General features: G+C 36.6%; 58 protein-coding genes (2 of these 58 only partly in view). 26 read left to right on the forward strand and 32 right to left on the reverse strand.

What is annotated here, in order from left to right:
* A protein-coding gene (locus ATE49_RS17395; RefSeq protein WP_065083106.1) for a rhodanese-like domain-containing protein crosses the window boundary here: on the forward strand, positions 1-279 show its 3' portion. 99 nt of this gene lie to the left of the window's left edge; 279 of the gene's 378 nt are visible here — the last part of the coding sequence; its start codon lies beyond the left edge, outside the window; the stop codon is at positions 277-279.
* A 5-nt stretch (positions 280-284) separates the two neighbouring features.
* Positions 285-584 carry a thioredoxin gene (trxA, locus tag ATE49_RS17400; protein WP_059154416.1) on the forward strand — a complete coding sequence of 100 codons (300 nt, stop codon included), beginning with the start codon at positions 285-287 and terminating at the stop codon, positions 582-584.
* Between the two features lie 34 nt (positions 585-618).
* Here the strand turns inward: trxA and ATE49_RS17405 are convergent, their stop codons facing one another.
* Positions 619-2646, reverse strand: a complete 2028-nt coding sequence (locus tag ATE49_RS17405) for a TonB-dependent receptor domain-containing protein (RefSeq protein WP_065083107.1) — start codon at positions 2644-2646, stop codon at positions 619-621.
* Positions 2647-2754: 108 nt separating this feature from the next.
* Positions 2755-3105 (reverse strand): hypothetical protein, encoded by a 351-nt coding sequence (locus ATE49_RS17410; RefSeq protein WP_233174452.1) that lies wholly within the window; start codon positions 3103-3105, stop codon positions 2755-2757.
* Positions 3106-3257: 152 nt separating this feature from the next.
* On the opposite strand from ATE49_RS17410, the gene ATE49_RS17415 reads away from it, so the two are divergent.
* From ATE49_RS17415 to ATE49_RS17440, 6 genes are all read left to right on the forward strand, one after another.
* Positions 3258-4787: a helicase HerA-like domain-containing protein gene (locus tag ATE49_RS17415; RefSeq protein WP_059154418.1), complete on the forward strand. Its 1530-nt coding sequence runs from the start codon at positions 3258-3260 to the stop codon at positions 4785-4787.
* A 23-nt stretch (positions 4788-4810) separates the two neighbouring features.
* Positions 4811-6034: a 3'-5' exonuclease gene (locus ATE49_RS17420; RefSeq protein WP_059154419.1), complete on the forward strand. Its 1224-nt coding sequence runs from the start codon at positions 4811-4813 to the stop codon at positions 6032-6034.
* Between the two features lie 31 nt (positions 6035-6065).
* Positions 6066-7265 (forward strand): diaminopimelate decarboxylase, encoded by a 1200-nt coding sequence (lysA, locus tag ATE49_RS17425; RefSeq protein ID WP_045182530.1) that lies wholly within the window; start codon positions 6066-6068, stop codon positions 7263-7265.
* 86 nt (positions 7266-7351) lie between these two features.
* Positions 7352-8080 (forward strand): energy transducer TonB, encoded by a 729-nt coding sequence (locus tag ATE49_RS17430; RefSeq protein WP_065083108.1) that lies wholly within the window; start codon positions 7352-7354, stop codon positions 8078-8080.
* 18 nt (positions 8081-8098) lie between these two features.
* On the forward strand, positions 8099-8878 hold the full coding sequence (locus tag ATE49_RS17435) for an energy transducer TonB (RefSeq protein WP_065083109.1): 780 nt from the start codon (positions 8099-8101) through the stop codon (positions 8876-8878).
* A complete protein-coding gene (locus tag ATE49_RS17440; protein WP_065083110.1) occupies positions 8878-9315 on the forward strand; it encodes an META domain-containing protein in 438 nt (145 codons plus the stop codon). The genes ATE49_RS17435 and ATE49_RS17440 overlap by 1 nt, the downstream gene beginning before the upstream one ends.
* Here ATE49_RS17440 and ATE49_RS17445 read toward each other — a convergent pair.
* On the reverse strand, positions 9312-9587 hold the full coding sequence (locus ATE49_RS17445) for a hypothetical protein (protein ID WP_059345889.1): 276 nt from the start codon (positions 9585-9587) through the stop codon (positions 9312-9314). The two genes, ATE49_RS17440 and ATE49_RS17445, sit on opposite strands and share 4 nt — an antisense overlap.
* Positions 9588-9698: 111 nt before the next feature.
* On the opposite strand from ATE49_RS17445, the gene hflX reads away from it, so the two are divergent.
* The 3 genes from hflX to ATE49_RS17460 are packed head-to-tail and all read left to right on the forward strand — an operon-like array spanning position 9699 to position 12965.
* Positions 9699-10913 carry a GTPase HflX gene (gene hflX, locus ATE49_RS17450; protein ID WP_034870890.1) on the forward strand — a complete coding sequence of 405 codons (1215 nt, stop codon included), beginning with the start codon at positions 9699-9701 and terminating at the stop codon, positions 10911-10913.
* Between the two features lie 39 nt (positions 10914-10952).
* A complete protein-coding gene (locus ATE49_RS17455; RefSeq protein WP_059345890.1) occupies positions 10953-12227 on the forward strand; it encodes a cation:proton antiporter in 1275 nt (424 codons plus the stop codon).
* A gap of 6 nt (positions 12228-12233) precedes the next feature.
* Complete coding sequence (locus ATE49_RS17460; protein WP_065083111.1) at positions 12234-12965, forward strand: DNA alkylation repair protein; 732 nt, start codon at positions 12234-12236, stop codon at positions 12963-12965.
* Here the strand turns inward: ATE49_RS17460 and ATE49_RS17465 are convergent.
* Positions 12962-13342: a group III truncated hemoglobin gene (locus ATE49_RS17465; RefSeq protein ID WP_065083112.1), complete on the reverse strand. Its 381-nt coding sequence runs from the start codon at positions 13340-13342 to the stop codon at positions 12962-12964. The genes ATE49_RS17460 and ATE49_RS17465 overlap by 4 nt on opposite strands.
* A gap of 93 nt (positions 13343-13435) precedes the next feature.
* Here ATE49_RS17465 and ATE49_RS17470 point away from each other — a divergent pair, with 93 nt between their 5' ends.
* Both ATE49_RS17470 and ATE49_RS17475 read left to right on the forward strand, forming a co-directional pair.
* The gene (locus tag ATE49_RS17470) at positions 13436-13927 is read left to right on the forward strand and encodes a YkgJ family cysteine cluster protein (protein ID WP_065083113.1); all 492 of its coding nucleotides are present in this window, start codon (positions 13436-13438) and stop codon (positions 13925-13927) included.
* A 126-nt stretch (positions 13928-14053) separates the two neighbouring features.
* Entirely contained in the window at positions 14054-14332 is a 279-nt protein-coding gene (locus ATE49_RS17475) for a hypothetical protein (RefSeq protein WP_059154429.1), read from the forward strand.
* Between the two features lie 89 nt (positions 14333-14421).
* Here the strand turns inward: ATE49_RS17475 and gdhA are convergent, their stop codons facing one another.
* The 3 genes from gdhA to ATE49_RS17490 form a co-directional block, all read right to left on the reverse strand.
* Positions 14422-15786, reverse strand: coding sequence for an NADP-specific glutamate dehydrogenase (gene gdhA / locus ATE49_RS17480; RefSeq protein WP_059154430.1), 1365 nt, complete (start codon positions 15784-15786; stop codon positions 14422-14424).
* Positions 15787-15971: 185 nt separating this feature from the next.
* Positions 15972-17081 carry a DNA-processing protein DprA gene (gene dprA, locus ATE49_RS17485; RefSeq protein ID WP_065083114.1) on the reverse strand — a complete coding sequence of 370 codons (1110 nt, stop codon included), beginning with the start codon at positions 17079-17081 and terminating at the stop codon, positions 15972-15974.
* A 37-nt stretch (positions 17082-17118) separates the two neighbouring features.
* A complete protein-coding gene (locus ATE49_RS17490) occupies positions 17119-17886 on the reverse strand; it encodes a rhomboid family intramembrane serine protease (RefSeq protein ID WP_034870898.1) in 768 nt (255 codons plus the stop codon).
* Between the two features lie 167 nt (positions 17887-18053).
* On the opposite strand from ATE49_RS17490, the gene ATE49_RS17495 reads away from it, so the two are divergent.
* Positions 18054-19175, forward strand: coding sequence for a DUF3078 domain-containing protein (locus tag ATE49_RS17495; RefSeq protein WP_065083115.1), 1122 nt, complete (start codon positions 18054-18056; stop codon positions 19173-19175).
* A 6-nt stretch (positions 19176-19181) separates the two neighbouring features.
* On the opposite strand, the gene ATE49_RS17500 is transcribed toward ATE49_RS17495, so the two are convergent.
* From ATE49_RS17500 to ATE49_RS17530, 6 genes are all read right to left on the reverse strand, one after another.
* Entirely contained in the window at positions 19182-20714 is a 1533-nt protein-coding gene (locus ATE49_RS17500) for a YifB family Mg chelatase-like AAA ATPase (RefSeq protein ID WP_065083116.1), read from the reverse strand.
* 197 nt (positions 20715-20911) lie between these two features.
* A complete protein-coding gene (locus ATE49_RS17510) occupies positions 20912-22654 on the reverse strand; it encodes a fibrobacter succinogenes major paralogous domain-containing protein (protein ID WP_065083118.1) in 1743 nt (580 codons plus the stop codon).
* A gap of 32 nt (positions 22655-22686) precedes the next feature.
* The gene (locus tag ATE49_RS17515; protein ID WP_065083119.1) at positions 22687-22908 is read right to left on the reverse strand and encodes a hypothetical protein; all 222 of its coding nucleotides are present in this window, start codon (positions 22906-22908) and stop codon (positions 22687-22689) included.
* Positions 22909-23016: 108 nt separating this feature from the next.
* Positions 23017-24594, reverse strand: coding sequence for a helix-turn-helix domain-containing protein (locus ATE49_RS17520; protein WP_233174421.1), 1578 nt, complete (start codon positions 24592-24594; stop codon positions 23017-23019).
* Between the two features lie 277 nt (positions 24595-24871).
* The gene (locus ATE49_RS17525; RefSeq protein ID WP_065083120.1) at positions 24872-25954 is read right to left on the reverse strand and encodes a mannose-1-phosphate guanylyltransferase; all 1083 of its coding nucleotides are present in this window, start codon (positions 25952-25954) and stop codon (positions 24872-24874) included.
* Positions 25944-26531, reverse strand: coding sequence for a SprT-like domain-containing protein (locus ATE49_RS17530; protein WP_065083121.1), 588 nt, complete (start codon positions 26529-26531; stop codon positions 25944-25946). Before ATE49_RS17530 ends, ATE49_RS17525 begins: the two co-directional genes overlap by 11 nt.
* Before the next feature lie 82 nt (positions 26532-26613).
* On the opposite strand from ATE49_RS17530, the gene ATE49_RS17535 reads away from it, so the two are divergent.
* The 3 genes from ATE49_RS17535 (at position 26614) to ATE49_RS17545 (ending at position 28877) form a co-directional block, all read left to right on the forward strand.
* Positions 26614-27747, forward strand: coding sequence for a serine hydrolase domain-containing protein (locus ATE49_RS17535; RefSeq protein WP_065083122.1), 1134 nt, complete (start codon positions 26614-26616; stop codon positions 27745-27747).
* A gap of 82 nt (positions 27748-27829) precedes the next feature.
* Positions 27830-28525, forward strand: coding sequence for a 3'-5' exonuclease (locus tag ATE49_RS17540; RefSeq protein WP_065083123.1), 696 nt, complete (start codon positions 27830-27832; stop codon positions 28523-28525).
* A gap of 19 nt (positions 28526-28544) precedes the next feature.
* Positions 28545-28877 carry an SUF system Fe-S cluster assembly protein gene (locus tag ATE49_RS17545; protein ID WP_009086500.1) on the forward strand — a complete coding sequence of 111 codons (333 nt, stop codon included), beginning with the start codon at positions 28545-28547 and terminating at the stop codon, positions 28875-28877.
* A gap of 58 nt (positions 28878-28935) precedes the next feature.
* On the opposite strand, the gene ATE49_RS17550 is transcribed toward ATE49_RS17545, so the two are convergent.
* Together ATE49_RS17550 and ATE49_RS17555 are read right to left on the reverse strand one after the other, a co-directional pair.
* The gene (locus ATE49_RS17550) at positions 28936-29337 is read right to left on the reverse strand and encodes an OsmC family protein (protein WP_065083124.1); all 402 of its coding nucleotides are present in this window, start codon (positions 29335-29337) and stop codon (positions 28936-28938) included.
* Positions 29338-29361: 24 nt separating this feature from the next.
* Entirely contained in the window at positions 29362-30210 is an 849-nt protein-coding gene (locus ATE49_RS17555; RefSeq protein ID WP_065083125.1) for a hydroxymethylglutaryl-CoA lyase, read from the reverse strand.
* A gap of 198 nt (positions 30211-30408) precedes the next feature.
* On the opposite strand from ATE49_RS17555, the gene pepT reads away from it, so the two are divergent.
* Together pepT and ATE49_RS17565 are read left to right on the forward strand one after the other, a co-directional pair.
* A complete protein-coding gene (pepT, locus tag ATE49_RS17560; protein WP_065083126.1) occupies positions 30409-31665 on the forward strand; it encodes a peptidase T in 1257 nt (418 codons plus the stop codon).
* 152 nt (positions 31666-31817) lie between these two features.
* Positions 31818-32669 (forward strand): UDP-2,3-diacylglucosamine diphosphatase, encoded by an 852-nt coding sequence (locus tag ATE49_RS17565; RefSeq protein ID WP_034869902.1) that lies wholly within the window; start codon positions 31818-31820, stop codon positions 32667-32669.
* Positions 32670-32728: 59 nt separating this feature from the next.
* On the opposite strand, the gene thiL is transcribed toward ATE49_RS17565, so the two are convergent.
* Positions 32729-33787 (reverse strand): thiamine-phosphate kinase, encoded by a 1059-nt coding sequence (gene thiL / locus ATE49_RS17570; RefSeq protein ID WP_065083127.1) that lies wholly within the window; start codon positions 33785-33787, stop codon positions 32729-32731.
* A 4-nt stretch (positions 33788-33791) separates the two neighbouring features.
* Entirely contained in the window at positions 33792-34286 is a 495-nt protein-coding gene (locus ATE49_RS17575) for an acyl-CoA thioesterase (RefSeq protein WP_034869905.1), read from the reverse strand.
* Between the two features lie 119 nt (positions 34287-34405).
* On the opposite strand from ATE49_RS17575, the gene ATE49_RS17580 reads away from it, so the two are divergent.
* Positions 34406-35620, forward strand: coding sequence for a BaiN/RdsA family NAD(P)/FAD-dependent oxidoreductase (locus ATE49_RS17580; RefSeq protein ID WP_065083128.1), 1215 nt, complete (start codon positions 34406-34408; stop codon positions 35618-35620).
* Between the two features lie 104 nt (positions 35621-35724).
* Complete coding sequence (locus ATE49_RS17585) at positions 35725-35952, forward strand: hypothetical protein (protein WP_090347011.1); 228 nt, start codon at positions 35725-35727, stop codon at positions 35950-35952.
* A gap of 74 nt (positions 35953-36026) precedes the next feature.
* On the opposite strand, the gene ATE49_RS17590 is transcribed toward ATE49_RS17585, so the two are convergent.
* Positions 36027-36404 carry a ribosomal maturation YjgA family protein gene (locus ATE49_RS17590; protein ID WP_065083129.1) on the reverse strand — a complete coding sequence of 126 codons (378 nt, stop codon included), beginning with the start codon at positions 36402-36404 and terminating at the stop codon, positions 36027-36029.
* 17 nt (positions 36405-36421) lie between these two features.
* Here ATE49_RS17590 and ATE49_RS17595 point away from each other — a divergent pair, with 17 nt between their 5' ends.
* Complete coding sequence (locus ATE49_RS17595; RefSeq protein ID WP_065083130.1) at positions 36422-36796, forward strand: energy transducer TonB; 375 nt, start codon at positions 36422-36424, stop codon at positions 36794-36796.
* 34 nt (positions 36797-36830) lie between these two features.
* On the opposite strand, the gene mutS is transcribed toward ATE49_RS17595, so the two are convergent.
* Positions 36831-39419 carry a DNA mismatch repair protein MutS gene (mutS, locus tag ATE49_RS17600; RefSeq protein ID WP_065083131.1) on the reverse strand — a complete coding sequence of 863 codons (2589 nt, stop codon included), beginning with the start codon at positions 39417-39419 and terminating at the stop codon, positions 36831-36833.
* A 174-nt stretch (positions 39420-39593) separates the two neighbouring features.
* Here mutS and ATE49_RS17605 point away from each other — a divergent pair, with 174 nt between their 5' ends.
* The gene (locus ATE49_RS17605) at positions 39594-40124 is read left to right on the forward strand and encodes an RNA methyltransferase (RefSeq protein ID WP_065083132.1); all 531 of its coding nucleotides are present in this window, start codon (positions 39594-39596) and stop codon (positions 40122-40124) included.
* The gene (locus ATE49_RS17610; RefSeq protein ID WP_065083133.1) at positions 40124-40651 is read left to right on the forward strand and encodes a GNAT family N-acetyltransferase; all 528 of its coding nucleotides are present in this window, start codon (positions 40124-40126) and stop codon (positions 40649-40651) included. The genes ATE49_RS17605 and ATE49_RS17610 overlap by 1 nt, the downstream gene beginning before the upstream one ends.
* Positions 40652-40679: 28 nt before the next feature.
* On the opposite strand, the gene ypfJ is transcribed toward ATE49_RS17610, so the two are convergent.
* From ypfJ to ATE49_RS17625, 3 genes are all read right to left on the reverse strand, one after another.
* Positions 40680-41543, reverse strand: a complete 864-nt coding sequence (ypfJ, locus tag ATE49_RS17615; protein WP_065083134.1) for a KPN_02809 family neutral zinc metallopeptidase — start codon at positions 41541-41543, stop codon at positions 40680-40682.
* Between the two features lie 35 nt (positions 41544-41578).
* Positions 41579-43660, reverse strand: a complete 2082-nt coding sequence (locus ATE49_RS17620) for an LTA synthase family protein (protein ID WP_065083135.1) — start codon at positions 43658-43660, stop codon at positions 41579-41581.
* Positions 43661-43729: 69 nt separating this feature from the next.
* Positions 43730-44113, reverse strand: coding sequence for a hypothetical protein (locus tag ATE49_RS17625; RefSeq protein WP_065083136.1), 384 nt, complete (start codon positions 44111-44113; stop codon positions 43730-43732).
* A 44-nt stretch (positions 44114-44157) separates the two neighbouring features.
* Here ATE49_RS17625 and ATE49_RS17630 point away from each other — a divergent pair, with 44 nt between their 5' ends.
* Positions 44158-45630 (forward strand): S41 family peptidase, encoded by a 1473-nt coding sequence (locus tag ATE49_RS17630; RefSeq protein WP_065083137.1) that lies wholly within the window; start codon positions 44158-44160, stop codon positions 45628-45630.
* A gap of 32 nt (positions 45631-45662) precedes the next feature.
* Positions 45663-47231: a S41 family peptidase gene (locus ATE49_RS17635; protein ID WP_065083138.1), complete on the forward strand. Its 1569-nt coding sequence runs from the start codon at positions 45663-45665 to the stop codon at positions 47229-47231.
* Between the two features lie 43 nt (positions 47232-47274).
* Here the strand turns inward: ATE49_RS17635 and ribH are convergent, their stop codons facing one another.
* From ribH to ATE49_RS17685, 10 genes are all read right to left on the reverse strand, one after another.
* Positions 47275-47763 (reverse strand): 6,7-dimethyl-8-ribityllumazine synthase, encoded by a 489-nt coding sequence (ribH, locus tag ATE49_RS17640; protein WP_065083139.1) that lies wholly within the window; start codon positions 47761-47763, stop codon positions 47275-47277.
* 3 nt (positions 47764-47766) lie between these two features.
* A complete protein-coding gene (locus ATE49_RS17645) occupies positions 47767-48456 on the reverse strand; it encodes a YfgM family protein (RefSeq protein WP_065083140.1) in 690 nt (229 codons plus the stop codon).
* A 164-nt stretch (positions 48457-48620) separates the two neighbouring features.
* Complete coding sequence (locus tag ATE49_RS17650; RefSeq protein ID WP_065083141.1) at positions 48621-49157, reverse strand: adenine phosphoribosyltransferase; 537 nt, start codon at positions 49155-49157, stop codon at positions 48621-48623.
* Positions 49158-49163: 6 nt separating this feature from the next.
* The gene (locus ATE49_RS17655; protein WP_065083142.1) at positions 49164-50366 is read right to left on the reverse strand and encodes an NTF2-like N-terminal transpeptidase; all 1203 of its coding nucleotides are present in this window, start codon (positions 50364-50366) and stop codon (positions 49164-49166) included.
* Between the two features lie 76 nt (positions 50367-50442).
* Positions 50443-51765 (reverse strand): hypothetical protein, encoded by a 1323-nt coding sequence (locus ATE49_RS17660; RefSeq protein ID WP_059154458.1) that lies wholly within the window; start codon positions 51763-51765, stop codon positions 50443-50445.
* 11 nt (positions 51766-51776) lie between these two features.
* Positions 51777-52481 (reverse strand): c-type cytochrome, encoded by a 705-nt coding sequence (locus tag ATE49_RS17665; RefSeq protein ID WP_059154459.1) that lies wholly within the window; start codon positions 52479-52481, stop codon positions 51777-51779.
* Positions 52474-52995 carry a DUF3341 domain-containing protein gene (locus ATE49_RS17670; protein WP_059154460.1) on the reverse strand — a complete coding sequence of 174 codons (522 nt, stop codon included), beginning with the start codon at positions 52993-52995 and terminating at the stop codon, positions 52474-52476. The genes ATE49_RS17665 and ATE49_RS17670 overlap by 8 nt, the downstream gene beginning before the upstream one ends.
* Complete coding sequence (gene nrfD / locus ATE49_RS17675; protein WP_034869924.1) at positions 52982-54379, reverse strand: NrfD/PsrC family molybdoenzyme membrane anchor subunit; 1398 nt, start codon at positions 54377-54379, stop codon at positions 52982-52984. The genes ATE49_RS17670 and nrfD overlap by 14 nt, the downstream gene beginning before the upstream one ends.
* A 19-nt stretch (positions 54380-54398) precedes the next feature.
* Positions 54399-57431, reverse strand: coding sequence for a TAT-variant-translocated molybdopterin oxidoreductase (locus ATE49_RS17680; protein WP_065083143.1), 3033 nt, complete (start codon positions 57429-57431; stop codon positions 54399-54401).
* 21 nt (positions 57432-57452) lie between these two features.
* Positions 57453-57671, reverse strand: the end of a protein-coding gene (locus ATE49_RS17685) for a c-type cytochrome (RefSeq protein ID WP_065083144.1). It continues 1152 nt past the right edge of the window; 219 of the gene's 1371 nt are visible here — the last part of the coding sequence; its start codon lies off the right edge, out of view; it ends in the stop codon at positions 57453-57455.

Consider the following 57671-nt stretch of genomic DNA (forward strand, 5'->3'; position numbering starts at 1 on the left):
AGACTGGTAAATGATAACAAAACTTTTTTAGTAGATGTCCGCACTCCGGAGGAATATAATGCTGAAAAAATAGAAGGAGCTGTTAATATTCCACTGGATCAGATTGAAAGCAGATTATCTGAATTTCGAGGTAAGAAGAACATTGTTATTTATTGTCGCTCCGGAATAAGAGCCGGGAAAGCAAAAGATCTGTTACAAAAAAATAATATTCCGGATGTTTATAGCGGAACTTCTTATCAGAATGTTTCGGAATTAAAAAAAAATAAAACTAAAAACTGAGAAAAATGTCAGCAAAATTTAATGAACTTATTCAGTCAGATAGACCTGTATTAATAAACTTTTTTGCAACGTGGTGTCAGCCATGTAAAGTGATGTCTTCAGTTTTAAATACTGTTAAGCGAAATGTAGAAGAGGAAGCCCGAATTGTAAAAATAGATATAGATCAGTATCAGTCTATAGCTGCAGAATACGGCGTGAGAAGTGTTCCAACATTATTACTCTTTAAAAAAGGAGAGTTGTTGTTCCGACAAAGCGGTGTGATGGATGTAAACAGTCTGACAGCAGAACTGAAGAAACATATATAGAATAAAAGAGCCTGATTTATCAGGCTCTTTTATTTTAGAATGTATAAGAACAGGTAAGAGAAAAGTTTCGTCCTGGTGACATAAACCGCTGTGTATATCCCGAACTGTACATAGTCTTGTTCAGGTATTCAGTATAAGTTCTGTTAAATATATTTCTGAGCTGTAAGGTAGCATTGAAGTTTTTGAAAATTTCAATTCTGGCGTCAAGATTGAATAATGTAAAATCTTTGGTTGCGAATTCTCCGAATAAAGGATTTGTTCTGTTTTGTTGCCCGGTATAACGCATTTCTGCACCCAAAGTGATGTTTTTGAAATTTCCTTCCAATCGCAATCGGGTTTCTAAAGGTGCAATTTCCGACAGCGGAACATCCTGACTCATATTCTGAGCATAAGTATAAGCTGCACCGGCTTCAGTCCTCAAATAATTTGTGATATTCCATTGTACAGATCCTTCAATACCAGCTTTGTAAGCATTGTCAATATTGGTCATCTGCCGTACACCTTTGGACATCATAGAAGTGGGTTTAATATCCGGAGCGATTTGTGACGATATAAAATCTTTCAGTCTGGAGTAAAATGCATCTGCCTGAAAGTTCAGGTTATCACTTTTATAAGAGTATACAATGTCAATCTGATAATTCTTTTCGGATTTAAGGAAAGGATTTCCTACATACTGATAGTTGTCATTTCCAAGAGGAAAGAAGTTGATATAACGTTCAGTAATACCCGCACTTCTTTCTCCACGTCCTATTAGCACAGTTATCTGTTGATATTGGTCTAGTACTCTGTTGTAAGAAAGACTGAAACTATGAGTTGTTTGGTTAGCCGACAAATTATCTCCGTATTTCATCATGAAAAAATGAGAAGGATCATTAGCTGTAGCGTGAGAATAATCTAACCTGTAAGAAGCTGTGATTTTATTGTTTCCCCAATGTCTCTGATATTCATTGAACCATCCCAAGCGGTTAATTTGGCCATTCTGCCACGCATTATTATGTCCCATTGCCATAGAATGCCCGCTTCCGTTACCTAGCATTTCCATTTTTTGCTGTGGTACATCTTTTTCTCCGTCATGACGGAAATCGGCACCTGTATAAAGCAGATTGTTATTCCACTGTAATTTAAGTTCAGCACGTCCGCCTCCGGATCTGCTTTTTATTCTGGAAATCATACTCATGTCAGGAGTTCCCATGGTATGGTCTACTTCTGATAAATAACTACTAAGGCTTAATTTTTTGAAAACAGAATTCTGAAAAGTCATATCATGTTTTAGAGAGTATAACCATGTATTATCTTTTAGAAGATCCATCATTCCGGTTGCAAATTTTACGTCTCTGGCCTGGTTAGTTGTTACCTGTGCTGTAGTAATATTACGTTCATTCCATTGATAAGAAGCCCGCGAACCAATACTGTATCTTTCGAATGCAGATGGGACTTTATTACCATTGCCATCTTTATAATCGTCGGCTTTTTGGTAAGAGCCAAATAGGTCTATATTGAATTTTTGGGTAGAAAGGCGGGTAATAAGCTCATTGCGTGTTCCATATCCATTGGTCTCATATCCGGTAGAAAGTCTGCCGCTAAAAACAGGCTTTTCGGTAAACTTTGGATCAATACTTACAAAATTAATAGTCCCTCCAAAAGAATTTCCAAACCTGAACTGATACGGACCTTTGTAGATCTCAGCTTCTTTAACAAGATTTAGGTTGACCTGACTTGCCGGAGGATCCATTCTGCTTGGGCATGCCTGTATACTTGTAAGAGATCCGTCATTGATAATATTAAGCTGTTCAAATTTAAATCCTCTTAAAACAGGATCTGTTGCATAGCTTCCGGCAATTTTCCGTCCGCCGATTTCCGGAAGATTAGTGAGAAAGTTTCCGGCGTCATGATTCAGGAAATCAGAATGGCTTGCAGAAATTTTTTTACTAGTGTTGTTTTTGAGAATACGTACTACTTCAATATTTTGCTGAAGTATTGAATCAGATTTCTGAGCGTATAAATTGCTTATGCCAAAGCTTAAAAATGCCACGACAGAGATATTTTTATTAGATAATATCATAATGTATTATAAGTTTAAAGATGATGTTGTCTGATTATCAAAGGAATAATCAGGTTGAAATAAACGATGTACGGTTTGTACATGTTTATGTTTTCGGAGAAATTAAACTTATAATACGGGAGGCCTCAAATGCAGGCGCAGAAATCCAAATAACGGAGTCTGGATTTTATGAGAAATTTCCTGAAAAACAGGTAAGATTCTATGAATTGAAACCGAAGCTTCAAGGGCGGGTAATCCGATAAATTCTGAAGCTATTTTTAGCCATGTAAAATTAGGGTTGCGTGCTTCTTCCTGGCTTAACTGACATTTTCCATTACAGTGAAGTTCCGGTTTATTTTTATTTGTACAGTTTTCAAGATACCAGTCCATATTAATCTTGTATTCTGCCCATACCCATGTCTTCTGAAAAACCAGAAGGGTGCAGATAAAACTAAATAAATATGGAGTAAACCTGTTCAAGAATATTAAATCTATGCAAAATTAATGATTAATATTCCCTTTGTTATGAGGATTGTTAATGATTTTTATCAAGAGAAAAATCGTTCAATATTAAAAAATATGTCCTGTTCTCACCCAAAATTTCTAAATTTATCCGTCAAAAATATTTTTAGATGGCAGATAAAGGAAAATTTATTCAGGAGCTTACAGCTAGATATCAGTGCAATGGTGAACATATTGTACTAGGGAAAGGTATTTTTAATGGAGAGGTAGTTCCTGAAGTGGATGTGTGTATTCCTTTGAGCACAGTAAATCGACATGGGCTTATAGCAGGAGCAACAGGAACCGGAAAAACAAAGACACTTCAGGTTTTTGTAGAGCAGCTTTCCCGTAATGGAATCCCGTCCATGGTTATGGATATTAAGGGTGACTTGTCCGGACTGGGAGCTGCAGGAGAAGACAATGCTAAGATCCAGGAGCGCTATGCAAAAACTCAACTGCCATATAGCCCACAGGCTTTTCCTGTAGAATTTATGAGTATTTCCGATGAGAAAGGAGTACGGCTAAGAGCTACAGTAACCGAATTTGGACCTGTATTACTGAGCAAAATTTTAGGACTAAATGATACTCAGTCGAGTATCATGTCTATTATTTTTAAATATTGTGATGATAAAGCTCTTCCGCTACTGGATTTAGATGACTTGAAGAAAGTATTGCAATATGTAACCGATGATCCACAAGGAAAATCGGAACTAAGCAGCAATTACGGAAGTATTGCTTCGGCATCACTAGGAGCAATCCTACGTTCTATTGTTGCTTTGGAGCAGCAGGGGGCAAGAGAATTCTTTGGAGAATTATCCTTTGAAGTAGAAGATTTATTACAAACCCGAAATGGTTTGGGAGTTATTAATATTCTGCGTGTAACCGATTTGCAGAGCAGGCCACAGTTGTTTTCTACCTTTATGTTGTCATTGCTGGCGGAAATTTATGATAAATTTCCAGAGGTGGGAGATAAGGGAAGACCAAAATTTGCGCTGTTTATAGACGAGGCACACTTGTTATTCAAAGAAGCGCCTAAAGCATTATTGAACCAGATTGAAACTATTGTAAAGCTAATCCGTTCCAAAGGAGTAGGGATTTATTTTATTACTCAGGTGCCTGGGGATGTTCCGGACGGTGTTTTGAGCCAGCTGGGTTTAAAAGTTCAACATGCACTGAGAGGCTTTACAGCTAAAGATAAAAAAGAAATAGATAAAGCGGTTGAAAATTATCCTACAACGGAGTTTTATAAAGCATCGGAACTTATTCAGAACCTTGGGATAGGTGAAGCATTTGTAACGGCTTTAGACGAAAAAGGAATTCCTACCCCTTTGGTAGATACGTTCCTTATTTCTCCGGAATCCAGAATGGATATCCTTACACCGCAGGAAATAGATAATCTGGTAGCTTCTTCTTCTTTGGTACAAAGATATAAAGATGCAATAAACAGAGAATCTGCATATGAAATTCTTAGCAACAGAATGAATCAGGTAGTGCAGAACCAACAACAGGCTCCATCTTCAAATGGAAGGCAGCCAAAACCAGAACCCGGAATGTTTGACCAGGTTCTTAAAAGTCCATTAGCAAAATCTGTAGGAAATACCATCGTAAGGGAGGGTATGAATATGCTTTTCGGAATGCTGGGACTGAAAAAAAGAAGATAATTTTATTTAATTAATAGAGAACATTGTATTCAATTATAGATATTGAAAGTAATGGCGGTGCTTTCAAGAAAGAAAGTATTATCGAAATTGCTATATACCGATTCGATGGACACGAAATCGTAGATCAGTTTATATCTCTGGTAAATCCTGAAGATGTAATTTCTCCGTATGTCCAGAAACTAACAGGGATCACAGCCAAAATGGTAAAGACAGCACCTAAGTTTCACGAAATTGCAAAAAGAATTGTTGAAATCACGGAAGGTTCCGTAATCGTAGGGCATAATGTAGAGTTTGATTATCGAATGATCAGACAATCATTTCACAGACTAGGATACAACTATGAAAGAGAAACAATAGATACAATTCCGTTAGCAAAAAAACTAATCCCAAATGAAGAAAGCTACTCTCTGGGTAAGCTTTCCAAGTCTTTGGGAATTCCCCTCACAGATAGACACCGTGCATCCGGGGATGCCAGAGCTACTGTGGAATTGTTCAAAATATTACTGGCAAAAGATCAGGAAAAAGAAATTCTGAAGCATCAGAAAGAGACGCAGGTATCTAATAATCTGAATAAAAAGATTACGGCACTTACAGAGTTTCTTCCGGCAGAAAACGGAATTATCTATTTTCAGAATGCAAAAGGTGATATTCTGTATACTGATTATTCATCTAATATTTATCAGACAGCAACAAAGATTTTCCATGCCCGGACAAAGAAATGGGACAAGCTAAAAGCTGAAACTACTCAGATTCATTATGAATTTACGGGGAATGAGCTTATTGCAAAACTTATGATGCTGCAAAAAACGAAAAAGAAAACGCCTTCGTTACCTTTCGGATTGTATTATAAGAATGATAAATACATAATAGAAAGAACCAAGGGACAGACAGGTGATTTACTGAAGTTTAAATCTTTTTCACAGGGAAATAAAGTGAAGACTTTTATCAATGAACAGGAGCGTTTTCAGGATAACCCAATAGCTTTAAAAGAGTTTCTTTCATTAGATAATCGTAATGAGATATGGATTTCAGAGGGAAGAACTAAAAGTGAAAAATCATTTTTAGTACTGGAAAAAGGAAAACTGACGGGGTACGGATTTTATGAACTTCATCACCAGATAAAGTCTTTAAATAAGATTAATAAACTGAAAATTGAAATTCATGCAGTAAATAATATGATATACAACGAATTAAAATTATCTTTGCTGCGCAATAATTATGAGATAAAAAATCTGCCAACAACATAATGTTAAGTACAAAAAGTACAAGAGAAGCCATATGACAAATCAAGAATTACTAAAAATTGCAGGAGAGTACGGAACACCCGTATATGTTTACGAAACTGATAAAATCAGAGAACAGTATGAAAAGCTTACTAAATCGTTCGATGATAAAACCAGATTTTTCTATGCAGCAAAGGCTTTAACCAATATCAACATTCTGAAGTACATACAAAAGTTAGGTGCTAATATCGACTGTGTGAGCATTAACGAAGTGAATTTGGGTCTTAAGGCCGGATTTACGCCAGAGAAGATCTTGTTTACACCAAACTGTGTGGATATTACTGAGATTGAAGAAGCAATGAAGCTTGGTGTACACATTAATATTGATAATATTTCTATTCTGGAGCAATTCGGAAATAAATATGGTAATACTTATCCTGTATTTATTAGAATCAATCCACATATTTTTGCCGGAGGTAACTACAAAATCTCCACTGGACATATCGATAGTAAATTTGGTATTTCTATTCACCAGCTGAGACACATTCAGCGTATTGTAAAAACGACAGGACTAAACGTTGAAGGTTTGCATATGCACACCGGAAGCGAGATTAAAGATATTGATGTCTTTATTCAGGGGCTTGAAATAATGTTTGAGATGGTGGAAGACTTCCCAAATCTTAAATATATCGATATGGGAAGTGGTTTCAAGGTACCATACCAGGAAGGAGAACTGGAAACTGATGTGAAAACATTGGGTAAAAAAGTTCTGAAAGCAGTGAACAATTTCAAAAAAGAAACAGGAAAAGATTTTGAACTGTGGTTCGAACCGGGGAAATACCTGGTAAGCGAAAGTGGGCATTTCCTTGTAAGAACTAATGTTATCAAACAGACTACAGCAACAGTTTTTGTTGGAGTTAATTCGGGATTCAATCACTTGATTCGTCCAATGTTCTATGATTCCTACCATAAAATAGAAAACCTTTCCAACCCTACAGGGCCAGAGCGCATCTATACTGTTGTTGGAAACATTTGTGAAACTGATACTTTTGCATGGGACAGAAAAATAAATGAAGTAAGAGAAGGCGACATTCTAGTCTTCAGAAATGCAGGGGCTTATGGTTTTGAAATGAGTTCTAACTTCAATAGTCGCTTAAAGCCTGCTGAAGTAATGGTAATGGATGGAAATGTACACTTGATCAGAAAAAGAGATGTTTTTGAAGACCTTCTTAAAAATCAGATCGAAGTGTTGTAATTTTTAACATTCGGATAATACGATATAAAGGCATTAAAGACTATATTAGCAGACTCTTTAATGCCTTTTTTAATGAAATATTTATGATGAAAAAATTACTTCTTTTTACTTTATTAGGATCTTTATTTTTTGCACAGCAAAAAGAGGATATTGTTTATAATGAATATCCAACAGGTACAGATTTTTATGATGGTGGAGTAGTGAAATTTTATAAAGACATTCATGATGTTATTGTTAAAGAAAAGATAGAGTCTTGTAAAAATAAAAAAGAACTATATAAAGTCAATTTCATTGTTTATCCGGATGGGAAAATAAAATTTGTAAAGGATATTGATCCATTAAAAACAGAACAAAATAAATGTGCTTTTGAACTCTCTCGTAAGACTTTCAAGTTTTTAAATAAATGGAATTCAGCAGTTGTGTCTGGTGAGAAAGTTGCTGCAATGGCAAGTGCGTATATATATCCAGATGATTTGTTTTCCAATTATAGCGAAGGATATGATATCTTGTATTATTTTACTCCGCCAGTATTTGCTGAAGGTGGTAATAGCTTCAGGAACCAATTTGCGAAGAATTTAAATTTTAGAGGAGTTAGATTTAATCAATTTATAGTAAATGTTGCTATTCATTTTGATGTTGATGAGATGGGAAAAATGACAAATTTTAGAATGAAACCTGGTTCTGGAGATGAAGAAGTTGATGAAATGTTTATGAAGTCTATCAAATGGATTAAAGGTAAATGGATACCTGCAACAATACATGGAATTAATGTTGAAGCAACATATAAATTTCCAATAGTTCTCAATGAAAATTAATAAACCCAACACCAAAATATGAAACCACAACTATTATTAGTTTTTACACTTATGTGTAACCTGTTTTTTTCTCAAAGTTCTGAAAAACTTAAAGAATTTGTATTAGATAAATATCCTGATGATCAGGTCTTTTATAAGGGAGGCTTGAAATCTTTTTATCGTGATGTACATAATGTGATTGTACAGAATAAAATAAAAGCTTGTGGTCAGGATGATCCAAATCAGTACTATAAGCTGAAACTTAAAATTTATCCTGACGGAAGAACAGAGAAACTTAAGAATGTAGATTCATTAATCAACGCAAAAAATGAGTGTGCACGTGTACTGGCTAATAATGTTGTAAAAGATCTTAAAAACTGGAATCCCGGAGTGTATCAGGGAAGGCAGGTTCCGGCTATAGCTGAAATTTATATTTTTCCGTACGACTTATTCGGAAATTATAAAGATGGATTAAATTCTATAGAAAACTTTAAACTGCCAGAGTTTCCGGGTGGTAAGTCTGCTATGATTAATACGATTAATACTGAATTCTATACCATCTTCAGAGATTTTGATATTCAGGGAAGTATTCTGCTGAACTTCGATATCAATGAAAAAGGAGAAATGAACAATCTTACAGTATGGCCTAAAATAATGGAGCAGAATTTTGTATGGGAAGCGATGCGAACATTTAAAAGAATAAAAACTACCTGGAAACCGGCTATGAGAAACGGAGTTCCTATGGCTTATCATTTTGAATATGGAATGGGGATGTCATTGGGATACAATTATGATAAAACAAACAAAGACAACAATTAATGAAAAGAATTTTAAGCGTTATTGGATTTATGCTGGTAACGATGTGTGTTACTGGGTGCGCAGTCACTCAGAAAGAAATAAGCACTAATCTTAAACGACAATGGATGCTTGTTTCTATGAAGGAGTTTTCTAAAGACGAACTAATACATGCAAAAGCTTCTGTAGATTTAACAACCAAAGAACCTGGTACTGTGGGTTACTCCGCTTTTATGGGGTGTAATAATCTAAGGTTCCAATTGAATGAAGTAAATGGTAATAAACTGTCTGTGTCTGGCGTTTCCGGAACAAAAATGTTTTGTCCGAATCATCTTGATTTAGAAAATCAATTTATAGCTCTTTTTCCAACAATGAAGCTTTATAGTGTAGAAGGGCATTTTCTTACACTGAGAAACAGAGACGGAGAGGAAATGAAATTTGTGGCAGCCGACTGGGATTAGTCAGAAGAAACTATCTGCCAGAATATATCTGTATTTCTAGGAAGCATTATTTCATGAGGGCTTACCAGAAATATATCAGCATTCTTATCGCAGGTCGCTATATTTTTAAAATATTTTAGCAAATCACTATTAGAAAAACCTATCCGGAACTCATTTCTGAGCTCCGGATTTTCGTATACAAAGCAAAGATTTCCGGAATTATCCTCCGGTAGGTATTCCAATTTTAATACCTTTTGTAAATAATCTTTTAATATTTGTATTTCGTTTCTCATAACACTTTAAAATTAATAAAAGTATAATTATACATAACTGTGTTACTAAGGGTTAAAATATGTTTTATATTTAATTCTGTAAACTTTATTTCACAATTCTTATTTTTGTATATGCTAGAAAAAAAAGAACATCAGTATGAAAAGGCGGTCTTGGTAGGTCTTATTACCAAAGATCAGGATGAGGAGAAACTAAAAGAATATATGGACGAACTGGAGTTTCTTGCCTATACAGCAGGAGCTACGGTCGAAAAAAGATTTACCCAGAAAATGTCCCAACCGGACTCTAAAACATTTGTAGGTAAAGGTAAAGCTGAAGAGATACGGGACTATGTAAAGGAAAATGAGATAGGAACTGTTATTTTTGATGATGAACTTTCTCCTTCTCAGTTAAAGAATCTGGAAAGAGATATAGAAGTTAAAATTCTGGACAGAACCAATCTTATTCTGGATATTTTCGCTCAACGCGCTCAGACTTCCTATGCCAGAACACAGGTAGAGCTTGCACAATATGAATATCTGTTGCCACGTCTTACCAGGATGTGGACCCACTTGGAGCGTCAGCGTGGAGGTATTGGTATGAGGGGGCCTGGTGAAACTGAGATTGAAACTGACCGCCGTATTATTCGTGACAGAATATCTTTATTAAAAGATAAACTGAAAACAATAGACCGTCAAATGGCAACTCAGAGGAATAACCGCGGAAAAATGGTTCGCGTTGCTTTGGTAGGCTATACCAATGTGGGGAAATCTACTCTGATGAATTCCTTGTCTAAATCTGAAGTATTTGCTGAAAACAAACTTTTTGCAACACTGGATACCACAGTAAGAAAGGTGGTAATAGGTAATCTTCCTTTCCTGTTGACGGATACGGTGGGATTCATTCGTAAACTGCCAACACAGTTGGTAGAATCTTTCAAATCAACATTGGATGAGGTACGTGAAGCAGATTTATTGATTCATGTTGTAGACATCTCACACGAAAGTTTTGAAGACCATGTTAATTCAGTAAACGAAATTTTACAGGAAATAGATGCACACAAAAAGCCTGTACTTATGGTGTTCAATAAAATTGATGATTTCAGCTATGAGAAAAAAGCTGAAGATGATCTGACACCAGCTACACGGAAAAATGTTTCCCTTGAAGAATGGAAAAATACATGGATGGCAAAATCTAAACATCCTACAGTTTTCATTTCTGCTCTTACAAAGGAAAACTTCCCCGAGATGAAAAAAATGATCTATGATGAGGTTCTTAAGATTCATATTTCAAGATTCCCATATAATGATTTCCTTTTCGAATATTATGACGATGAAGAAGTAGAATAATAAATAAACTAAAAAACACAACAAGAAGAAAAAAGAAGGATGGAGTTATATTATTCGTTTTCTGCACTTATAGTGCTGGCATCTATTTTTGCCTATATCAATTACCGATTTTTGAAACTTCCCAGTACGATTGGGATTATGGTTATTGCCATTGTTGTTTCTACATTTCTGGTATTATTCGGAGAAAGTGTGCTGCCTAAAACATTTGTAAGGCTAAACCGTTTGATGGATAGTATTGACTTTACGGAAGTATTGATGGGAGCTATGCTTAACTTTTTATTATTTGCCGGAGGAATCCATATTAATATTAATGACCTCAAAGAACAGTTTCGACCTGTTTTTATATTTTCAACAGTGGGTGTGGTAATCTCCACCTTTGTAGTCGGTTTTGGAGTTTATTATATCTTTCCGCTTGTAGGGGTGCATATTCCTTTCCTGTATTGCCTTGTATTTGGTGCCCTGATTTCACCAACTGATCCTGTAGCGGTACTCAGTATTCTGAAGCAGGCAAAAGTATCTAAATCACTCGAAACAAAAGTTGCCGGAGAATCGTTATTCAACGATGGTATGGCTGTCGTTGTTTTTACAGTGGTACTGCAGTTAGCGGTAGGGAAAGAGGTGGATCTTGGAATAGAAAATATTTCTCTTTTGTTACTTCATGAAGCCGGCGGGGGATTGTTACTCGGTGTTCTGTTAGGTTGGGTTACTTCCAGACTGATGAGAGAGGTCGACGATTATATTATATCCGTACTGGTTACACTGTCCGTAGTGATGGGAGGTTACCTTATTGCACGACAACTACATATTTCAGGACCATTAACGATGGTTGCTGCAGGTTTGTTTATGGGGAATTTCAATGTTAATTTCAAAATGAAATCTGTTACCCAGGACTATCTTATTAAATTCTGGGAGCTGATAGATGAAATTCTGAATGCCGTTTTGTTCCTTTTTATAGGCTTTGAACTTTTAATGATAAAGGATCTCCAGAACTTTGTAATCCCTGGAATTATAGCCATTGCCGTAGTATTATTAGCCAGAGTTATTTCTATATGGGGCCCAACACAGTTTATGTCTTTCAGAAGCCGATTTAGTCCGCAAACGATTAAGGTTTTGATATGGGGTGGAATTCGGGGAGGAGTATCCATTGCCTTGGCAATGTCTATTCCAAAGAACGAATACAGTACGGCTATCCTTAGTATTACTTACTTTGTTGTGGTATTCTCTATTATTGTACAGGGTCTTACTATTGGTAAGGTGGCCAATCCTAAAAAGATTGCAAACGAAGAAAAAGAGCAGGAATCTATTTCAGAATAACAGCATATGAAAGGAAAAGCGGAACATATAGGGCAACAGATAGAAGAAGCTCTTCAAATGCTTTCTACACCAGAAAGAGCCGTTCAGATGCCGCGATATTTCAAAACCGGAAAAGGAGAGTATGGAGAAGGAGATATATTTTATGGTGTTTCCGTTCCCGATCAGCGAAGTGTTGCAAAAGAATTTTATAAAGATATTTCAATGGAAGAGCTTTCGGAGGTATTGAAATCCGAAGTACATGAAATGCGATTAACAGCAATCCTTATTCTGGTTGCCAAATATGAAAAGGCAAAAAGCAGTACAGAAAAAAGAAAGTTGGTAGATTTTTATCTCGATCATCTTGAATATGTGAACAACTGGGATATTGTAGACTCTTCAGCGCATAAAATATTGGGCGATTATGCTTTCCACAATGGCGAGGAAGGAATATTATACAGGCTTTCCTCAGATGAGAATATGTGGAAGAAGAGAGTAGCAGTAGTAGGTTCGTTCTGGTTTATAAAGAATAGGCATTACGAGCTAACACAGAATCTGGTGCTGAATAATCTAAAACATCCGCACGATCTAATGCATAAAGCCAATGGTTGGATGCTTCGTGAAATAGGGAAGAAGGATGAAAGTGTAATGCTGGATTTCCTCAATAAGCACTATAAAGAAATGCCGAGAACAAGTCTTCGCTATGCTATTGAAAGATTGGATGAGGACCTTAGGCAAGACTATCTTAAGGGAAATATTTAAAGTCTTCTTGCCATTTCCATTTTATAAGCCATAAGACTTGCAATGTTGTTGGCTTTGTATATAGCTAAGTCCGCATTTTTTCCAGAAAAGTTTTCTTCCACTGTTTCTGTCCATAGCTTTATCCAGTGTTCAAAATGCTTTTTCTCAATAGCTTTTATTTCATTAATTGGAAAATGGACGCGCATTGGATTTCCTTTATAAGTCATTTGACCAAAAAGAATAGACTCCCAAAAGTCATACATCTTGGGCAAATGCTTGCTCCAGTCGACTTTGCCAATGTCATTGAAGAATAAGCCTATCTTGTTGTCTGTCTGAATTTTCTGATAAAATTTGTTTACCAACAATTCTATATCTTCTCTGGTTTCCAAGTCATTCATTCCCACTATTTTTATCAAAGGTACAATGAGAAGCAATGCTTTACAAAATTTTAAAGACTGATTAATTACATATCCTTAATTTTGTAGCTTATTATGGATTTAAAATATTACGCAGAACAGGCTAAGCTAAAACATAAAGAACATAAAAAGTTTCTGGATTCTCTTAAAAAGAAACCGCCTAAAAATCTGGATTATGTTGTACAGGAAACTCATGATGAGGTTTTCGAAGAAATTGATTGTCTGCAATGTGCTAATTGCTGTAAAACAACGGGACCATTATTTACTGAAAAGGATATAGAGCGGGTTGCAAAACATCTTCGCATGAAAGCTTCTGACTTTGAGGATAAGTTTCTGAGGGTGGATGAAGATCAGGATAAGGTTTTGCAAGCCTTGCCGTGCTTTTTTCTGATGGATGATAATAAGTGTTCTATTTATGAGGTAAGGCCTAAAGCTTGCCGTGAATATCCACATACAGACCGAAAAAAAATTTACCAGATTAATAATCTTACATTAAAGAACACGATTATATGTCCTGCAGCTTATACCTTCGTAGAGAAAATTAGAAAAAATTTGGAAAAAAAGTAAACGTATTCCCAATGAATACTAAATAATGTCAAAGTGCGTTAAAGTTATATAATGTAAACAATTTCAAATAGATAATGGTCGTTTTAAAACTGAACACTAAAATTTAATTTTTAAAAACGAAACATTATGAAAAGGTTATTTTTCTCAGCCATTTTACTGGCTTTAGGTACAGGTGCTACATTTGCTCAGTCAACAACTCAGGACACTACTAAGAAAACTACTACAACGACAACAGAAGTAGCAACAACACCTTCTACAAGTACAACAACTACGGCTCCGGCTAAAACATCGACAGAGGTGAGTACAACAACTACTGTAAATACAGATGACAAGAAGCAGCCGGAAACAAACGATCCGAAAGCAACTCACGAGAAAAAGAAGAAAAAAGAAAAGAAAATTGAGTAATCCAAATATTCGCTATTTAGTTTTTCTTCAAAATAAAAAGGATGGTTCAAAACCATCCTTTTTACTTCTTCATATTTTACTTTTTGTTTCTATACAACACCTTGTGCAAGCATAGCTTCTGCTACTTTCACAAATCCGGCAATGTTAGCTCCTTTTACATAGTTTACATAACCATCTTCATCTTTACCGTAGTCTCTACAAGCTTTGTGAATACCTATCATAATTTCTTTAAGACGAGCATCTACTTCTTCAGAAGACCAGTTAAGACGTAGAGAGTTCTGCGTCATTTCAAGACCAGAAGTCGCAACACCACCAGCGTTAGATGCTTTACCAGGAGAGAACAATACTTTGTTATCCAGGAAGTAGTTAATAGCATCTAAAGTAGAAGGCATATTAGCCGCTTCAGTTACACAGATACATCCATTAGCTACTAATAACTTAGCATCTTCAAGATCTAATTCATTCTGTGTTGCAGAAGGAATAGCAACATCACATTTTACCTCCCAAGGTCTCTTACCTGGAACAAACGTTGCAGAAGGGTATTTCTTAGCGTAATCTTCAGCTCTGTTGTTACCTGAAGCACGAAGTTCTAATAGATAATCAATCTTGTCTCCAGAGATTCCTTCCGGATCATAGATGTATCCGTCCGGACCAGAAAGCGTAATAGCTTTACCTCCTAACTGGTCGATTTTTTTGATTACACCCCATGCTACGTTTCCGAATCCGGAAACTGCAAAAGTTTTGCCGCTGATGCTTTCACCAATAGTTTTTAGCATCTGCTCGCAGAAGTATACTACACCGTATCCTGTAGCTTCAGGACGGATAAGTGAACCTCCGTATGCAAGTCCTTTTCCGGTAAGTACACCGGTAAATTCGTTTCTTATTTTTTTGTACTGACCAAATAGGTAACCGATTTCTCTTGCACCAACACCGATATCTCCAGCAGGAACGTCAGTGTCTGGCCCGATGTGCTTGCAAAGCTCTGTCATGAAAGCCTGGCAGAAACGCATAATTTCGTTGTCAGATTTTCCACTTGGATCAAAATCTGCACCACCTTTTCCTCCACCCATTGGTAGAGTTGTTAAGCTGTTTTTGAATACTTGTTCAAATGCTAAGAACTTTAGTACACTTAGGTTAACGGTAGGGTGGAAACGTAATCCTCCTTTATATGGTCCGATTGCAGAATTCATCTGAATTCTGAAACCTCTGTTTACCTGAATTTCTCCTTTATCATCAAACCATGGAACACGGAAAATAATTACTCTTTCAGGTTCAGCCATTCTTTCCAATAGCTTGAATCCTTTGTACTGATCTTTTGAAAGAATGAACGGAATCACCGTTACAGCTACTTCGCGTACGGCTTGAATAAACTCTGGTTCATTAGGGTTTTTGGCTTCAATATAAGCCATAAAGCGGTCAATTTCCTGTTGTACTTCTGCACTAAATTGTTCCATTAGAATTTGATTTTTGTCCGAACAAAGTTAAAATTTTTCCCATATCTACCAAGGAATATTTTGAATTTCAGTAAAATTTAAAAAAAATACGGGTTTGTTTTAAAAATTTTACAATTTACTTTTGTTTGTTAGAAAGTTTCATTCTTTATTCATTAAATAATATAATATTAAGAAATTGTTAATTCTCAGCTTGGGTAATATTGTCTCCCGGAAGAGGCTTTAATGTGCCCCAAAAGTTCCAGATCTAATATTAGGGGTAAAATTTTATAAACCGGGAGAGATACTTTTTCGGCAATTTCATCCGGATTTATATTAGGGGAATCTGTAATAACAGATAGGATCAGTTGTTGCTCCGATGTAAGGTTCGCTGGGATCTCTTTTTCGTGAAATAGAGGGAGCTGTTCCACGGGTTTGACAAGAAGTCCCAAATAGTCAATCGTATCAGGAATGGAAACAATAATTCTTGCTTTGTTTTGTGAAATCAAAAGGTTGCATCCCTGGCTGTATTTATCTTCAATTGGCCCCGGAAGAGCCAGTACTTCACGGTTATATATATTGGCATAATTAGCAGTACTTACAGAGCCTCCGCCATAAGCTGTTTCTGTTATGATGGTAGTGGGTGATATACCGGCAATAATTCTGTTTCTCTGAATAAAACTTTCTCTTATCGGTGGTTGTGATGAATTGAATTCTGTAAAAAGACAGCCGTTTTGTTCCAGAATTTTATCAGCTAATTTTCTGTTTTTGTCAGGATACAGCATATGAAAACCATGTGCTAATACTGCGACAGTGGGGACGTGATTTTTTAAAGATTCTTCGTGTGTATAAGCATCTGTACCCACAGCAAGTCCGCTAACTGTTTGGATATTGTTATCTTTTAGAGAGTACAGAAATTCAGTAATAAACTCTTTACCATACTTCGAGCTTTTTCTTGTGCCTACTATACTAATATTTGTCCTTTGGTAATCAAATTTTCCTTTCTGATAGAGTATCGCCGGTGCATCGTCGCACTCGTTTAATAATCCTGGGGAATTTCCCTGATGAGAAAGTAAAATCTGAATGTTATTCTTATAGCAGAATTCTAGTTCTGTTTCGGCGAATTGTAAATGAGAATCTTTTCCTATATCTTCCGCTATTTTGTTTCCAATACCATATAATTTTATCAGCTCATGTTTGTGCAGGTTCCATGCTTTTTGAGCGGAGCCTGTTGTATTGACTATTTTCTTGAAGTATAAATCACCGATCTGCGGGCAATGTCTTAACGCTATGGAATAAAGATGCTCTTCGGAAAACATTTAAAATGTGTTTCCTTAAAAATAAGAAAATTATTAATTATTTTTTTCTTATTTCATCTAAAAAATCCCAAATATCTTCTTTTTTTCTGTAAGGAAGCTCTCTGAAGTCTTCCGGATTTTCCTGAATATATTTCTGCCAAAGGATATCGTCTTTCTCATTATAATACTCAGGATATTCCCAAATGAATTTTCTTCTTTTTTCTCCTTTATCTTTATAGATAAAGGCCATAATAATACCTATAACGGCCCCTGATAAATGGGATTGCCAGGATATCCGGCTCGGTTCATTTAACGTGAAGAGAAGCTCTTCAGGAATCATTCCCCATATCATACTACCATAATAAAGGGCTACTATAAGTGATACCGTTAATAATTTTAGGTTCCATCGTATAACACCACTGGCGAAAAGAAAGAATGCGAGTACATATATAACACCACTGGCACCAATAATACAAGAGGTATAGGTCTGGTGATCGAATAAATTAATTGATGGTGTCATCCATACAGCTAAACCGGAAAATAGCCAGCCATAAAGCATAACTCTATCCGCTACGGATCCGTAAAACTGGTATAGTAATGAGCTTAATACAACCAGAGGTAATGAGTTACCGAGTATATGCTCCCAACTTCCATGTAAAAAAGGTGAAAAGAAAATGCCTTTAAGCCCTGAAGGAACCAATGGTATAATAGCACCATCACAACCTTCGATCAGTCCAAGGTTCTGTACGAGAAATCCTAACCATATTGCGGCTAAAAAAAGTAAAGGCATAATAATAGCCTTTGGATGTATAACTCCTTTGAACATAATTAAAAAGTGCGCAAAAGTTTTGCCATACTATTTACGATTTATTTTTGGCATCTTTTGACATAAAATGAGTATTTATTCGTTTTTAAATAGTCATAGAAGTGACAAAATTTCTTTTTTTATAAAGAAGTTGTATTTTTGAACGAATTTTAAAAAGATTGGAAAAAATGAATAGGGTTTTAATAGGTACGTTGTTCTTTTTTGCAATGCTGGTTTCGGCTCAGCATGCAAAAACAAAAGCTGTTATCGATTCTATTAATCAGGCTAAATGGAAAGAAAACAGTGTAAACGTGGATAGTCTTTCTAATTTCAGCATGGTGAAAATTCCAAGAATAAAAATAGATACTATTATTATTCAGCAGCCTGTACTTATAGGTGCACTAACAGAGCCAATTCCGGTAACACCTTATCAGATTATGAGATCTCCAAGTCTTAGAAGATGGTATGTATATGGACAGAATAATGTTTTGTTTAACCAGGCAGCTTTCTCTAACTGGAATGCAGGGGGAAATAATAGTGTCGGAATAAATGCTAAGGTGAATTACAGCCTGATTTATAAAAAAGGAAGACATTTCCTGGACAATAATTTTCAATTAGGCTATGGATTGGTATCTTCTCAAGGGCAGTCTTCCAGAAAAACAGATGATTACATAAATATCATGTCCAACTATGGTTATGACCTTAGAAAGAATTATTATCTGTCTGCCGGTATACAATTTCTTTCTCAGTTTTCTCCGGGATATAATTATTCTACAACACCGGAACCTGTTTATAATGACAGAATATCGAAATTTATGGCTCCGGGATACCTGAATATAGGTCTCGGTATCTCTTTCAATCCAAAAGAGAATTTTCAGGTGATATTCCGTCCGGCAACAGGAAGATTTACTTTTGTATTGGATCCGAAGCTTCAGGTAGCGGGTAATTATGGTTTGGAAAGAAATGGTCAAAGTGTAAGAACGGAGTTTGGTGCATTAGCCAATATTATGTACAAAATCCAGATTATGAAGGATTTTAGCTTTACCAATCAGCTTAACCTTTTCTCCAGTTATACAAGCCACCCGGAACGGGTTGATATCTCTTATACTGGTGTAGTTAATATTAAATTCAATAAATTTATTTCTACTATTATATCTGTTGATTTGTTGTATGATCATGATCAGATCCAAAAATTACAGATGAAGCAGACTTTAGGAGTAGGTATTTCTTATAATCTTGGTTTGCAGGCAGAGGACAGACCTGATGGTAAGAAATTTATCAAACCTTTTGCTACAGGAGTAAGAGGATAGTAGCCTTCAGACATTCCAAAATTCCCGATCCAGGCTTCTGTATTGTATAGCTTCTGAAATGTGAGCTGTAGACAGATCATGAGAATTTTCGAGATCAGCAATAGTTCGGGCAACTTTTAGTATCCTGTCGTAGGCTCTGGCAGAAAGGTTTAATTTTTCCATAGCAGCTTTCAGTAGATTCAGAGATGTTTCATTGAGTTCACAGAACCGATCTATTTCTTTTGCACCCATTTGTGCATTGTAATTTATATTCAGTTCAGTAAACCTGTCAGACTGAAGCTTTCGGGCTTTAATAACGCGTTGACGAATTTCAGAACTGGTTTCTCCTTTCTTTTTGTCAGAAAGCTGCTCAAAATCCACTTTATCAACTTCTATATGAATATCAATACGATCTAATAATGGCCCTGAAATTTTGTTCATATATCGTTGCATTTCAAAGGTTGAAGAAGTATTGTTGGGGGCATCGGGAAAATAACCAGAGGGGCTTGGATTCATAGAGGCAACTAACATAAAACTTGCCGGGTAATTCACCGTAAACTTGGCTCTGGATATATTAACCTCACGGTCTTCGAGGGGTTGTCGCATTACTTCCAGTACACTGCGTTTGAATTCAGGCATCTCATCCAAAAATAATACACCATTATGGGCAAGTGAAATTTCTCCGGGCTGTGGGTAACTGCCACCACCCACCAGAGCGACATCTGATATGGTGTGGTGTGGGTTACGGAAAGGTCTTATCGTAATTAACGAATTATCAGTCTCTATTTTTCCGGCAACAGAATGTATTTTTGTCGTTTCCAGGGCTTCTTTTAAATTTAAAGGAGGTAATATTCCCGGAATCCTTTTAGCAAGCATGGTTTTTCCGCTTCCGGGAGGACCGATTAATATAATGTTATGCCCTCCCGCAGCAGCTATTTCTAAAGCTCTTTTAGCCATTTCCTGACCTTTTACTTCACTAAAATCCGAACTAAAATTGTCAGTCTTTTGCTCGAATTCTTTCTGAACGTCGAATACTGTTTTGGGTAAAGGTTTACCCTGGTCGAAGAAATCTATAACCTCCTTAATATTAGTAATACCATAGACATCCAGTTTATTTGTAATAGCAGCTTCCTGTGCATTTTGTTTAGGTAAGATAATTCCCTTGAAGCCCTCTTCGGCAGCCTGAAGAGCAATTGGAAGAATACCTTTCAGTGGTTGTAAGCCTCCGTCCAGAGATAATTCTCCCATAATAATATATTTATCGAGATTTTCAGCCTTTATGGAGTTGTTTGCAGCCAATATACCAATAGCGATTGTGAGATCATAGGCAGAACCTTCCTTTCGAAGATCAGCTGGTGCCATATTGATGGTAATTTTCTTTCCGGGGAGCTTATAGCCTACATTTTTTAGGGCAGCAGAAATTCTGTGGCTGCTTTCTTTAATGGCATTGTCAGGTAAACCAACAAGATAATAGCCAACACCTTTATCGATATTGACTTCTACAGTAATACAACGGGCCGAGATACCATGTATGGCACTTCCATAAACTTTCACTAACATATATTTTCAATCATTTGTTAGTGAAAGGTATAAAAAATAAATTAATATATAGAATTGTGTTTTATATTTATGCTTATTTGGTTTATAAAATTAATTTAAATTACATTGTTCAATTAATAAAGGCGGGTAACCTTTTTTATTTCAGAATTACCCGCCATTTACAAACAAATGATGAAGTTGTTAAACTTATTTTCTATTTAAGTATTCGGAATTGATGTTGTTCTTACACAACGAACCATACGTCCCTCTGTTTTTGCTCCGGATCTTACTTCTGCATTACTCCAGCCTACAAACCATGCAAATCTGGAATAACTCATATACCAATAATTAGCATTGTTGGTGTTAGCAGAAGTAGAAGACCAGTAATATGCGCCGCCTCCACCTAGAGCCCCCAGAAAAATCCCTCCGGGAGAATCGCTTACACTTGTCCCTCCTAAAAATCCGGGAGCAGTACGATATCCGTAAAAAGAAAGGAAAAGCCTTTGGGAATTTGTAGGGAAGGATGTATTTAAATTATTTCCTGCATCCAGATTATACACTGCACTAAAATTTGCACCTAAGAATAATCCATAATTTTCTTTTTTGTCATCAGGCTGTCCCAGATTACTGAATTCAGTACTGGTAGGCAAACGCCACATTCCTTCAGGATAAACTTTAGAACAAGCATCAGTATTGTCAGATGAAGATCCTGTTGGTGTTGCTGCCATCCAGTTCCAGTATTCAGTATCTTTATCTGGCTGAGAATACTCGTTATCCGGTCGGAAACGGTATTTATCAATTTGAGAGGAATAGATTAAGTTTGTACGCGCCCACAATAAACCATCTAATCTCACACCGGATTCTATCAGGCGTACATTGAGTGTATAACGGTTTCCTAAAGAAGGCGTAACCGGAATATTGCTATATGGGACGATACTGTTACTAAAGCTTCGTGTGCTGTTGTCATCCATGTTAAGGTCTAGCTGGTTCAGTCTTATTCTTAAATTATTTGCAGGCACAGATGTTGGGCTTACAGTATAAAAAGTTGCTGTTTTTGTAGCTCCGGCTGCACCGCCGGCTCCAGCTTTGTTGACCATGCTGCCTCCGGTAACTGCGGATACATTCTGAAGGTTAGAATATTGTCCGGTAAGTACATTAAGGTCTCCTGTTTTAATTATGCTGGAAAAAGAAGTTCCGGTCCCAGTCCCAACCTCTACGGAGGTTGTATTATTGATGGTTCCAAACATTCCTCTTGTATCCAAATCTAATTGTATACGTGCTGTATTACGTTTAAGGACAATACTCATATTGTTTTGTCCATATTGTGCATTTATAACACCCTGATTCCATAATACATCTTTATTGGCCAACGAAGCTGCAGAAACAATTCCCGTGGCAGTATTTACTGATGGTGTTGAATTATCATTGGTAGAGACAATATACCATTTGTATTGTTTTCCTGCATCTACCTGGATATTTGGATTTGTTCCTGAAGTTGCATCAACATTTCTTATAAGCGTATTGCTTGCTGCATCATAAATTAACAAACGATATTTTGTACCTGTTATCATAGGGGTATTGGTTACTGCAGCGACAGTTCCTGTATATGAAGGTGTAAGAGAGGCCGAGAACCCTTGTGATTTATCGGACGTAATTTGGCCTTCAGCGCTAATCAGGACATCGAAATTTTCTGTTGAAATTACTTTTTCAGGGGCAATAGATGCTGATGACGATTTCACTGTATTTTTTATAGATGCAGTAGCGAGGTTTGTTATATTTTCTTCTTCCTCAATACCAGTAATATTAAAACTTAGAAATGTTCCTTGCATTCCGGTATTTCCATCCGGTTTTTGGGTTTCCTCATCTCTTGAGGAACAGGAGATATGGCTAAGCAGTAGGCTTCCTGTAAGAACAAAAGAACTCGTTGCCTTTATTAATTTTTTGTGTATAGATGTATCCATAGTTGTGTTTTACCTGATTAATGAGCTTTTAATTACAAGTCAAAATCTTTACCGCCCAGACTTCCACCATCATTCCAGTCTTCGACTTGTGGTGTATTAGGAGAACCTGCATCTCCGGGGTTTAAAGAGGCTGATGTCGCGGCAAAACCATGCTCCATCTCTATTAAAATGACTTCCAATACAGGTGGAGTGTATGTCTTTTTGCCGGAAGCATAAATCTCAGGTAAGACTTGTTTGTTTTTCTCTTTTTTCATCACTCTGATTTTTAATGTTTTATGCTGTAAAATTAGAATGATGACAGGCTTACCTGTTAGTGATGTAAAAGCAGAATTCTGGAAAATTGCTTCTATTTAATGTGTAATTTATTGTATATCAGTGTTTTTGGGAATTTTGTTTTTTCTTTTTAATGTTCTTATAAACTCGGAAGGAGACAGTCCAACTTCTTTTTTAAATATGTAAGCAAACCTGCTTTGTGAAGAAAAGCCACCTATATCTGCCAAATAACTGATTTTGTAATTCTGAAATTTAGGTTCTTTACAGAGGCAGTGGACAATGTATTTTATTTTCAGGCCATTAATATAATCGTTGAAATTTTTATTCCGGTGAGCCTTCAGGAGGTAGTGTACATACTTTGTATTGGTATCGAGAATCGATGCAAGGTTTGAAAGAGTAAAGTTTTTTGCCATAAAATCGGTTCCTGTTTCAAATTGGTTTAGTTTTTCCAAAAGCTCAGATTCTTTAGCTTCAGAAATAAGAGTAGATGTCCGCGTAATGTTTTCGTAATTGAGATTGATAAAACTAAAATTTTCAGGAGGCAGTATGTCATTTTCAGATACATGCTTTATTTCTTTAGTAAAGACAATTCCAATGTTTCCTGTATGATTTGGAGGTCTTTTCTTGTATATTTTTTTATCCTTTATAATAATATATAAGGTTAAAATAGCGGTTAGCAGGATAAAAAAACTTTTCCAGTGCTCTATCTGACTATTCTGATCGGTAACTTTCTTTTCTTCCCGCTCAATTTCCAATTCATTTACTTTTTGAATTTCGAGTAAGATTTTTTTGAAAAACTCTTTAAAACTTTTAGAGCTGTGATCATCTAATTGGCCTATTTTGCTTAGAATTTTCTCTTCTGAAATTCGTTTAGCAAATACCTGGTAGCCTTTTTTTTCTGCGATTTTTTCTGCAGAATCAAACCATTTTCGGGCTTCTTCTCTTTTGTTTTCTTTTGTTGCTATCATCGCCTTGCACAGATAGTAATAGGGTGTCTGATATTGGAGATCAATATTTATATCCTTTAAATAGAGCTCTGTTTTTTCAAAACTTTTTTTAGCTTCATATAGATTGTTGTTTTTTAAATAATCATAAGCAATGATATTATGCTCTAAAGCGAGATCAATTTTTTGCTGGAAAGTAAAAGGCTTTGATTCATAGGGTTTTAAATATTTTTTCTTTAGCAGGCTTATATTTTCCTGATGGTATAAAATGGCTGAATAAAACTGGCTACTATGCTCCATTCTTCGGGCCTTATACAGGTTCGTCATTATAGTAGAATCCGTTCTGTCAAGAGAGTTGAAGAATGAACATGTTATCCCCCAATACTCATTGGCTTTATTAGAAAAGCCTATACTCTGGTATATATCACTCAGGAAATAATTAATGACAAAACGTTCCTTGTTATGCTGATTCTTCAATGCATAATAATCGGCCTGTTCATAAAGTTTAATGGCTTCAGTATATCTTATTTGTTTGTACAAGGAATCTGCTATTTGCATAGACGTCAATATTCTTCCCTGATCTGTTTGTGATGTTGAGAGGCGAGGATTAGGATCTAAGTAGTAGAGCTTTCGGATATATCCGGATATATTGAAGCTGTCTGTTACTTGTGCAAATGTAAGTGCTGAAAATAGCACCAGAGCGTAAAAACATTTTATCATCATTCCTTTGTTTGTGTAAAAACAAAGAAAGGAAGAAGCTTTCTCTAATACAGTGTTATTTGTATTAAATGTTGGACAGTTTTCTGGAATATTGTAAAAAAAGGAGGACTTAATTCCAGAAAACTGATTATAATTTGATGTAATTTCTGAAAAATAAAAAAAACAGGGTGATATTCCCTGTTGTATGTTTAGCTATATTTTAATGTATATTGCTGAAAAACGCATTGAAAAGATAAATTTTATAGCATTCCTAGCTAATCAAATAAAAATAAAAGTATATTTAGATGAATTTATCTCCCTTTTTTGTTGTTTTCAGATCAATTACATAATCCTTAATTTCCTGATCGTGACTTCGTGGACAAATTAGTAGTGCCTTATCAGTGTCTACTACAATATAATCGTTTAATCCGTCTATGATAACAGCCTTATTTTTATTTTTAATGTGTATGATATTACCTGTAGAAGCATAAGACAATACATATTTAGAATTTTCGGCGTTATTATATTCATTCTTTTCAGCATTTTCAAATACCGATGTCCATGTACCCAAATCGGACCAGCCTAAGTCAGCAGGAATTACAGCTACATTTTTAGTCTTTTCCAGAATACCATTGTCAATAGAAATTTTCTGAACCTTTGGATAGATGGTTTCTATGCAGGTTTTTTCAGACTCATTGTTGTATTCACATTCCGTGAATTGCTGATACATTTCAGGAAGGTTATCCTGGAATGCCTTCAGAATATCCTGAACATTCCATACGAATATCCCGGCGTTCCATAGGAAATCACCAGATTCAATAAGTGTTTTGGCTACCTCTAGCGTTGGTTTCTCAGTAAAGGTTTTTACTTTGAAAACATTTTGCCCTTTTTTCTCTAAAAACTGAATATATCCGTACCCTGTTTCCGGGCGTGTTGGTTGTATGCCAATAGTTACAAGCGTATGATTTGTATTTGCTTCTTCAAAAGCAAGTTCCACGGTGTTTAAGAAAACGTCTTCTTTTAAAATAAGATGATCTGAAGGAAGAACTGTTATTACAGCATTAGGATTAATTTCTGCAATTTTCATCCCCATAAAAATATTACAAGCTGCAGTATTCTTCATCACCGGCTCACCAACAATATTTTCTGGTTTTAATTCTGGTAACTGATTTTGGACCACGTTAACATGCTCGCTGCTGGTAATAACAAAAATATTTTCAACAGGAACAATTTTGCTGATCCTGTCATAAGTTTGCTGAATCATGGTACGTCCTACCCCTAATATATCCTGAAATTGCTTTGGAAACTTGGAGGTACTGATAGGCCAGAATCTACTGCCTACACCCCCAGCCATTATTACACAATATCTATTTTCAATCATCATGAATCAATTTTTTAACCTGAACACAGGTTCGGAATAAATATTTTCTCCCCGAATGCAGGTTTTTGCAAATATAGCGTTTTTTCCTTACTTCGAGGATCTCAAAAGTCTGATTTTGATATTCAAAAATATGGCCAGGATCCAGATCTTCAATAAAATCCTCAGCCGTATTTTTACTGAAATAACGAACTATTTCAGGTGTTGCCATATAGTTTGCTTTTGGAGTTTTTGAAAAGTTCATAACCATTGGCCGGAAATCTTCTTCATAAATATTCAGGCTTTCCAGTAAAAGGCTACGATAGCAGGCTTTCCATTCTTTACCATGCGGTAATATTTTTCTGTCCGCAGAAAATGTAATGAGATGCGCAATTTCATGCGTCAATACAAAGAAAAATAGCTGTGGTTCCAGATCTCCGTTAATCGATATTTGCTGGGTTTTGCCGGAGCGGTAACGATAATCTCCAAGTTTAGAGTTTCGCTTCTTTGTTATCCTTATATGACAGGAATAAGGTTTCAACCATTTTTCGATAAAGAAAATGGACCCTTCCGGAAGGTATTTTTGTAAGACTTGCAGACTCATGACTTTCAAACAAAGGTCTGAAATTTTTCGTTAGAATCAATACCTTTATTTAATACATTTGTAAGAAACAACGACAGAAAATATGCTGAGTATAATTGTAGGTATTGTAGTTCTTCTTATTATAATTTGTTTTGTACTGGGTTATGGATATCTCTTTACGGCCGTAAGGAAAACCTATCTCAAGGGAAAGACTGGGGCACATATTTTTGATGGTCAGGATTTTTCATCCAATACTATTGGAAACGGGAATATTCTCCCATGGAAAAAAGCTGCGGACTATAACCGGATTTCTCTTTCTCAAAAGCTTATAACGCATCTCAATAAGACCAAAAGCGTTTCTTTTCTTGTTATTAAAGATGAAAAAATCTTAAGTGAAAACTACTGGCAGGGAAATAACCAGGCCTCCAGAACTAATTCTTTTTCTATGGCTAAGAGTGTCACCGTTATGCTTTTAGGATGTGCAATTCAGGACAGAAAAATAGAAAGTACAGATACTAAATTATCCTATTTTTATCCCGAATTCGCTAAGGATCCAAAGGGTAAAGACTGTACACTAGGTAATCTTTCGGCAATGGAAAGCGGGCTGGACTGGGACGAAGATTATGCAAATCCGTTTAAACCAAATGCAAAAGCTTATTATGGGGATGATCTTGCAGATTTTATGCTGAAAAGAAAATTTAAAGCGGTTTCTGGAACTCAGTTTGAATACCAAAGTGGTACTACACAGCTTTTGGGTTTTGCAGTTCGTAAAGCAATAGGAGAGAGCTTGAGTAGTTATGCCTCTGAAAAACTTTGGAAACCATTAGGAATGGAATATCCTGCTTTTTGGAATCTCGACAGAGAGAACGGGATGGAGAAAACCTATTGCTGTATTAATGCGGCATCAAGGGATTTTGCAAAATTTGGACAATTACTTCTTAATAACGGTGTATATAATGGTCAGCAGCTTCTGAACTCAGAATTTGTGCAAAAAATGATTACAGGCACAAAGCTGTCGCAGGAGTCTTATGGTAATGGGATTTGGATAAATAATGATGCAACAATTAAACATTACTATTTACGAGGGTTATATGGGCAGTATGTAATTTGTATTCCTGATTATAATATGATTGTCGTAAGAACAGGTTCTTCCAGAGACGAAGCTAAGGATAACAAGGAACGTCCTGAAGAAGTTGAGATGTTTGTAAATGAAGCAGTAGTCTTGTTCGGGAAGTAAATTTATATTTTGTTAAATTGCATACTTATAGCAGCCGTGTTGTTTAGTTTATGGATTTCACGCTGGCGGAAAATTATACAAAATGATTCAGAATATTCCTTTTGAAAAAATCCTTTTTTTAGATATTGAGACAGTACCACAGGCTGGGAACTGGTCCGACTTGGATGAAGCAACACAGAAACTATGGGATAAGAAAACGCGGTTTCAAAGAAAAGAAGATGTTTCAGCTGATGAATTTTATGAAGACAGAGGCGGCATAATGGCTGAGTTTGGTAAGATTGTCTGCATTTCTGTAGGAATGCTGGCAAAATCCGGAAAGTTGAAAATTCATTCATTTAGTGGGCACGATGAAAAAAAATTGCTGATAGAGTTCGGGGAAATGTTCAACAATCCACGAATGAATCAGGTTGTACTATGTGCACATAACGGAAAAGAATTCGATTTCCCTTATATCTCCAGAAGAATGCTGATTAATCAGATGCAGCCTCCGGTTCCGTTACAAATGTTTGGTAAGAAGCCGTGGGAAATTCCACATATTGATACCATGGAACTCTGGAAATTCGGAGACTGGAAAAATTTTGTTTCGTTAGAATTGCTGGCACATATATTTGGTGTTCCGACTCCTAAAGATGACATAGACGGATCTATGGTCGCATCAATTTATTATATAGAAAAAGACTTAGAACGTATTCGTGTGTATTGTGAAAAAGATGTCTTAACTTTGTGCAACGTTTTCAGGAAGATGCGGCAAGAGGATTTGTTGCAGCGTGAAAACTAAAAACAGGAGACAATTTATAATGGAGACACCTTATACAGACGAATTTATAGCAGAAATCGGAGATAATATCATAAGAGTTCTGAAGACTATTTTTGACCCGGAAATTCCGGTAGATATTTATGAACTGGGGCTTATTTATGATGTACAGATTAGCGAAACAGGAGAAGTAAAAGTACTGATGACACTAACAGCACCTAACTGCCCGGTAGCGGATACTCTTCCGTTGGAAGTAGAACAAAAAGTAGGTATCGTAAAAGGAGTAACAAAAGCTTCGGTAGAATTAACATTCGAACCTACCTGGACAAAAGATATGATGAGCGAAGAAGCTCGATTTGAACTTGGGATGTTATAGTCCGTAATAAACTATTTTTATATATAGAAAGAGCCTTCACATGAAGGCTCTTTTATTTTTATCCGTAAGTGAAACTTACCGTTTTTTTAACATCCGGGTGAAGGCTTAATGCAACAGGGCAATTTAGTGCTGTTTGTTCAATAAATTGCTTTTCCCCGTCACTGTAATTTGTCGGGAATTTTAGATCACAGATTATCTCTGCAATCTTACGCGGAGCCGGGTTCATTACTTTTGTGATGTCACAAGTTGCTCCTTCTATATTGATGTTTTTAGCTTTTCCCAGAATAGCAATAGTGGTAAGCATACATTGTCCTAATGAAGTTGCACAAAGATCTGTTGGAGAAAATGCCGCACCTTGTCCGTGGTTATCTGTTGGAGCATCTGTAATAACGATGCTTCCGGATTGCAAATGCTGAGATTCGCATCTTAGCTGGCCTATATATTTTATTGCTGATGTCATATCTTTATACGATTTTACATTAAATTAAAAATGAAAGATATCTTTTGCCTGATTGTAAGAACTTTCAAAGTTTAACAGGTTTAGCCTGTTGTCAATTTTTTCGACCTGAAGGAAATTAATAAGCTGTTCTGTAGGCATGTTTCCGACAAGTTCATCTTTAGCCATGGGACAACCTCCAATCCCTTTAATTGCAGTGTCAAAACGTCTGCAGCCATTATCATAAGCTGCTTTTAGTTTTTTGTAGGAATCTTCATAACGGTTATGAAAATGGGCTCCGAATTCTATATTCGGAAACAGAGGTGGAATTTTGGAAAATAGAAGAGCAATTGTCTCTGCGTCCGAAACTCCGGTAGTGTCGGATAGCATCACTGTCTTTACTCCCATATCGCTAAAACGCTGTGCCCATTCTTCCACATCTTGCCATTTCCACATTTCTCCGTAAGGATTACCAAAAGCCATAGAGAAATATAAAATAAGGTCTTTGTTTTTACTTTTAGTCAGATCAAAGATTCGCTGTACTTCTGTAAAAGCTTCTTCTCTGCTTTTATTAGTATTTCTGTGCTGGAAGGTTTCTGAGATAGAAAAAGGGAAGCCCAGGTAGTCTATCTTTTCATGTTCTAAAGCTTTTTCGGCACCTCTGAAATTGGCAATAACCACAGAAAGTTTGGTATTGGACCTGCTTTTATCAATGTTGTCTACAACTTCACCGCTATCTGCCATCTGCGGAACCATTCTGGGGTTCACAAAGCTGCCGCAGTCCAGAATATCATAGCCGACATCCATCAGGCTGTTTATATAATCGATCTTCTTGTTAGTCGGAATAAGTTCCGGCCAGCCTTGCATAGCATCTCTGGGGCATTCTGTTATAAACATATTCTAAAACTTTTATTAGGAAAACCCTGAAAAACAAGGGCTTCATAAAATTTGTCATTCGTTCTATAAATATATAAATTTGTTCAACACAAACAAAAAGTATGAAAACCTCAAAGAATCTGTAAGTTAATAGGATAAAAGAGGTCTTCACAGAATGTAATAACAGTTGCTGAAAGAGGCAAAATAAAAAATAGTAGAATGAATAAAGTAGAATTGAATAAGGAATGGGAAGAAAAACTTTTAGAAAGATTTTTAACCTATGTGAAAATATATTCAACAAGTGATCCGGAAAGTGAGAAGACGCCAAGTACGGAACAACAATGGGATATGGTTAATTATCTTTATGAGGAATTACAAAGAATTGGTCTGGAAGATGTTTCTAAAGACGAAAACGGATATGTATATGGCTTCGTTCCTTCTACCTTAGATAAGGAAGTTCCTCAAATTGGTTTTGTGTCTCACTTCGATTCTTCACCAGACTTTAATGGTAAAGGTATTAAGCCGATTGTATGGGAAAATTATGACGGTGGTGATTTACTATTGAACAAAGAAACAGGATTTACACTTTCCTCAACCAAATTCAAAGAGCTGGCAAACTATAAAGGAAAGACTATTATTACAACTGACGGTACTTCTCTTTTAAGCGCGGACGATAAAGCTGGTATTGCAGAAATTGTAACAGCAGCTGAATATTTAATTGCAAATCCTGAGATCGAGCATGGCCGTATTTCTATTGGTTTTACACCAGACGAAGAAATAGGGCGTGGTGCTGACAAATTCAACGTTGCACATTTCAATGCAGAGTGGGCTTATACGATGGATGGTGGAGAGATAGGAGAGTTGGAATATGAAAACTTTAATGCTTCCGGGGCAGTCGTAAAGATTCATGGATTAAGTGTACACCCTGGTTATTCTTATGGTAAAATGGTGAATGCTGGTTTATTGGCAGCTGAATTTATTCAGAGTCTTCCGGCAAATGAAACTCCTGCAACAACACGCAGTTATGAAGGTTTCTTTCATTTAACAGATGTTAAAGCTGATGTTTCAGAAGCTAAATTGCAATATATTATTCGCGATCACGATGATACTAAATACGAGCAGCGTAACGAGTTCTTAAAACAAAAGGTTGCAGAATTCAACCAAAAACATGGAGAAGGAACCGCTGAAGTAGAGATTAAAGAGCAATATCTGAATATGCGTAAACATATTGAAGATAAAATGTACATTATTGACTTTGCTGAGGAGGCGATGAAGATTTCAGGTGTTACACCAGATATCAAAGCTATTCGAGGAGGAACAGATGGTGCAAAATTATCTTATATGGGACTACCTTGTCCTAATATTTTTGCCGGGGGTCATAACTTCCACGGACCATATGAATATGTTCCGTTGCAGTCGATGTCTAAGGCAACAGAAGTTATACTACACCTTGTACAGTTAGTGGCAGAAAAATAAGAATAGCGGGTAATTGCCCGCTATTTTTTTGAATTTTTCTTTTTCAAAAGGACCTTTTATTCTTTTTTATTAACTAAAACGTAAAGAAGTATTAATAATTCCTTAATCATAAATATGTTTCAGGTTTTTAATTTTGTCAAAACCCTGTTACAATGAGAAACAGTGAAGTTGTTATTATTTCAGATGTGCATTTGGGAACCTATGGTTGCCATGCAAAAGAGTTAATTTCTTATTTAAAAACCATAAAGCCTCGTTTACTGATACTTAATGGTGATATTATAGATGGCTGGGCATTCTCAAAAAGATATTTTCCGGCCTCTCACATGGAAGTTATAAACGAATTCTTTCGATTATTGAAGGAAGGGACAAAAATTGTCTATATCACAGGAAATCATGATGAATTTCTGCGCAGATATTCTGATACCCAAATGGGAGAAATATGGTTGACGGATAAGTTATTATTTGAGCTGGACGGAAAAAAACATTGGGTTTTTCACGGAGATGTATTCGATAATACGACGAAAGGCTATGCAAAATTTATGGCTAAGCTCGGCGGAAAAGGTTATGATCTCCTTATCCTGTTGAATCGGGCGATTAATTATACTTTCAGCTTATTTGGCAAATCAAAGATTTCATTATCCAAAAGAGTAAAGAATAGCGTTAAAGAGGCTATAAAGTTTATTGCAGATTTTGAACAGACAGCTGCTGAACTGGCTATAGAAAATAAGTATGATATTGTGATCTGCGGACATATTCACCAGCCTGTGGACAAAATGATAGAAACAGAGAAAGGAAGTGTAAGGTATCTGAATTCTGGAGACTGGATAGAAAATCTGACAGCTCTTGAATATCATAATGGTGAATGGAGCCTTTATAAATTCGACGAAAAGAATTACAAAGAGCCGGTCATATCAAAAGAAGATATCGGAATCAATATAGATGAACTTATTCGACCAAGCCAAATTGCGGCATTCTTAGGAAATAAAAAGGGAAGATTTATATAGGATAATATAGTAATATAACAGTGTAACAATAAATTGCTACACTGTTATATTAATTGTAGTTATTCTCCTTTGTTCAGGAAGGCATCCCATCCCTGAGCGGTAAGTTTTATAAGTTCGTTAGAACCTCTTGCAACCATATAGTTGCCCTGATTAGCTTCTACAGCATGACCGATAATAGTGAAATCGGGATGGTTCTTTATTTTATCATAGCTATCCGGACTGATGGTAAATAATAATTCGTAATCTTCTCCACCATTAAGTGCAGCAATTACCGGATTAAAATTAAGTTCCTCAGCAGTATTAATCATCTGTGTGTCCATAGGGATCTTTTCTTCATACAGATGGAATCCTACCTTAGACTGATCTGAAAGATGAAGAATTTCAGAAGCAAGGCCATCCGATATATCAATCATAGACGTTGGTACAATATCCATTTCTTCCAGAGTTGTTCTTATATCTGTACGGGCCTCAGGTTTCAGCTGACGCTGAAGAATATAATCATAGCCCTCCATTTCAGGTTGCATATCCGGATTTGCCAAGTAAACAGCATGTTCTCTTTCCAGAATTTGTAATCCCATATAGGCACCACCAAGATCTCCGGTTACAACCAAAAGGTCATTTGGTTTGGCTCCGGATCTTTTAACAATTTTCTGCTCGTCCTGTAAGCCTATTGCGGTAATACTCATTACAAGTCCGGCATTGGAACTTGTTGTATCTCCACCTACCAAGTCTACATGATAATGCTGACATGCCAGAGCAATACCAGCATACAATTCTTCAAAAGCCTCTACCGGGAAACGGTTAGATGCAGCCAATGAAACCAGAATCTGAGAAGGTACAGCATTCATTGCGGCAAGATCGCTCAGGTTAACAACTACAGCTTTATATCCCAGGTGCTTTAGTGGAGCATATCCAAGGTTAAAGTGTACACCTTCGGCTAAAATATCTGTTGTTACAACTACTTTCTTTCCTTCTGGATTTATAACAGCGGCATCATCTCCTACACCTAATTCCGAAGAAGAGTTTTCCAATGGGAAGTTTTCTGTAAGGTGTTTAATAAGCCCAAATTCTCCAAGTTGGGAAACAGGGGTTAGTTGAGGTTTTTTATCTTCTAACATAATATTATTTAAAAACAGATGGATCTATATTTTCCGGACGGTTAGAAAGTTTTTTTAAATCTTCCTTGGTCAACAGTTCCGTTTGATCAGTCTTGTATTTTAGTAAACTTACCAGAATATCATCTGGTGGAGTTGTCATTTTACGGAGCATCATATCAATCCATACACCTGTAACTTTAGATGTTGCACAATGAGTACCGTCTGGCATATAAAACTTGTGAGTGAAAGAATAAATAGAGCTGTCTTCAGACATTCCGGAAATTTCCAGGCTTACATATACTGTCTGATCTGCCGTAATCTCTTTAAAGAAAGAATATTCTTCATTCAAAATTACAGGTCCAATTCCCCAATGAACCAGCTTGGATACACCCATGTTATGAGCATTCATAAAGGCCATACGGGTTTGGGCACAATACATTACGTAAGATGAGTTGGCTAAGTGACGATTGGCATCGATATCCGACCATCTTACTTCAAATTTATGATAATATACAGACATGTTTATTTTGAATTTTTAATGAAAAAAAGACTTTGTTGATGATTTTTATCTAATCTTCAAAATTAAGGATAAATGATGGTTTATAAAAATTGTAATTTTGTGCCTTGCATTGTATTACTATGAATCTGGAAAATAAAAAACTTGTTATTATCGGAGGTGGGGCTGCTGGCTTTTTTACAGCAGCAAATGTAGATGGAAAAAAATATGATATCCATATTCTGGAGCAGGCTTCAGATGTTTTGCAAAAAGTGAAAATTTCAGGCGGAGGCAGATGTAATGTTACTCATGCCTGTTTTGATCCTCGTGAACTTACTTCTTTTTACCCGAGAGGAAATAAGGAATTATTAAGTGTTTTCACAAAATTTCAGCCGGGGGATACAATGGGTTGGTTTGAAGAGCGTGGAGTTGCGCTAAAAATTGAGGATGATAACCGTATTTTTCCGGAAAGTAATTCTTCATTAAGCATAATGAACGCCCTTGCATATGCTGTAATTGCAAACGGAACAAAAATTTCGACTAAACAAGTCGTTAAGAAAATTGAGCAACAAGGAGAACAATGGGTAATTACAACATCTTCTGAAGAATTTACTGCAGATCTGGTTGTTTTTTGCACCGGAAGTTCACCAAAATCTTATCAGCTTTTAAAGCCTTTGGATTTTAAAATTGTAGACCTTGTTCCGTCATTGTTTACTTTCAATATCAAAAATAAAAGCATAGAAGGATTAATGGGGACTTCGTTTCCAAATGCATGGGTAAAACTTCCGGCATTAAAGAAAGAAGAAAGTGGACCATTATTAATTACCCACTGGGGGTTGAGCGGACCAGCTGTGCTGAAATTGTCTGCATGGTGCGCGCGGGAATTATTCGCAATGGATTATAATTTTGATGTTGTTGTCAATTTTTTAGGTATTGATATTTCAATTGCTGAAGATATTATGAATCAGTTTAAAGCAGATAATCCTAAGAAAAGCGTAGGGCAATCTAAAATTTTTGATATCACCAATCGCTTCTGGAACCATTTATTGGATATTAACAACATCGATCCGCAAAAGCAATTAGGAAATATAAGTAATAAAGAAGTTCAGCAGATTTTAGAAAGTCTTTGTCAAAACAAGATGCAGGTAAAAGGGAAGAGTACTTTTAAAGATGAGTTTGTAACAGCCGGAGGGGTAGACCTGAAGGAAATAGATTTCAAAACGATGCAGAGTAAAAAGTACCCGAATTTTTATCTTGCAGGAGAAGTACTGAATATCGATGCAGTTACTGGTGGCTTTAACTTTCAGGCATGCTGGAGCGAAGCATGGTTAATTGCGCAGGACTTGAATGCGAAATAGAAGTTACTAAAGAAATATGTATTTCACTCCATAAGAAATTATACTTTTACTATATGATAAACTCTGTTTTTAAATAGCTTATACATTCTCCTGTATTAATTAAAATGGAAAAGCACTTTGTTAGCATTTTTATGATAGGCGTTGGCTTACTTATGGTGTGGTTTGGAAGAGATAAAGATAAAGAGGTACGGTCGGACCCTTACTCTGACGCAAAAAGAATACAAGCTTTTTTATTTGGGATTTTCCTTATTATCATGGGAGGATATGGCATTTTTTCTGAGATAATGGGATACCTGAAAGAAATTTTCGCAGTGCCTTATCAACCTATTTAGGTGTATTTTTTGTAACTCCGTAGAAGTCTAAACAAACAACGACTAGTAAACAAAGAGCCGAGGTACAAATTAAATTATGCGGGGTATAAATTCCTTAACCTTTCAACAACAAAGGCAATTAAACAACCAGCGCCATAACAAATTATATCAATCCAACTAAAACTGTTTCCTACAACAATGTAAGCAATACTTCCGCGTTTTAATCCTAATAAATCGGCTATGTTGAAGTATTGTAATACTTCTATAAAAACAGAAAAGATGAAAACACCGATCAATAGTTTTCCGGGACTGATGTTAAAGAAGCTTTTTACAAATGTATAAATCAGAATAGTTACCAGAACATCACCCAGATAAGCACGGACAAAGAATAAATCTTTGAAAACAGTAGCTATAAGGACTTCTGTGATGAACAGGATAATTGTGGCAATAAAATAATAGAGGTTGAATTTCATTTTGTTACATTTGTTCTATGAGTCACAAATATATCTTACTTTTTTCAATTTTATTTTCCGGTTTTGCTTTTTCTCAGGAAGTAAAGAATACACCTACGGTTACTCGGCAGGTAGAATCACCGGATAATCTCACCACTTTCTATAGGGATTTAAGCCAGTCTTTTAATACACGTAATTTTGTAGGGAAAGGCGACTTGTCTTGTGTTCTTTCTTTTACAATTGAGAAAGACGGAAGTATGACCCGAATTAGTGCAGTAGGAGATAACCAAAAGTTTAATGATGAAGTAATTAAAACTTTAAAGCGCATTAGAACAAAAATAAAAGTAAGACTTGAAAATGGTCAGCCTGTTGCGGCTAACTATAGATTACCTTTTAGGTTTAATGACAATTAAAATTTCAACTACTTCATTACTAATATACATTTCCTTAACTGCCTATCATTTTTTTGATAGAATTCAACTTCATCAGAGCTTCAATAGGAGTAAGAGTATTGATATCGATTTTAGTCAATTCCTCACGAATATTTTCCAGAACAGGATCATCCAGTTGGAAGAAGCTTAATTGCATATTTTCTTCGGTAACTCTTTTTATTTTTTCAGATGAACCGCCTTGTGCTCTGGAATCCTCCAGTGTCTTCAGAATTTCCTCTGCGCGGTGAACAACTTTAGAAGGCATACCTGCAAGCTTTGCTACATGAATACCAAAACTATGCTCACTGCCGCCAGGGATTAGTTTTCTCAGGAATATAATATTTCCTTTATTTTCCTGAATGCTCACGCTAAAGTTTTTAATCCGCTCAAAGTTTACAGTCATTTCGTTTAACTCATGATAATGCGTCGCAAAAAGTGTTTTAGGCTTTGTTGTATGTTGGTGCAGATATTCTGCAATTGCCCATGCAATTGAAACTCCATCGTAGGTACTTGTACCACGTCCAATCTCATCCAGTAATATTAGTGAGCGATCCGAAATGTTATTTAGAATATTGGCAGCCTCATTCATCTCAACCATAAAGGTAGATTCACCAGCTGCAATATTATCTGAAGCTCCTACACGGGTGAATATTTTGTCGAGTAATCCCACTTCGGCATGTTTTGCCGGAACATAACTGCCGATCTGAGCCAAGAGACAGATAATAGCTGTTTGTCTTAATATGGCTGATTTACCGGCCATGTTGGGACCTGTAACCATAATAATCTGTTGTGAGTCCTGATCCAGGTAGATATCATTCGGAATATATTTTTCACCCAAAGGCAAAGACTTTTCTATAATAGGGTGGCGTCCTTCCGATATACTGATTACAAAGCTATCATTAAGAACAGGTTTTGTATACTGCTCCTGTACGGAAAGCTCGGATAAACCTAATGCGCAATCCAGTTGAGCAATTAAAGCAGAATTCTCCTGAATAAGATCTATATATTGTAGTAGATAAGCGCAGGTAGTACGGTATAATTGTGTTTCCAGTAGTGAAATCTTTTCTTCGGCTCCCAGAATCTGGCTTTCATATTCCTTTAATTCTTCGGTGATATAACGTTCCGCATTTACAAGTGTTTGCTTACGGATCCAGTCTTCCGGAACTTTGTCTTTATGAGTATTTCTTACTTCAATAAAGTAGCCGAAAACATTGTTGAAATCTATTTTAAGACTTGAGATACCCGTACGTTCAATCTCACGGTCGCGCATCTCATCCAAAAAGCCTTTACCTTTGGACTGAAGGTTTCTCAGTCGGTCTAATTCTTCGGAAACACCTTCTTTTATTACATTTCCTTTGTTAAGGTATGCAGGAAGTTTCTCATTCAGGTGTTGGTATACATACTGAAGAATTTCATCCAGATCATTTAAAGGATCCAGCCATGCCAGAACATCCGGATGTGGAATCAGTAATTTTTTGATTTCCTGAATGCTTTCCAGAGACTGACGAAGATATCCCAGTTCTTTAGGACTTATTTTTTCGGCCGCCAACTTACCCATTAATCTGTCGAGGTCGGAAATAGTTCTAAGCCTTAAAGAAATTTCATATTTCAGCTGATCTTCTTTGTTCAAGAATTCAACAAGACTTAGTCTGCGGTTAATTTCATTGATATTTTTAAGGGGAAGGATTAGTCTTCTGCGAAGTAATCTTCCGCCCATTGGAGTTGAGGTTTTATCGATGATGTCGAGTAAGCTTTTCCCTTTCTGCTGACTGGAAAATACAATTTCCAGATTGCGAAGGGTGAAAGCATCCATCATCAGATAATCTTCCTGAGGAATAGGCTGTATCTTGGTGATATGGTTCAGAAGACTGTGATGAGTATCTTCTACCAGATAAGCAAAAATACCCCCTGAGGCTACAATTGCCAGTTTTTGATCCTCTATACCAAAACCTTTTAGAGATTTGGTTTTAAAATGTTGTGTAAGCTTCTCGTAAGCATAATCATACTGATATGCCCAATCCTCCAGTTTGAATGTATTTCTGTTTTTTAAAACAACAGGAACTTCGGTACTTCTTTGAAGAATAATCTCACTAGGATCAAAGGTGTTGACAATGTGGAGTAATTTTTCAAGATTACCTTCGCTCACCAGAAATTCACCGGTAGAAATATCCACCAATGCTATTCCGTATTTTTCTTTTTCTTTGTGAAGCGACAGAAGGAAATTATTTCGCTTGGCATTCAGAACCTGATCATTGAACGTAACCCCTGGAGTCACCAGTTCGGTAACCCCTCGTTTTACAATGCCTTTAACCATTTTCGGGTCCTCCAGCTGGTCGCATATAGCAACACGCATTCCGGCACGAACTAACTTCGGTAAGTAGCTGTCCAATGAATGATGTGGGAAGCCGGCCAATTCTATATAAGATGCAGAGCCATTTGCTCTTTTAGTTAAAACAATACCTAATATCTGAGATGTCTTAACTGCGTCCTGTCCAAAAGTTTCATAAAAGTCGCCAACTCTGAACAGTAGAAGAGCATCCGGATATTTTGCCTTTATACTGTTGTATTGTCCCATTAAAGGAGTTTCCTTCTTTTCTTTCGCCATTTTTTATAGGTATAGGTTCCAAATTTAAGGATTAAATTCAGGCTTTGAAAGTTTGTTCTTTGTAAAACTCGTTTCTATATTTTTATGACTTTGTACTTCTGGTATTTTAGATTCCGGAATGTGCCTGTGTACCATAAGCTTTTTTGTAAATTTGTAGCCGAAAAATGAAGTTTCATGGTAGAGAAGTTAAAACTGGAAGAACTCGGCAGAGTAGATATAGAAACCTTTAAACAATCGGAAAAAATTCCGGTGATTGTTCTGTTGGATAGTATCCGTAGTATGAACAATGTAGGAGCAGTATTCAGAACAGCTGATGCCTTTATTATAGAGAAGGTCGTATTATGTGGTATTACGCCGCAGCCACCACACCGCGAGATTCATAAGGCAGCATTAGGAGCTACCGAAAGTGTGGATTGGTATTATGAAAAAGATGTTACCGAAGCTTTACAAAAATTGAAGTCCGAAGGGTATAAAATTTTAGCGATAGAACAGACTACAGGGAGTATAGCTCTGAATGAGCAGGTAATCTCAAAAGACGAGAAGTATGTGGTGATTATGGGAAATGAAGTAGATGGTGTATCGGATGAGGCCTTGGCTTTATGTGACGGCTTTATTGAAATTCCTCAGCTGGGCACAAAGCACTCACTGAATGTAAGCGTATGTGCAGGTATTATCATGTGGGAATTCTTTAAACATCTGAAGTAATGGAATTCCCTGTTTTAGAAACTGAAAGACTTATTCTGCGTCAGCTTACATTAGCGGATGCGGAAGATATGTTTGAATATTTCTCAAAAGATGAGGTTACAGAGTATTATGATCTGTATACTTTTAAAGGGATTGACGAGGCAGAGGTACTAATTCAGGATTTCAACAAAAACTTTGAACATAAAAAAGGAATCCGCTGGGCAATTCAGCTAAAAGATAGTGGTAAGATGATTGGAACCTGTGGTTATCATAACTGGGCTCATGAGCATTTTAAAATAGAGCTGGGGTACGAACTGAACCCTTTATACTGGCGTCAACATTACATGGAAGAAGCGATAGCAGCTATCCTTCCTTATGCTTTTTCAGAAATGAACATCCATAGAGTAGAAGCATTTACGGATCCCGATAATCTTGCTTCAGAGAGGCTGTTGTTGAAACTGAATTTTAAAGAAGAAGGATTGCTTAAAGATTTCTTCTTTGAAAAAGGAAGATTTGTAGATGCAAAAATATTTGGACTGGTGCCATAAAAAAATCCTGCAAGCGCAGGATTTTTATTTATCGTAATAAAGCGTTGAAAGTATCGCCTTGTTTTATATCGCCGGTATTGTAACCTTTCATAAACCATTCGACACGTTGTGCAGATGATCCATGTGTAAAGCTTTCCTGATTCACATATCCTGAAGATCTCTTCTGAATATTGTCATCTCCAACAGCCTGTGCTGCACTTACTGCTGATTCTATATCTCCTGGCTCCAGTATTCCTCCCTGAACGCGTTCGTTGTTCTTTTTAGCCCATAAACCAGCATAAAAATCGGCTTGTAACTCTACAGCTACAGATACACGGTTCATCTCTGCTTCCGAGTAACGGCCACTTCTTCTTAGCTGATCTACCTTCTGTGTTGTACCTAATAAAGTCTGTACGTGATGCCCTATCTCGTGTCCTAAAACATAAGCAACTGTAAATTCACTTACCTTGGCTCCGTATCGGGATTGTAATTCATTAAAGAAGCTCATATCTATATATACAGATTGATCTGCCGGACAGTAAAAAGGTCCCATGGCAGATTGAGCAGGACCACATCCGGAATTTGTACTGTTACTGAACATGATAATTTTGGGAGCAACATATTTCATTCCGTTTTCCTGGAAGATTTGTGTCCATGTCTTAGTATTCCATGCATCCAGCATGCTTACCAGTTCGTAGAGCTGTTTATCCTGTTCACTGGATGGCTGGCGTTGTTCTGTACGTACAGGAGTTGCAGAGCCTCCGGAATTAAGTATAGCAGAAGGATCTCCGCCCAGGAAGAATATAATAGCGGCAATGATCAGAGTGCCTAAGCCACCGCCAACCATCATTCCGCCACCACCCATACCGCGGCGGTCTTCTACATTTCCTCCTCTTTCGTCAGTCCATTTCATTTTTTATTGTTTTTTGTGATGTTAAAAGTACAAAATTATCTGTTCAGTTTATTTTCCTTCAGCCATTTGGAAACCGTTTCATAAGTAGCAATCGTTTCATCTACAAATGGTTGCTTTGGCTGTTTTACCGGTATTTCCTCATAATAAATATTAAACTCGGGCGGCAGGTCTGAAGGTTTTTGTTGTAACTGGTATTGTTTTACTTTTCTGGTTGGAGAGATAATGGTTAAATAATTATCCTTTATGTAGCCCAGATCCTGATAAGTTGCTACATAAGCTCTCGGTATATAAGCCGGTTTCAGAACATCCTGTCCCAGGAATTTTGAAGTATAATTGAAATTTAAAAGCCCAAATACAGTTGGCATTAAATCGATTTGTGACATTAGTTTACCAAATTGCTGAGGTTGTACAGATCCATCCGGAACGTAAACCATAGCAGGAATACGGTATTTATCCATTGGAAGCTCTGTTTTACCTGCACTGGATGCACAGTGATCGGCGACAATAACAAAGACTGTATTGTTATACCAGGATTGCTTTTTAGCCATCTCGAAAAACTTTCGGAGAGAGTAATCGGTATATTTAACACCTCCATCACGGGATTTTGCTGTTCCCGGAATATCAATTCTACCATCAGGATAGGTAAACGGACGGTGATTACTTACTGTCATCCAGTGATTAAAGAAAGGTTTTCCTGTCTGGGCTTCCTGATTCATTACCTGAATAGCTTTCTTAGCCATATCTTCATCTGCAACACCCCAAACATTGGCAAAGCTTATTTCTTCTGGTTTAAAGTTGTTTCTGTCGACAATATCATAGCCATTTCCTTTGAAGAAATCTTCCATATTATCGAAATAGCTATAGCCACCATATAGGAATTTCACATTGTAGCCTTTGGATTTGAAAAGGCTTCCCGTGGAAAATTTATTTTTATTATTTTCTCTTTTTACAATACTTTCTCCGGCAGTTGGAGGAATGTTCAGTGTAAGTGCCTCTAACCCGCGAACTGTTCTGTTACCTGTAGCGTAGAGATTGGTAAACATTAAACTTTTGTTAGCCAGACTATCCAGGAAAGGGGTGATCTTATCCTTATTTCCGTAATGCTGCATAAAATCTGCTGAAAGACTTTCTATGGAAATCAAAACCACATTCTTATGCTGTTCTGTAGAATCACTATTAATAGGCCTTGGCATAGTTGGCGGAACAAACTGTGACAGGTATAGTTTTTCCGCTTTATTTTCGGCCAATGTCGGATAGAATTTAAAGTAATCCAGTTCACTATGCGTAAATGCATAATAGAATTTATATAATCCGTTAGACTGAATCTCTTCGGCAAAATTATTGTCGTCTCTTATTTTCTGAAATGGCGCTATTAAAAAATAACAACCTGTTGCCAATACCAGATAAGAGAATAATAGAACAAGTTTTTGTTTAAAAGAGGGAAGTTCAACAAGGTTATCTTTTGTCTTTTTATAAAAAAACCAGCTAATAATAAGAGTTACGGCAATAATTACTGAGAATAGCGGAACAATAGGGTAGGATTCCATAATGTTACCAATTACTTCATTGGTGTAGATAAGATAGTCTACAGCAATAAAGTTATAGCGTACCCCGAACTCATTCCAAAAGAAATATTCACTAACTGCATTGAAAATAATAAGCAATACATATAGGAAAATTGTAAAGAAATACAGAATATTTCTGATCGCAAATCTCTTTCTGGGAAGGAAAAGCATTAAGGCAAATAATAGTGTCTTGATACCTAAAAAAGCCAATACAATCTCCGAGACAGAACCCCCATACTGCTTAAAAATATTGTTGGGATAAAAAGCCACATATAATATTGCCAGAACAAAAATGGCAAGAATTATCTTTCCCCAGGGTTTGTCGTATTTAGCATTTGAAAGGAAAAGCGTATAAAGAACGAATAGCGAGCTGGCGAGGACAAATATAAAAAAGTCATTAACCAAACCTATAGACAACACTTTAGTACATTCCCAAATACTAAAATTACTCGTTGTAATAGGATGGAAAATAAAAACGAATCTTAAAATAAAAGACACCAGAATATACAATGCCCCAAGACAGAAAAATGGCTGTAACCTTTTTAGATACATGAAATAGTTTTATATCCCAAAATTAGACAAAAAAAGGAACATTTTGAATGTTCCTCGCAGATATACTGCTTATTTTAATGTAAATTTCACGGGTTTGAAATATTCTGTATAATTTACTTTGTAAATAACACCATTTTCCTGTGATGTTCCCTGTGGTCTGTAACCATGTATTTTTCTGGTTTCGGCAATGACATTAATGTGGTAAGTATTGTCTTTTTTATCGGATTGATTTATTTCTTTTCTGATTCGGTTAATCACCACGGCAACAGGTTCCGCTCCGTTACCGGTAACATCGAAACTAACATTGTAACCTCTTTCTCCACTAATGTCGTACATTTTATAAGTTGCATTTTTTACTTCTTTAGTATCATTAGCAACATTATTCTTACAAGATTCACAAATGAAAAGTAAAGCGCCTAAAAAAAATAAGCTGTATATTAATCTCTTTTTCATACTTTTAATTTTGGATTTAAGATAAACAAATCTACCTGAAAAATATGAAATTTATAAATAAATTATTGTTTGTTTCTGTTACCGGAGCTATGCTGCTTACTTCATGTAACCGAAATAATCCGGATCCTGTTGAACCTGAAAAGGCAAAAGAGGAGAATGATTTTGTTTGGAGAGGGCTTAATTCCTGGTATTATTGGCAGGAAAAAGTTCCAGAACTTGCCGACAGTTTTAAAAATTCAGCACAATATGTGAGTACCATCAATAGTAAAACCCCAGATGCTTTATTTTATAGTCTTCTTTACCAATATACTATAGTGGACAGGAATTCATGGATTATATCGGATATAGACAAACAGTTGGCAAATTCTAATGGAGTATCTAAAAGTAACGGAATGGATTTTACAATTTATGCTAAAGTTCCGAACGGAGATACAAAAGTGGGTATTGTGAATTATGTTGTTCCAAATTCTCCAGCTTATACAGCAGGAATTAAAAGGGGAGATGTTATTACAAGAGTTAACGGAGCTACTCTTAATAATTTTAATTACGGTCAGCTATTAAGCGATAGTTTTAGTGTTACTTTTGCGCAGAGTGCTAGTGGAGATCCTAGCTCTGGTGTAATAACAACTACCGGTGAAAAGCCTGCAATTACACTTACAGCTGTGGATAATCTTGTAGAGCATGCTGTTGCTGCTCAACAGGTTTTTACTGAAGGAAATAAAAAGATTGGTTATTTAGTTTATAATGCCTTTCAAAGTAGTGATAGTGAGCTTGTTACAGTATTTGGGGATTTAAAAGGCCAGGGAGTTACAGATCTTATTTTGGACTTACGATATAACGGTGGTGGTTTTGTAAATACAGCAGCGGTACTTGGTGGTTTAATAACAGGACAGTTTTCACAATCTCCTCCTTTTGTATTTTTGGATTTTAATAAAAAGCAGGCTGCACAATGGAATGAAATAAAGCCACTAAGTTCTTATGGAAATAGTCTGAATCTGACAAATGTTTATGTCCTGACAAGCAGAGGAACAGCATCGGCAAGTGAATTGACAATAGACTGTCTGCGTCGTTATATTAGTGTAATTACAGTAGGTGAGGAAACCTATGGTAAATTTGTAGGGTCTAATACGATTTATGATTCGCCATCAATGTATTCTGAGGTAGGTAGAAACTTGTCTCATAACTGGGCATTACAGCCTATTACATTTGCATATTATAATAAGGATCGCGTTGCTCCTGTTTTAGGTCCTGGGGGAGGGTTACCGGCCCGATATCCGGTGCAACCTGCAGAATATTTCGGACAACTTAAAGAATTCGGAGACAGATCAGATGTCGCCCTAGACAGGGCCATAAAATTAATTACAGGAGAGCTCCAGCTACCTTCAGGCAGTGCAGTTGCTTCTACAAGAAGCCGTGGAGCTTACTCTCTTGCTTCCGGAGCTGATTCTTTTGTTGCCAGTAAAAGAACAATGACTCCTTTTGGTACTGATGTATATACCATACCTAAGCATAAATAATATTACTAAACACGAATTATAACTTATTCTATATGAAAAATTTAAATAAACTATCCTTAGTCTCTCTAATAGGGTTATTATCCTTCACATCCTGTTCCAGAGATACTATTACAACCGATAATAATACAAATGGAGGTGGTACTACTGTGAGTGTAAAAGCTGAGAATGATTTTGTCTGGAAAGGATTAAATTCATGGTATTACTGGCAGAAAAATGTTCCTGTTCTCGCTGATAACTTTAAAAATTCTACTGAGTATGCAAGTACTTTAAATGCAAAAACTCCGGATGCACTATTTTATAGTTTTTTATACCAATATAAAGTAGTAGATCGTTTTTCTTGGATTGAACAGAACGGAGTAATCCAAAGATCTGCAAGTATAAGAGCGGCTATTACTAAAACTACTGGTTTAGAATTTAATGCATGGTTAAAAAAACCTAATGATCAAAATCTTATAGGTATTGTTAATTATGTTGTTCCTGGTTCTTCGGCAGACCGAGAAGGTGTAAAGAGAGGAGATGCAATTCTGGAAGTTAACGGATCTCCACTTACGGTAAATAACTACAGTGGCCTGTTTGCTGATTCATTTAGTGTTACTGTACAAAAAGTTAAAGGTTTGGATAGCAATTCAGATCCAATAGCTGATGGAGATAAAAGAAAAGTTAATCTAACTTCGAGTGAAATAAACGACAATCCAGTAGCTTTTGATACTGTAATTAATTCTGGAGGGAAAAGGATTGGTTATTTAGTATATAACGCATTTAAATCCGATTTTAACGGTGAGTTGAATGATGCCATTGGAAGAATGAAACAGGCTAATATTACAGACTTAGTATTAGATTTAAGATATAATGGAGGAGGCTCTGTAGAAACTGCTGTGGCTCTTGGGACAATGATTACGGGGAAAGTAGGTCAGCCTTACGTTATTGAACAGTATAATGATAAGCACACAAAATATAGTGGACCGGAGCTTATGAAAAGTCAAGTACCTCTTTATAGTAAAACAGATTCTAGAGTTCAAATTAATCCGGGAGTTGACATTAATACACTAGGGAATCTTAATAAAATCTGCATCCTTACAACTGGAGGAACTGCATCTGCCAGTGAATTAACTATTGATGCACTAAGACCTTATATGGAAGGGAAGGTTATTACTATTGGTGAGACTACTTACGGAAAGTTTGTTGGCTCTATTACATTATATGATTCACCAAGTACAGATTATATAAACCGTAATGCTAGTGATCTTAATAAATCACATAATTGGACTATGCAGCCAATTGTTTTTGCTTACTGGAATTCCAGGAATGATGCCCATCCTGCAATTACCGAAACTAATAAAAATGGGGGTTTTGTTCCCAATATAAGAACCGCTCCGATAGAATATTTTGGAAATCTTAAAGAGTTTGGTAATACTTCTGATCCGGACTTAGCCAAAGCTATAGAACAAATTACCGGAATAAGTACAAAAGCGCAGCTATCTGCTTCAATAAAAAATAATAGTGTTTCTTCTTTTTCAGATTTAACCTTTTTTGGAAGCAGAAAGACACACACACCTTATGCTACAGATGCATATATAGACAATCCAAAAGTAAAAAAATAAAAAGGAGCCGAAAGGCTCCTTTTTATTTTTATAGAGGCTGAGATTATTTACCCAGGTTCTTTTTGAATTCAACCATTTCCATTGCTGTAACGGCAGCTTCAATACCTTTATTTCCTAATGCACCGCCACTTCTGGCAATAGACTGCTCTTTGTTATCATCTGTCAATAAACAAAAGATAGCGGGTGTATCTGTCATTAAATTGATATTGGTGATACCTTGGGTCACTCCGGAGCATACGTAGTCAAAATGAGCCGTTTCTCCACGGATTACGCACCCAATAGCAATGACTGCATCATACTTCCCGGTTTTTGCAAGCTGCATAGAAGCATAGCTTAGCTCAAAAGCACCCGGAACAGGAAATACATGGATGTTATTTTCTTTTAGACCTTCCTTTTTCAGAGTTTCAATTGCTCCGTCACGAAGGTTATGAGTTACAAAATCATTCCACTCAGAAAAAACAATGCCGATAATCATTTCATCGGCATTTGTTATATGGAGTGGCTTATAAGCTGAAAGATCAGTTGTTGCCATTTTTTAATAATATTTTACCATTTCAATATAAGCATCAGATGCTCCATTGTCATAATCTTTATATTTTTCTTCAATTGAAGAGAAGTATTTTTTAGCAGCATCGTTCTTTTTTAAAGATAAAGAAAGAAGACCAGCTTTTCTTGTAAAGTAGTATGATGTGTAGTCATCATCTGAAGCACTTACTGCTTTTTCAAACTGAGAAATAGCATCGTCGCCTTTGTTAAGGTTAGCTAGACAATCTCCCATTACACCATATTTAAGAGCCATAAGAATTTTGTTGGAAGAGCTGAAATTATCCATCATATCATATGCTTTCTGGAAATTCCCTTTTTTAAATTCTAAAACTGCAGCATTGTAAGCAGCAAGCTTACCTACTTTAGTTCCGGAATATTCGTTATAAGTTCCAATAAATCCAGGATTAGCAGCAGACTTTCCACCAAGGGCTACGTCTTCTTTTCCTTGGCTTAGATTTTTTTGTGCAGCAAGGAATTCAGTTGTTGCCTCTTCATTTTTCGGACCTAATACAAATTGGTCATAAGCAAAGTAACCTAAGATACCAAGAAGGATAACACCTAGTGCAATCCCAATTTGCTTTGAGTATCTTTCAATGAATTTTTCAGAATTCAGATTTCTTTTGTCCAAATCTTCGAAAAACTCTACAGTTTCTTTTCCGCTGTTATTATTTTTAGTCATTTTCTGATTTTAATGAATTGCAAATTTAATGTTTCTCTGTTGATATACAAATAATTCATTTGAGATTTAAAACCTTAAGTTAGAAATTCTTTTATGATACTTTATATTTTATCAGGAAGCACTTTTTAAAGCTTCTAATTTTGTTATTAGTACTTTATATTTGGCTAGTATGAAAGGATTTTATAAACTTCAGCATTGAACGGGTGAAGTTTTTCTTCCCCATTTAGAAAATCCAGCCCAATTAAGAAACTGAACTGAGAAACTACTGCCCCTTGTTTTTCTACAAGCTTTGCTGCTGCTTCAGTCGTACCACCTGTGGCAAGCAGATCATCATGGATAAGAACCCGTTGCCCGGCTTTTAGCTGATCAGCTTTCATTTCTATTTCAGAAGAACCATATTCCAGATCATATTTTTGAGAAATAAAAGGTGGAGGTAATTTTCCTTTTTTCCGGATCAGAATAAAAGGAACTTCCAGTTTTACAGCCAAAGCAATTCCGAATAAAAAACCACGACTTTCAATTCCGCATACAACATCTACTTTCCCACGACTGAAATTAGCTAAATCATCGATTACCTCCTCATAGAGTTTTGGATTTAGAAATACAGGTGTAATATCCTTGAACTGTATTCCCGGTTTCGGGAAGTCTGGAATATTTTCAATTGTTGCTTCTAGCTTTTGGATTAAGCTTTCAGATGCCATATTATATTATTTTGCAGAATTTATTTTATAACCAGTAATCTTCCAACCGTCGGCTGATGCTTTCAGTGTGTAAGTCACATTCAGATCTGTATTTTTACCAGCATTGTCTGTTACAGTATAGTTGGCATTTACAGTTGCCTGATCAGCTGTTTTGTTAGCTGTATTTACAGATTTTACACTGATAGATTTTATAGCTCCAAAACCAGAATTTGCATTTGAGAAAGATTCATAAGATCCCCAGCTTGGGTTATTAGACATTTCGTAAGCAGCTTTTAGATTTTTTGCCCCGATGCTTCCGATAAATTTGGAAACTGATGCTTTTGGATCAGCCAATGGTTTCGGAGTCTCTACTGGAGCAACAGGAGGAGTTGTAGTTCCGTCAGGATTGGTTGCTGGAGTTGTAGTTCCGTCAGGATTTGTAATCGTACCATCAGGATTGGTTACAGGTTCTGTTGGTTCGGTAATTACAGGTTTATTCAGAGCGTTAGGATTAAGAGAGATTCCTGTCTTAGTCATCTGCAATGTTTTCTTAGCCGTTTTTACACTTACTTTTACATCAATGGTGTTATCCATTATTCTGTCGAAAGGCAAAGAGCTTAGCTTTAGATAAAAACCTTTGAAGTTATTATTAACCATCAAATTTTTGGAGGTTGATATTTTGGTACCGCCACTTGATACTTCCAGTACTGTTTCTAATGCAGCATTACTAAATTCTATTTTATTCCCTTGTGCATCTACTAAGCGAGGAATAATCATCAAGGCTTTAGGTCCCGAAATTGAATCTACGCTTGCTGGTTGTACAGAAAGGCTGATAGCAGAAGCCTGAATATCATTCGGGTCTACCTCTGTAGGTTTGCTTTCTTCGAAGATATTCATTTCACCTAGTGAAGGAGGAGCAGTACTTGCCCATTCAATTCCCTGCTTTTGTGCAATACTATCTGCTAATGCAAGAATTTCGGCAACATTCTTCCCGTTAAGTAGTTTTGCTGTCGCATTCATCTGATCGATATCTCCCTCTGTATTGGTTCCGAATTTCTTGATGATGTATAACGCCTCATTAAACTTTATCTGTTTAATGGTAGTTAGGGAAGAGGCCATATCATTTACACTACTCTGAAATGATTTTAGCGACTCACCGTCAACTTTGTCTTTCTTACAACTTACAAGAAATAAAAACGACATTAAGAAAAGATATTTAAGGTATCTCATAATATAAGTTTAGTTTGTGCAAAATTAAAAAAAAATCCCGTCGTTGGACGGGATTAAATTTGTATTGATCAAAATTTTAGAATGGATATTCATAAATTTCAGATTCTTTTAAGAATGGGTTACCTGTAGGTATTAGTTTCAACTTAGAAAGAGCTGACATTACGGCGAAGATAAACAGACCGATAATGAATAAAGTTGCTCCGATTTCCAGTAAACCAATATTCCAGAAAGGACCTACTGTACCAGGCATTACAATGTTGAAATAATCTAACCAGTGTCCACAGATTACAACAACTGCCATAGTACTAACTACTTTGTAGTTTCTCTTAATGCTGCTACTTACTAATACCAATAATGGTAATAAGAAGTTAGGAATCAACATTGGAAGGAAAGTCCAACGGTAGTATTCAAATCTTCCGTAGAAGTAGTTAACTTCTTCCGGTACGTTAGCATACCAGTAAAGCATGAACTGTGCAAACCAAAGGTAAGTCCAAAGCATACTTGTTGCAAATAAGAATACACCAAGATCATGCAAGTGATTATCATTGAACTGAGGCAATACCCCTTTTTTCTTTAGATAAACACAGATAAGGATAATAATACCTATTGCAGTAGACAGGCAGCTTACCATTGTATACCAGATATAAAGAGTAGAGTACCAGTGAGGGTCAATAGACATCATCCAGTCCCAAGCCCAAGCTGCAGAAGCGAAACCAAAGAATGCAATGTAACCAACACTCCAGTTATAGTACTGTTGATATACTGCTCTTGACTTAGTTTCGTCTACTTTTTTGGACATTGCCTTTAATTTCCATACAAAGAAACTAGCTCCGATAACGAAGATAAGAGTTCTTGCAATATAGAAAGGAATGTTCAGGTATTTACTTTTTTCATATAAGATTACATCAAAGTGCTCAGACTTTGGATCTACAAGACTTCCGTCCATCCAGTGGTAAAGGTGACTTAGTCCAATCGTATTTGAAAGTACAATAATCAGCATTAATACACCACCATAAGGAATGAAGGATGCTACTGCTTCCATAACTCTCAGGATAATGATAGGCCATCCTGCATGAGCTGCATTTTGTACACAATAGAAGAATAATGCTGCACAGGCAATACCAAAGGCAAATACAGATACCTGTAATAATGCTGCCATTGGCTCATTATGAACCTGATGTAAAGCAGTTTCTATATGGTCATTATGCGTTTTGTCGTGCTCCTGCATAGAGTTGGACTTTGGTCCGTGCTCCAGATCAACGTGCTTAGCAGCAACCATTTGTTCTACTTTAGCTTCATCGATGCTGTGATTTACAGCGTAGCCAATACCAAACAGAACAAGTCCCACAACAATTAAAATAATGGAATACAGTCTTAATTTAGGTGAAAAACTATACATCTTTTTTCTTTTTATTTTTTAGTATTAGCATTATCAGCCGGAGCATCTTTAGCCGCAGCATCTTTATTTTCAGCTGCTGCCGGAGCTGCAGCTTGTTTTTTAAATTCGTTCATAACGTACATTGCCACTCTCCATCTGTCACCAGCATTTAACTGACCAGCGTAAGATCCCATGTTGTTACGTCCGTTCTCCAATACATAATGTACAGAACCTACAGTGATTTCTCTATCTGCATAGTTAGGAACACCACTATAAGCACCAGATTCTACGATAGGACCTTTACCATCACCACCTGTACCATGACAAGCAGCACATGTATGATCAAATAATTTCTTTCCTCTTTCTAAATCCTTCTCTTTATTAGCCGGATTTAAAGGAGAAGAAGTTATTTTTTTAGACTCATCGTATAGTCTGTTATAATCTTCTGTATTTTTTGGAGCTTCAGATGGTAATACACCATCTTTATTCTGAGCAACACTTCCTTCTACAGGAGATAAACCTGTCTGTCCGTTTCTTGAAGCAAATGCCGGAATTTCGTTCTCGTGATCTGAATAAGGATCCTGAGCTTTCATTAACGGGTCATATGCTACCGGAAAATACATGTCCGGGAAGTATACTAAAGGCGGTTCAGTTTTGTCCCCGCAAGAATTTAAGGTAATTACTCCAACGCTAAGGATACCTGCTATTTTTAAAAAATTCTTTTTCATGTTAGGCATCTTTAATAGTTATTTCTTCAACTCCTGTATCCACAAGCAATTGCTTGATAGTATCCACATCATCAGATACAAATTCAATTAAGAATTTATCATCTGTAGTTCTTGGATCCGGATTCTGAGGCTTAGCGCCAGGATACATTTTATTTCTTACTAAGTAAGTTAGTGACATTAAGTGCGCAGCACAGAAAACCATTAACTCGAACATTGGTACTACGAAAGCCGGCATGTTGTGTGCCCAGTCGAAGTTTGGTTTACCACCAATAACCTGAGGCCAGTCGTGGTTCATCATGTACCATGTTGTCAATGCTCCGATACTTACACCATAACAAGCATAGATAAATGCAGCATCTGAAATTCTGGTTTTTTTCAACCCTAAAGCTTTATCTAACCCGTGAACTGGGAATGGAGTATAAACTTCAGCAATTTCAATTCCTTTATCTCTGAACAATTTAACACCGTGCATTAAATCGTCATCGTCGCCATAAAGGCCGTATATTCTTTTAGTGGTGCTCATCTCCTTCTTTTGCTTTATAAGTTTCACCAGAAATTTTCAAAATCGTTTTCAATTCCGCCTGTGCAATTACAGGGAATGTTCTTGCATATAAAAGGAATAATACAGAGAAGAATCCGATAGTTCCTAAATATACACCCACGTCTATAATAGTTGGCTTAAACATTGTCCATGAAGATGGTAAGTAGTCTCTTGAAAGGTTGATAACGATGATATCAAAACGCTCAAACCACATACCGATGTTGATGATTAATGCTACTATAAATGTCCAGATAATATTAGTTCTTAATTTCTTAAACCAGAATGATGCAGGGATAACAAGGTTACAGATAATTAACGCCCAGAATGCCCACCAGTAAGGACCGGTTGCTGCTCCTGGAGATAAATAGGTAAAGTCCTCGAATCTTGAGCCTGAGTACCATCCGATGAAATATTCAGTTGCATAAGCTACAGTTACCATACCACCCGTTACAATGATTACGATGTTCATAATCTCGATGTGGTACATTGTAATATATTGCTCCAAGTGACATACTTTTCTTGCAACTAAAAGAAGGGTCTGTACCATTGCGAATCCTGAGAAGATCGCACCCGCAACGAAGTACGGAGGGTAGATGGTAGAGTGCCATCCTTTGATTACTGAAGTGGCGAAGTCAAAGGATACCGTGGTGTGTACCGAGAATACAAGTGGCGTTGCCAAACCTGCAAGAACTAATGAAAGCTCTTCAAATCTTTGCCAGTGCTTTGCTTTACCTCCCCAACCAAAAGCAAGGATAGTGTAAATCTTTTTAGTGAATGGAGTCTTCGCTCTGTCACGGATCATTGCAAAGTCAGGAATAAGTCCCATGAACCAGAATACTACTGATACTGAGAAATAAGTTGAGATTGCAAATACGTCCCAAAGTAGAGGCGAGTTAAAGTTTGGCCAAAGAGATCCAAACTGGTTTGGTAATGGGAACACCCAGTATCCAACCCAAACACGACCCATGTGAATTACCGGGAATAACGCTGCCTGAACAACGGCAAAAATTGTCATTGCCTCTGCAGAACGGTTAACCGACATTCTCCATCTTTGTCTAAATAATAATAGTACGGCAGAGATCAATGTACCGGCGTGACCAATACCTACCCACCATACGAAGTTGGTAATATCCCAACCCCAGTTGATAGTCCTGTTTAACCCCCATGCACCAATACCTGTACCAATTGTATAAGCTATACATCCAACTCCGTAGATAAATAGTACAAGTGCTGCATAAAGTGAGTACCACCATAATTTTCCGGCTCTTTCCTCGATTGGACGAGCAATATCTTCCGTAATATCATGGTAAGTCTTGTGACCAATAATAAGCGGTTCCCTAATCGGGGCTTCGTAATGTCCTGACATTTGTTACTTTATTTATTATTTAAACTTCTTTTTCTTCTCTATTTCTAATTTTCGTATGGTAGAAAACATTTGGTTTTGTACCAATTTCCTCTAGCAGGTAATATCTTCTCTTGCTACCGAATAAGCTTCTTACATGAGATCCATTATCATTCATGTCTCCGAACTGCATAGCTCCTGTAGAACAAGCTTTAGAACAAGCTGTCTGGAATTCTCCGTCAGCAACTCTTCTGCCGTCTTTCTTAGCTTCAAGGATTGATGCCTGAGTCATTTGGATACACATTGAACATTTTTCCATTACCCCTCTGGTTCTAACCACAACATCTGGGTTTAGTACCATACGGCCAAGGTCATTGTTCATGTTATAATCAAACTTATCGTTTAATGCATAGTTGAACCAGTTGAATCTTCTTACTTTGTAAGGACAGTTGTTTGCACAATATCTTGTACCAATACATCTGTTGTATGCCATTTGGTTCTGACCTTGCTTACCGTGAGATGTTGCCGCTACCGGACATACAGTTTCACACGGAGCATGGTTACAGTGCTGGCACATTACCGGTTGGAAGATTACGTCCGGAGTCTCAGATGGTTCGATAAGAATATCGTAAAGCTGAGGAACGTTAAGTCCTTTATCAAGACCTTCTTTAGTTTCGATTTTCTCTTTAGAAGAATAGTAACGGTCAATTCTTAACCAGTACATATCACGAGACATTCTGATCTCTTCTTTACCTACTACAGGAACGTTGTTCTCTGCCTGACAAGCAATTACACAAGCTCCACAACCTGTACATGAGTTAAGGTCAACAGAAAGGTTGAAGTGAGGTCCATCAGTGTCATCATTATTATCCCAAAGGTCAATTTTACCCATTGGTAAAGTACCTCCGTAAGTGTGCATTTCTAATGGCTTGTTCCAATCGTTAACATCTTTGTGCAAGAATGTTTGTAACGGAACTTCTTTTGCGATTTCATAACGTCCCATTAGGGTGTTCTGAAGCTGCATTCCTGCAAACTGATGCATTTCACCTGTTTTTTCAAGTGCAACACCTGAAAGAGCAAGGTTAGATCCGTCGAATAACGGATAAGCGTTGATACCAGTTTTAGCTACTTCACCATTGTCTGCTTTACCATATCCAAGAGCTAAACCAACAGATCCTTCTGCTTGTCCTGGCTGGATGAAAACAGGAACATCTTTTAATGTTACACCATTTACAGTAAGGTTAACGATAGAACCGTCTAACTGCATTCTGGCATTAAGATCATTATCTAAACCTAATTTCTTAGCATCAGCAGGAGAAATAGTTAAATAGTTATCCCAAGACATTCTTGTGATAGGATCTGGTAATTCTTGCAGCCAAGGGTTGTTAGCTTGCGTACCATCTCCAATCGCAGTATTGGTGTTTAATACTAATTCTAAATCAGAAGCTTTGAATGCCTGTAACTCAGAAATAGCCTGAGAAGCATTACCTCCTGAATAAGAAAGGTTGTTACCACCACTTACATTATTGAAACCGTTGTATAATGCCTGGTTAAATGAAGTCCCACCAAGGATTGATACAGCGTTTGCTTTAAGGTAATCGTAGTAATTATTGTTAGTAGCTCCTTTTCCGTTTGTCCAGATTAAAAGAGACTCTTCAGTTTGTCTTGATTTGTAAACCTTTTGGATAGTTGGCTGCATTAGAGTGTAAACACCTGTTTCAGGCATTACATCACCCCAAGACTCTAACCAGTGTGTTGCAGGGATAACAACTTTAGCTGCTTTAGCTACTTCGTTATTTTTATCTGCAATTGCTACTACAAAGTTTGCTTTTGATAAAGCAGCTTTGAACTGAGCTCCTTTGTTAGAAGAGTATACTGGGTCGATGTTATTTGTGATAACAACACCTACCTGTCCTCCGTTTAACCAAGAAAGGAATTCATTATAACGAGCTCCGTCAAATTCTTTCAGATAAGAAGCCTTACCAGTGAAAGCATTAGAAGCTAATTTTTGGTTAATTAAGTGTGCTAAAACGTGTGCCGCTTTAGAACCATCAGCAAATACTACTGCATTGCTTCCTTTGGCCTGAAGCTCTTTAACGATAGAAGCAGCAATCTTATCAGATGTACCACCGTTTAATCCGTTATAAACCTCTACTAAAGTTTTGTAAAGCTGAGAAGGCTTTTGCTTAATTCTTGTATCAGCGTTTGCTCCTGTTAAAGACATGTTAGATTCAATCTGTACGTGTCTCAACATTTTGTCTCCAGGAACTCTCGCTGCTGCATAAGAAGTCTCTAAGCTAGCCCCGTTGAAATCTCCTAAGAAATCTGCGTTGAAAGATACTACCAACTGAGATTTGCTTAGATCATAAACCGGAATATTTCTACTTCCGAATACTTCCTGTGCTGCATCTAGTGCTGCTGCATAAGGGAATGCATCGTAAGTTACTAACTCAGCATTAGGATATTTAGCTTTGAAGTCACCAAAAAGTTTTTTGAAAGTAGGGCTTGGTATTGAGTGAGAAAGTAAAACTACTTTCTTGTTTGATGCCTGAGCATCTGCCAAAGCCTTAAGTACAGTATTGTCTACTTCATCAAAAGTAGCTTCCTTACCGTTAACTTTTGGTTGCTTTATTTTATCATTGTCATAAAGAGAAAGAACACTTGCCTGAGCTCTTGCATTTGTTTTACCAAGGTTGCCAGCTGCCGGGTTCGGTTCAATTTTAATTGGACGCCCTTCTCTTGTTTTTACCAATACACTAGCAAAATCGAATCCGTCAAAATAAGACGATGCATAGTAGTTAGGTACACCCGGGATAATATCGTGAGGTTTCACAACATAAGGAATAGTTTTCACTACCGGAGCTTCACAAGCAGCAAGTGTTACTGCTGCTGTGGAGAATCCTAAAAGTTTTAGGAAATCTCTTCTGCTGGTAGAAGAACCATTCATTTTTTCCTCATTCCCTAGGAATTCATCTACCGGAATTTCTTCGGCAAATTCTTTCTGAGCCAACTTGTTTGTTAAAGTTGGATCTTTTAGTTCGTGAATACTTCTGAATTGTATTTTATTTGAAGCCATTGATACTTCTAGTTTTCGTTATTAATAATGACATTTACCACATTCGATACCTCCAATAGCATCTACAGTAATCTTAGCACCGCTACCATATTGTTTCTTCAACTTGTCGTGAAGTTTCTCAAAGTAAGCCTGGTTGTAAGTGTTACCCATATCTACTTCAGTAGTTCTGTGGCATTCGATACACCATCCCATAGTGAAATCGTTAGCCATTTGTACTACGTTCATAGTATCGATTTTACC

It is taken from the genome of Elizabethkingia miricola, from assembly GCF_001675285.1.
In the GTDB taxonomy this organism is placed as follows: Bacteria; Bacteroidota; Bacteroidia; order Flavobacteriales; family Weeksellaceae; genus Elizabethkingia; species Elizabethkingia miricola.

What these genes read in the sequence shown, in the direction of transcription:
- trxA (WP_059154416.1), top strand. Translation starts at nt 285, where the DNA reads ATGTCAGCAAAATTTAATGAACTTATTCAGTCAGATAGACCTGTATTA.
- ATE49_RS17405 (WP_065083107.1), bottom strand. Translation starts at nt 2,646, where the DNA reads ATGATATTATCTAATAAAAATATCTCTGTCGTGGCATTTTTAAGCTTT.
- ATE49_RS17415 (WP_059154418.1), top strand. Translation starts at nt 3,258, where the DNA reads ATGGCAGATAAAGGAAAATTTATTCAGGAGCTTACAGCTAGATATCAG.
- lysA (WP_045182530.1), top strand. Translation starts at nt 6,066, where the DNA reads ATGACAAATCAAGAATTACTAAAAATTGCAGGAGAGTACGGAACACCC.
- ATE49_RS17430 (WP_065083108.1), top strand. Translation starts at nt 7,352, where the DNA reads ATGAAAAAATTACTTCTTTTTACTTTATTAGGATCTTTATTTTTTGCA.
- ATE49_RS17435 (WP_065083109.1), top strand. Translation starts at nt 8,099, where the DNA reads ATGAAACCACAACTATTATTAGTTTTTACACTTATGTGTAACCTGTTT.
- ATE49_RS17440 (WP_065083110.1), top strand. Translation starts at nt 8,878, where the DNA reads ATGAAAAGAATTTTAAGCGTTATTGGATTTATGCTGGTAACGATGTGT.
- ATE49_RS17445 (WP_059345889.1), bottom strand. Translation starts at nt 9,587, where the DNA reads ATGAGAAACGAAATACAAATATTAAAAGATTATTTACAAAAGGTATTA.
- hflX (WP_034870890.1), top strand. Translation starts at nt 9,699, where the DNA reads ATGCTAGAAAAAAAAGAACATCAGTATGAAAAGGCGGTCTTGGTAGGT.
- ATE49_RS17455 (WP_059345890.1), top strand. Translation starts at nt 10,953, where the DNA reads ATGGAGTTATATTATTCGTTTTCTGCACTTATAGTGCTGGCATCTATT.
- ATE49_RS17460 (WP_065083111.1), top strand. Translation starts at nt 12,234, where the DNA reads ATGAAAGGAAAAGCGGAACATATAGGGCAACAGATAGAAGAAGCTCTT.
- ATE49_RS17465 (WP_065083112.1), bottom strand. Translation starts at nt 13,342, where the DNA reads ATGAATGACTTGGAAACCAGAGAAGATATAGAATTGTTGGTAAACAAA.
- ATE49_RS17470 (WP_065083113.1), top strand. Translation starts at nt 13,436, where the DNA reads ATGGATTTAAAATATTACGCAGAACAGGCTAAGCTAAAACATAAAGAA.
- ATE49_RS17475 (WP_059154429.1), top strand. Translation starts at nt 14,054, where the DNA reads ATGAAAAGGTTATTTTTCTCAGCCATTTTACTGGCTTTAGGTACAGGT.
- gdhA (WP_059154430.1), bottom strand. Translation starts at nt 15,786, where the DNA reads ATGGAACAATTTAGTGCAGAAGTACAACAGGAAATTGACCGCTTTATG.
- dprA (WP_065083114.1), bottom strand. Translation starts at nt 17,081, where the DNA reads ATGTTTTCCGAAGAGCATCTTTATTCCATAGCGTTAAGACATTGCCCG.
- ATE49_RS17490 (WP_034870898.1), bottom strand. Translation starts at nt 17,886, where the DNA reads ATGTTCAAAGGAGTTATACATCCAAAGGCTATTATTATGCCTTTACTT.
- ATE49_RS17495 (WP_065083115.1), top strand. Translation starts at nt 18,054, where the DNA reads ATGAATAGGGTTTTAATAGGTACGTTGTTCTTTTTTGCAATGCTGGTT.
- ATE49_RS17500 (WP_065083116.1), bottom strand. Translation starts at nt 20,714, where the DNA reads ATGTTAGTGAAAGTTTATGGAAGTGCCATACATGGTATCTCGGCCCGT.
- ATE49_RS17510 (WP_065083118.1), bottom strand. Translation starts at nt 22,654, where the DNA reads ATGGATACATCTATACACAAAAAATTAATAAAGGCAACGAGTTCTTTT.
- ATE49_RS17515 (WP_065083119.1), bottom strand. Translation starts at nt 22,908, where the DNA reads ATGAAAAAAGAGAAAAACAAACAAGTCTTACCTGAGATTTATGCTTCC.
- ATE49_RS17520 (WP_233174421.1), bottom strand. Translation starts at nt 24,594, where the DNA reads ATGATGATAAAATGTTTTTACGCTCTGGTGCTATTTTCAGCACTTACA.
- ATE49_RS17525 (WP_065083120.1), bottom strand. Translation starts at nt 25,954, where the DNA reads ATGATGATTGAAAATAGATATTGTGTAATAATGGCTGGGGGTGTAGGC.
- ATE49_RS17530 (WP_065083121.1), bottom strand. Translation starts at nt 26,531, where the DNA reads ATGAGTCTGCAAGTCTTACAAAAATACCTTCCGGAAGGGTCCATTTTC.
- ATE49_RS17535 (WP_065083122.1), top strand. Translation starts at nt 26,614, where the DNA reads ATGCTGAGTATAATTGTAGGTATTGTAGTTCTTCTTATTATAATTTGT.
- ATE49_RS17540 (WP_065083123.1), top strand. Translation starts at nt 27,830, where the DNA reads ATGATTCAGAATATTCCTTTTGAAAAAATCCTTTTTTTAGATATTGAG.
- ATE49_RS17545 (WP_009086500.1), top strand. Translation starts at nt 28,545, where the DNA reads ATGGAGACACCTTATACAGACGAATTTATAGCAGAAATCGGAGATAAT.
- ATE49_RS17550 (WP_065083124.1), bottom strand. Translation starts at nt 29,337, where the DNA reads ATGACATCAGCAATAAAATATATAGGCCAGCTAAGATGCGAATCTCAG.
- ATE49_RS17555 (WP_065083125.1), bottom strand. Translation starts at nt 30,210, where the DNA reads ATGTTTATAACAGAATGCCCCAGAGATGCTATGCAAGGCTGGCCGGAA.
- pepT (WP_065083126.1), top strand. Translation starts at nt 30,409, where the DNA reads ATGAATAAAGTAGAATTGAATAAGGAATGGGAAGAAAAACTTTTAGAA.
- ATE49_RS17565 (WP_034869902.1), top strand. Translation starts at nt 31,818, where the DNA reads ATGAGAAACAGTGAAGTTGTTATTATTTCAGATGTGCATTTGGGAACC.
- thiL (WP_065083127.1), bottom strand. Translation starts at nt 33,787, where the DNA reads ATGTTAGAAGATAAAAAACCTCAACTAACCCCTGTTTCCCAACTTGGA.
- ATE49_RS17575 (WP_034869905.1), bottom strand. Translation starts at nt 34,286, where the DNA reads ATGTCTGTATATTATCATAAATTTGAAGTAAGATGGTCGGATATCGAT.
- ATE49_RS17580 (WP_065083128.1), top strand. Translation starts at nt 34,406, where the DNA reads ATGAATCTGGAAAATAAAAAACTTGTTATTATCGGAGGTGGGGCTGCT.
- ATE49_RS17585 (WP_090347011.1), top strand. Translation starts at nt 35,725, where the DNA reads ATGGAAAAGCACTTTGTTAGCATTTTTATGATAGGCGTTGGCTTACTT.
- ATE49_RS17590 (WP_065083129.1), bottom strand. Translation starts at nt 36,404, where the DNA reads ATGAAATTCAACCTCTATTATTTTATTGCCACAATTATCCTGTTCATC.
- ATE49_RS17595 (WP_065083130.1), top strand. Translation starts at nt 36,422, where the DNA reads ATGAGTCACAAATATATCTTACTTTTTTCAATTTTATTTTCCGGTTTT.
- mutS (WP_065083131.1), bottom strand. Translation starts at nt 39,419, where the DNA reads ATGGCGAAAGAAAAGAAGGAAACTCCTTTAATGGGACAATACAACAGT.
- ATE49_RS17605 (WP_065083132.1), top strand. Translation starts at nt 39,594, where the DNA reads ATGGTAGAGAAGTTAAAACTGGAAGAACTCGGCAGAGTAGATATAGAA.
- ATE49_RS17610 (WP_065083133.1), top strand. Translation starts at nt 40,124, where the DNA reads ATGGAATTCCCTGTTTTAGAAACTGAAAGACTTATTCTGCGTCAGCTT.
- ypfJ (WP_065083134.1), bottom strand. Translation starts at nt 41,543, where the DNA reads ATGAAATGGACTGACGAAAGAGGAGGAAATGTAGAAGACCGCCGCGGT.
- ATE49_RS17620 (WP_065083135.1), bottom strand. Translation starts at nt 43,660, where the DNA reads ATGTATCTAAAAAGGTTACAGCCATTTTTCTGTCTTGGGGCATTGTAT.
- ATE49_RS17625 (WP_065083136.1), bottom strand. Translation starts at nt 44,113, where the DNA reads ATGAAAAAGAGATTAATATACAGCTTATTTTTTTTAGGCGCTTTACTT.
- ATE49_RS17630 (WP_065083137.1), top strand. Translation starts at nt 44,158, where the DNA reads ATGAAATTTATAAATAAATTATTGTTTGTTTCTGTTACCGGAGCTATG.
- ATE49_RS17635 (WP_065083138.1), top strand. Translation starts at nt 45,663, where the DNA reads ATGAAAAATTTAAATAAACTATCCTTAGTCTCTCTAATAGGGTTATTA.
- ribH (WP_065083139.1), bottom strand. Translation starts at nt 47,763, where the DNA reads ATGGCAACAACTGATCTTTCAGCTTATAAGCCACTCCATATAACAAAT.
- ATE49_RS17645 (WP_065083140.1), bottom strand. Translation starts at nt 48,456, where the DNA reads ATGACTAAAAATAATAACAGCGGAAAAGAAACTGTAGAGTTTTTCGAA.
- ATE49_RS17650 (WP_065083141.1), bottom strand. Translation starts at nt 49,157, where the DNA reads ATGGCATCTGAAAGCTTAATCCAAAAGCTAGAAGCAACAATTGAAAAT.
- ATE49_RS17655 (WP_065083142.1), bottom strand. Translation starts at nt 50,366, where the DNA reads ATGAGATACCTTAAATATCTTTTCTTAATGTCGTTTTTATTTCTTGTA.
- ATE49_RS17660 (WP_059154458.1), bottom strand. Translation starts at nt 51,765, where the DNA reads ATGTATAGTTTTTCACCTAAATTAAGACTGTATTCCATTATTTTAATT.
- ATE49_RS17665 (WP_059154459.1), bottom strand. Translation starts at nt 52,481, where the DNA reads ATGCCTAACATGAAAAAGAATTTTTTAAAAATAGCAGGTATCCTTAGC.
- ATE49_RS17670 (WP_059154460.1), bottom strand. Translation starts at nt 52,995, where the DNA reads ATGAGCACCACTAAAAGAATATACGGCCTTTATGGCGACGATGACGAT.
- nrfD (WP_034869924.1), bottom strand. Translation starts at nt 54,379, where the DNA reads ATGTCAGGACATTACGAAGCCCCGATTAGGGAACCGCTTATTATTGGT.
- ATE49_RS17680 (WP_065083143.1), bottom strand. Translation starts at nt 57,431, where the DNA reads ATGGCTTCAAATAAAATACAATTCAGAAGTATTCACGAACTAAAAGAT.